The following is a 57,671-nucleotide window of genomic DNA, read 5'->3' on the forward strand; positions in this document are numbered from 1 at the left end:
ATGACTAATGACTAATGACTAATGACTAATGACCAATGACTAATGACTAATGACTAATGACTAATGACTAATGACTAATCTACATACACTTCGAGGTCGGGAACAACGGACAGCTTGGATCTTACTAACACCAGCATTGCTGCTGCTGTTGTTGGTATTTGGTTACCCGATTTTACGAGCATTCTGGTTAAGTGTATTTACTAGGAATCTGGGAACGGAGCTACAACCGGTATTTTCTGGTTTGGAGAATTACGTGCGGATGGCGGGGGATGGTCGTTTCTGGCAGAGTTTGTGGATCACAACTGTGTTCACAACAGCATCCGTTGTCTTGGAACTACTGCTAGGACTTTTAATTGCTCTAGTTCTCAATCAGGCGTTTTTGGGGCGAGGCTTAGTGCGTACAATCGCGATTCTACCTTGGGCTTTGCCTACCGCTCTGATTGGTTTGGCGTGGGCTTGGATTTTTAACGACCAATTTGGAGTTGTCAACGATATTCTGCGGCGGGTCGGTCTGATTCAAACTGGGATTAACTGGTTAGGAGATCCAACGCTGGCGATGATAGCATTGATTTTTGCTGATATTTGGAAAACTACGCCGTTTATCAGTATCCTGTTGCTAGCTGGGTTGCAGTCGATATCAAAAGACCTCTACGAAGCTTATTCGGTGGATGGAGCAACTGCTTGGCAAAGTTTCCGCAATATTACCCTACCACTGCTACTACCGCAAATCTTAATTGCAGTGCTATTTCGGTTTGCTCAAGCTTTCGGAATTTTTGACTTAATTGCTGTGATGACTGGGGGTGGCCCTGGTGGTGCTACTGAAGTGGTGTCATTGTACATCTACTCCACGGTGATGCGCTACTTAGATTTTGGTTATGGAGCAGCCTTGGTAGTGGTGACATTTTTAATATTGGTTACTGGGGTGGCGATCGCTAGTTTCTTGCTCAACAAATCTCGTGCCAAAACATCAGGAGCCATTTAACCCATGAGTGTAGTACCCCAACCAGTTCCAACAACTCCAAAACCAACAGGGCGGACTAAGTTTTCTCCTAAAAAAATCTTGCTGCCGATAGCAATTGTATTAGTAGTGCTGTTTAGCCTAGCGCCAGCCCTATGGCAATTGCTGACTTCGTTTAAAGTGAATGAAGATATTGCCGCCGTTCCTACTGTTTATTTCCCCACGCGATTCACTTTTAATCACTACATTGAGTTATTTACTCGTCGTCCATTTTGGCGCTACATTTTCAACAGTGCCTTTGTATCCATTACTTCCACAACTGTAGCTTTAGCGATCGGCGCTCCTGCTGCCTATGCCCTGGCACGCTTACGCCCTTGGGGTGAACGAGTTATTCTTGCCAGTGTTTTAATTGTGACTTTATTTCCTGGAATTCTGTTATTTTTGGGACTGTTAGAAGTTATTCAAGCGCTCAAACTGGGCAACAACTATCTGGCGCTGATTATACCCTACACTGCAATCAATTTACCGCTAACAATTCTAGTACTGAGAAGCTTTTTCCAGCAATTACCAAAAGACTTAGAAGATTCCGCCAGAGTCGATGGCTACAACACTTTTCAACTACTGTGGCAAATCGTGTTGCCTATGACCCTTCCCGCCTTAGTAACTACTGGAATTCTCACCTTTATTTTTGCCTGGAACGAGTTTATCTTCGCTCTGACGTTTATGACTCGTGAAGAGTTGAAGACGATTCCTGTTGCTGCTGCCCAGTTGGGTGGTGCGACAGTATTTGAAATTCCCTACGGTGCGATCGCCGCTGCGACTGTGGTGGGAACTGTGCCCTTGGTTTTACTAGTTTTGTTTTTCCAGCGCCGGATTGTCCAAGGTCTGACTGCTGGGGCTGTAAAAGGATAAAAAGAAAAATGGCTAAACTCGAAATCAAAAATTTAAATAAAACTTATAATCCTAAAGTCGTTCCTGTCAAAGACGTTAGCTTAACTGTAGATAACCATGAGTTTCTGACTTTACTTGGGCCTTCCGGCTGTGGCAAATCCACCGTTCTACGCATGATTGCTGGTCTTGAGGAACCTACTCGCGGTCAAATCAAGATTGGGGATGTAGATGTTACCTATAAGCGAGCAAGCGATCGCAATATTGCAATGGTATTTCAAAGCTATGCACTCTATCCCCACATGACAGTGTACGAAAATCTCGCTTCTGGACTGAAGCTGAGAAAAGTACCATCAGCAGAAATTCAACGGCGAGTGGCAGAAGTGGCAGAAGTTTTAGGATTACAAGAGTTGATGAACCGTAAGCCTGGTCAGATGTCTGGAGGTCAACGGCAGCGTGTTGCCGTCGGTCGTGCTTTGGTGCGTAATGCCAATGTGTACCTGCTAGACGAACCTTTAAGTAACCTAGATGCACTGCTGCGCGAACGAGTCCGAGCCGATCTCAAGCAAATTTTTGCAGCCCAAAAAGTGCCAGTTGTCTACGTCACCCACGACCAAACAGAAGCAATGACACTCTCCACGAAAGTAGCTTTGCTCAACGATGGCTATGTGCAGCAACTTGACCCACCCGACCGCATCTATAACCATCCAGCTAACTTATTTGTAGCTGGATTTGTTGGTAGTCCCCAAATGAATTTGCTAACTCTACCCTGTCAGGGAAAATACGCAATTTTGGGTAGCTTCCAAGTGCCTCTGCCAGATATACCAACTGTACCGCCACAGATTGTGCTGGGTATCCGCCCAGAAAATGTCCGCATTGCCCAACCAGGTGATACCCAAAAGATTCGAGGGCAAGTGTATTTAGTGGAAAACTTGGGGATGCACTATTTGGTTAGTGTCAGGGTTGAGGGTTCACAAACTGGAGCGATTACAGTACGTGCTTTGTTACCAATAGGCCAAAACTGGAGTGGCGAGGATATTACACTGGCATTGCCCCCTGAGGATATTCATTGGTTTGATGTTCAATCTGGTCATGCTCTTGTCAAAAGGCAAATGTTAGGCGTTAAGGGCTAGCAGATAGCCCAACTGTTGTTGAAGACGACATTGATAGCGATCGGACAACAAAATAATAAATACTCTATTAGGGGACTGTATCCCTTTCCACCTTCCCCGTTCCCCTTTCCCCTTCTTGATCGGTTTTATTTACATAATTAGGGTCTTCAGTACCAAGCAGTTTGTCCCAGAACGTAAAATACAAACCGTAGTGTACTTTATACTTGCGGTGATGTATTGAGTGATGTTTAGAACCAATGAGCCACTTTCCAATCCAGTCGCTCCTAGATGAGGTGGGTAATACCTCAAATCCGAGATGGGTAAACACTGCCCATACTGTCATAGTTATAAGTGCGGCCACTAAAGTGACAAAATGTAGCGGAACTATGTAGCTAACACCTACAAAAAAAAGTGCTTGCACGATCGCCTCTGGCAAATCAAATGCAGAAGAACTCCAAGGCGTTGGTTCTCCCGAACGGTGATGTCCATCATGCATCCATTTAAAAATTAGAGGGTGATGAAACATCCTATGGACAAAGTAAAAGTATGTATCCTGAAGAATTAGCACCAAAACAAAGCTAGCTACCAAATACCACAGCCCATATTCGTATAAATTAGTGTATAATAACGTTTTTCCTAAAATATACTCTGAAATGATAAACGCTCCAGAAATACCAAAAATGACTGCGGAGATGACCGATAATTGAATATCATTTATAATCGAAGAATTCATCAACGGTTTCAAACGCAAACTCTTGTTGGCGAGAGACTTTCCCAGAACTGAATAAAAGAGCAAATATGCTCCTCCAGCTATCAGAAAATATCTGGCAAGAGTAATAACGAAGAAGAAAAACCAATAATACAAAAATGAGTGGTGCGTCAATTAGACCTATCCGTAAGATTAATTTAGTGAAGTAAAAATACTAATTATATCTACAATAGCTAACTTTTACTTAATTTATTAATCGACAAAATTCACTGTTCATTTTACAATGCTGAATACTCTAAGAATTGTATATTTAAATTTCTTAATAGAATTTAAAGTCTCGTTTGTTACATAGACACTGAAACTTTTGCTGTTTGCAAAAAAAATGTTATTGATCGACTTCAAACTAGGGCAACCAAGCCAGTAGAAGGAAGTCAAAATTTTACGAGAATGGTAAAAATAATTTGATATCTTAGTGATCTAAGCATTAGTTGTCATTCCCCTATGAATCGTTCCGCCTGCCTCATCTTCAATCCAGTAGCCGGTCAAGGCGATCCAGAATTAGAGCTGGCAGAAATTCGAGCAATATTAGAGCCAGAAATTGATTTAGATATTTATTTAACAACTGAGGAAATTGGTGCCGACGCCCTAGCGTATGCAGCAGTAGAGCGAGGGGTAGATGCGATCATTGCTTCGGGAGGAGATGGTACTCTCTCCGCAGCGGCGGCGGCAGTAGTAAGTACTGATATCCCATTTGGTATAATTTCTAGAGGTACAGCAAACGCTTTTGCCACAGCTTTAGGAATTCCTGACACGATCGCAGGTGCATGTCAGACAATATTGCAGGGAGGAACGCACAATGTAGACGTAGCTTATTGTAACGATCTGCCAATGGTACTGTTAGTAGGTGTTGGGTTTGAGGCTGAAACCGTAGAACTAGCAGATCGGGAAGCCAAAAATCGTTTTGGGATGATGGCCTACGTTTTAGCAGGAATTCAGCAACTGAGAAACTTAAAGAACTTTGATGTTGAAATTGAAACTGAAGACAGAATAATTAAAACTAGCGCTTGTGCAGTGACAGTCGCCAATGCCGCGCCCCCGACTTCAGTATTAGCACAAGGGCCAGCCGGTCTAGTTTATGACGACGGGCTACTAGACTTAACAATTGTAGCTCCAACTAGTAAAGCCGGAGCGATCGCCGCGACATTCCATCTCTTCCAAACAGCTTCTACAGGCAACGCAGCAGAACGCAATGACATTGGTTACCTGCGAGCCAAACAATTTAAAATCACCACAGAGCCACCACAAAAAGTTGTTCTGGATGGCGAAATCATCGGTACAACACCAATAGAAGTTAAGTGTGTGCCAGCAGGCTTAAAAGTTTTTGTGCCACTAATAGAAGAAGTTGAGCCTACAGAAAAACTAGAGGGACTCCCTAACTTGATTATTGAGATGAAAAATCCAGCAACGGAGTGAGCACTGAGTTAGAAGTTATTCTCTCTCCCCCTGCTTCCCCTGCCTCCCCTGCTCTTCCTGCCCCCTCCCACCCAATTGAAGATTCAGGAGTTAGGTTGCATTGAAACTAGTATCCGATCCAGCTATTACTAAAAAAATTCGCAAAATGAGTCAGCGGGTACGATGGCAAGACCCGTTGATTGTGGAACGCAACATCGACCAAACTCGATTAGTGCTCGATGATGGTCATGCAGACGATTCGGAGTTTTCGTTTTTAGTTGTAGGTGATAGTGGTTCTGGAAACCATCAGGGGCAAAATCCCCAGCGACAGGTAGCCGAACTCATGCTGCCCCACCATCCTGAATGTAGTTTTATGCTACATACAGGGGATGTGATTTATTTAGTGGGGTCAAGTGAGTACTACCAGCAGAACTTCATCCACCCGTACCGAGAGTTTATCTTGGGTGGAGAGCATCCCAGAAAAATTACTTATGACCAGATGGTTTTTAAGCTACCGATTTTACCTATACCGGGAAATCATGATTATTATGACTTGCCGATTTTCTTAGGCTTAGCATCCCTGACAACATTACCGATTCGTAAACTGTTGCGATCGCGTTTAGATTTAGATGTAGGTTTGCATGGTTCAGGAACAGGTGACGCTTACGCACGGGCGTTTTTAGACTATCTCAAAGCGTTTGAGCTTCCAGGAGCATTAGACGCTCATTTAAATCGTTACTACACCGCCAAAACAGACACAGGTAATTGTCTTTGCTATCAACCAGGGCATTTTACGCGCCTTCCCAATCGCTACTACACTTTTCGTTATGGCGGTATTGATTTCTTCGCCTTGGATTCTAATACATTTAACGATCCACCACCACTGCCGAAGACGAGGCAAGGTCAAGCAGATCGCAAAGTCTTGGAAAAACGTCGTCAGGATTTAGAGCAAGAAAAGCTGCAAATTATGGAAACCTCAACCAAGCTCAATCCTGAAAACCTTAGTGATGCCGATGATTTAGAGGACTTCCAAGCCAAACTGTCGCAAATTGAAGAAATTATTGTTGATATTGATAAGCAACTAGCCACAGACCGACCAACGCAGACTGACATTGAACAACTCGATTGGCTCAAGCACAGACTAATTGAATCTTGGAATACTAAGGAAGTTCGGGGACGGGTGATTTATTTCCACCATCCTCCTTATGTGACTGAGGCAACGAAGTGGCAACAAGCACAAACTTTGACAATTCGCAACCACCTACGTAATGTTCTGGATAAAGTAGCTCAACAAATAGGTTCTCTAAATCAAGGGCGTCCTTTGGTCGATTTGGTATTGAATGGACACGCCCACTGTCTAGAATATCTGCAAACAATGGATACAGGACACGCTGATTCTCATATCCCCTGGATTGTTTGTGGCGGTAGCGGGTTTAGTCTGCGACGCCAGCGGATTGAGGGAGCGAATTTGATGGAGGAGAATAGGTTAGTCGCGCGATCGCATTTGTTCATCGGTCGCAATGGCTACGGTGCTAACAAGCGACGCCCTTATTCAAGTTTACGCATTGATGTCAAAGGTGAAGGTCATCCCAAGTTTATTGTTCGTCCCTTGATTGCCGAATGGTATCAACGACAATGGCATAATCGTGAACTTGACCCGTTGGTAATTTAGGGAATGGGGAATGGGGACTGGGGAATGTGGGGAGTAGAGAATTCCTAACTCAGCCCCAATGCCCCATAATATCATGTTCGGGTGAAGACTTATTATTAGGACTGACGCGGGGACGCGGAGAAATTTTAATCATAAGTGATTATCCGAACTTAATATAACCTATTCACCGATCGACCGATCCCATGACAACATCAATACTTCCCAGGATGACGAAAATATCGGCTACTTTTTGACCCCGGATTAATTGAGGTAAAACTTGTAAATTATTGAAGTCGGCTGGGCGAATTTTCCAACGCCAGGGGAAAATGCGATCGTCTCCAATAATATAGATTCCTAATTCTCCTCTTCCTGACTCTACGCGGGCATAGTTTTCACCCTCAGGAATCTTAAATGTGGGCGAAACTTTTTTGGCAATGAACTGGTAATCAAACCCGTTCCACTCAGATTTACCGCCTGCTACCATGCGTTGAGCTTCTAAATTTTCGTATGCACCACCAGGTAATCCCTTAAGTGCTTGCTGAATAATTTTGACTGACTCACGCATCTCTCCATTTCTGACAACGTACCTGGCAAAACAATCTCCTGCTGTATCCCACTGTACTTCCCAGTCAAAATCGTCGTAGCATTCGTAGTGGTCAACTTTTCGTAAATCCCACTTTATCCCAGAAGCCCGTAACATGGGGCCAGAAATTCCCCAATTAATCGCTTCTTCCCGACTTAAAACTCCCACACCCTCAACTCGGCGGCGAAAAATTGGGTTATTAGTAATCAGTTTTTCATACTCATCAATCTTTGGTACAAAGTAATTACAAAAGTCTTCGCATTTATCCACCCAGCCGTAAGGTAGGTCAGCAGCAACTCCACCAATGCGAAAATAATTATTGTTGACCATGCGGTAGCCTGTGGCAGCTTCAAACAAATCGAGAATCATTTCGCGATCGCGCAAAGTGTAAAATATCGGAGTTTGTGCGCCAGTATCTCCCACAAAAGGCCCCAACCATAGCAAATGGTTGACAATTCGCGCTAACTCCAGCATGATTACTCGAATATAGCTGGCACGTTTGGGTATCGTGACATTTGCCAGTTTTTCGACAGCATTCACCGTTACAGCTTCATTAAACATCCCGCCATAGTAGTCCCATCGACTCACATAGGGCACGTACATAATATTGGTACGGTTTTCGGCAATTTTTTCCATACCTCGGTGTAGATAGCCGATGACAGGTTCACAATCGACTACATCTTCACCATCTAAAGTGACAAGAATCCGAAAGCACCCATGCATGGAGGGGTGATGTGGGCCAAAGTTAATCACCATTGGCTCGGTTTTCGTTTCAATTCTGACCATAAATTAAAAGTTTCCTTAATCTCTAATATTTTTGAATAATATGATGTCCGGCAAATCACCCTTAATATTTGATTGCGAGTGAAACGACGCAATCACAAGGTTTTTGGGATTGCTTTCCTACCCTGCGGGAACGCTAAGAGCCAACGGTCGCAATGACGCTGATTTGAACGGACATGATATCAGATGCCATTTTTGAAAATTTTAGAGACTTTAGGGGCTGGAGTCTTGCAAATTCCTCCGATTTTTTGCAGATTTTTCCTATCTTTGTTGAATAGCTTTCGGAGTTACACCCATTAAACGCTTACAGTGAAAATTTAGATGGCTTTGGCTGGCAAAACCAACCAAGTGAGCAATTTCACTTATTGCCATTTCTCTTTTGAGCAATAACTCGTAGGCACGTTTCACCCGACAGTGAATTACATATTTATGAAGAGTCATTCCTGTAGACTGTTTGAAAAGCTGGGAAAAATAATGGGGACTCATTGGTATCAAAGTCGCTAATTCTGCTAAACCTAAATTTTGGTCAAGATGTTCGTGAATGTAGTCTATAACTTGCTCTAATTGACGTTGCGATAAACCATTTTTATATGCTTTTAATATCGGTTTGCGCGTAGCATAGTGTTGCATAAGATGTACTGATAAAGCATTTGCCATCGTCTCTGCATAAAGACGACTTCCTGAGGGATTGCTTTCCAAAATGCCTTTGAGTGCTAGCCCCATTTGATAAACCAGAGGATCGGCTGTGGCGAAGTGGGGTATAAGTTCAATTTGTTCAGTATCTGCTGTTTCGTCAACTGCACGAGCAAAAATTTCTGGTTGAATCGCTAGTAAAATAAAGTCGCCTTCAGCATCCCAAGCCGCCTGATGCCCGACATTAACGGGAGTAATCAGCATATCGCCTCCAAGTACAGCGTCACGATGTCTGCGTCCATCCATTTTCCGTTCAGCATGAATCACCCGCGCTCCATGAGTGAAAACGATCAGAGAGTGCCACTGGGGAGTGGAAACTTCAGGAAATGTAGAAGCAGGTTGACACATGTATGCAAGTGAAATTCCATGCCAACCTGCTTGAAGACTCGTGAGAATTGGTAAACGTGGAAATAGTGGTAAGATATCGTCTTCTTTGGTAATAACCAAGGGCTTTTGTTCTGACATGGGTCGCCACAAATTCTTCCAAACCCAATGTATCAAAAGCCAAGAAATCCGTACAATAAGCTACTTAATATTTATAAAAGCAGAGACGCGATCATCGCGTCTCTACAAACTTCCTCATTAGCCTTTTTACGTGTAATTGCACCCAGGAACAAGCCAAACAATTTTGAATTTCAGATTTATTCCACAAATAAATTCGCTTTGTTTCAAACATTTTGGATTTTGAAATCTTCCATCAAAAATCCGTTTTAAAAAGATTTGATGCCTTCGGCAAGCTGCCCTCCGGGCCTCTACGCCGGAAGCCGACGCTCAAACTTTTCGCAAAATTGAAAATCTAAAATTCAATGATGGTTTTTAATTAAACGATTCCTGAGCCTTTACCACGCTTGTCACCCTTTTCTGTCAACTTACCTTCTTCATCCTGGTTAATGTCCTCAAGTTCTTCAACACGTTCAGCGGTATCTGCTGCTGCTTCTTGGCGTGCATCACCGGGTTCTTCGTAGTACATTTCTGGTTCAACTGCATAGTTATTCAACAAACCTTCTTTGTCTACGGTGTAACCGTCAGTGGTGCGTATACTTCCCGAGTCTGTTTGGTCATCGGTAGCCGAACTTGCTTCTCTTTCTTCTGTGGGAACTGTTTTGAATTTATCTCCCTCTCTTTCTTTGCGAGCAGCTGTTTCAGCAGGGATAATTCCGCGATCGTATGTATCTACTTCGGCGCGATCGGATGAATCTATACCTTTTTTAACTGATTCATTAGTCATAAATTATGTCCTCGTTAAAGAATGTATTGAATAACTTCGAGAACTAGATTAGGCTATTTTATGTTGAGAATCTACTATCTTGAGAAGTGATTTAAGTTTGAAACTATGTACTTTCCTCTATCTTGAGATGTATCCGAAAGACTCATATTAAAATTGATTCAATAATTTGAATTTAGATCTTTAGAGACAAACAATGATTTTGGCTAACACCATTTATTTCTCAGTTTGCTTCGGTAGTAGAGTAGTAGGTTAGATTACCCTACCAGAAGCTTATACCATTTCCCTTTAAAATCGATACAAATAGGCAGCAGGGGGCAGGGAGCAGGAGGAAAGAATTTAAAGACTCATCATTTGTATCAGAATTTTCGTGAATTGGTATTACTTTGGGCTTCTAGGTTCCTCAACCGAAGCCACAATTTACAATCCCACCCCTTTCAAGGAGTGGGATTGCAAGAGATTGGGAATATGAGGATGCGACTAACTTAATGCATGAGAAAGTTATCCGCCGATAATTTCATTTTTCAGGAGTTGAATTTCCTGGGCTAATTCTTGCCGATTTGAAGCCTTAATTAGATAACGGAAAACAAACCAGGTAGCATAAGCAATTCCAATTAATTCAAAAATTGGTGACAGTAGTGGAATATCATGGATTGCATCTAGAACTGCGAGTGCTATCTTGGCTGTAACAATGGCAGCAAAGATTAAACTCAGAGTTATTAGAGCCTGCTTGTAATCCTTAAAAAAGCTACTTAAGTATTCTGGTAGTTGCCCGAAAAATTCAAAAACTTGTCTATTAATTCGTTGCCATTCGGGTTCTGATGCTGGTGGTAGCTTTGGCAAATTTGTTGTATTTGTCCCTTCAAGTGCTAGGGTAGCTTGTAATGAAGAGGGGTTGATGGATTGTTGCTGCTCTTGGGTTTCCATAGTTTTAGTTTTCAGCAATTACAGGAGTTTTTATAACTGACTGAGCGTAAATAAATATAATTATTAAAGTTGGTAATTGTCAATTATTTGTCGTCAGTAACTTAAGTATACCACCCTTACTGTGTTTGTGAATTGCCTTTTTCAGTTAGATAATTAGGCTTTCAATTAAGTTGTCTCTTGACTAAAAGTGCAAAAAATGTTCTAACTTAACTCGTATTGCTATATATAGGACTAGTATTTAATTTTTGAAATTACTCGTAGAGGCAGGGAACAGGCAATAGTGAAGAAGGTTATTATAAGTGTACGCATTTTTTTCAGAAATCAAACCGGATTCCTATACAGCGATCCACTTTGATTTTTGAAGTTATTTCTTTGCGAAGAGAGTGGGTACAGACGCGATTAATCGCGTCTGTGTTAGGGAATAGAGAATCAGGTTTTTAAAATGGAGAGCGAGTATTTTTATGCAGTTAAATAAATTCCTGTAGCTGAGAAGTCAAATTGAGTAGGAGCATTTACAGCAGAGTTTACACCAGACGCAGTTTAGTTTGTCGAACTCACCAGTTTTAAGTCTGCTGTAACTCTATTTATCGCTGCCTACTCACTTGAATAGTTGTTAGCTGTTTTAGCTTTTTGGCTGAGCAACAGTAGCTTTCACAACTACAGTTTTCACACCTTTGATTTCCTTGGATAACCGTTCGATCTTAGCAATTTGATCTTGATTGGGTACGGTTCCTCCTACAGTGACAGTGCCATCGTCTGCTGCACTAACCGTTAGTTGGCCACCAGGTATATTAGCCTCCAATTTGGAGCGAACTTCACTTGCTAGGTCACCTGTGGCTCTATTTGCATCGCCACCAGTGGCATTATTGCGTTGTTCGCGGGCGCGAATATCTTCATTTAATTGTCTTCTGCGGAGTTCACTTTGTGCATCTTGTTGAGAAGCTTCTGTGGTTCTAGCGCTCGGTGCTTCTGGAGCTTCGTTGGGATTAGCAGGTGCAGATTCACTTGTTTTAGAAGCGTTATCACAAGCAGCAACACCAAAAACTAAAAGGCAACTAATTACTAGGGAAGTTAGCTTTTGCATATGTTTAATGTTGGATCAGATGAAATTTGTTGAAATTAACGGCATAGGTGAGGAGCAAGATATTAAGAATCAGAATTCAAGAGTAGAGATTCGATTAATTCCGTCTGTAGATGCACAGGGTTTGGAATTCTATATTCTGGATTCTGGATTCTTATTTTAATTAGATTGTTTCGTCACGACGATCGACAATAACTACAGCAGGATCGTCTCTATGAACTTCTGTTGAGTAGTTGGTACGATCGCGATCTAAAACTCCTGTGGTGTGATGGGTTCCTTGGTCAAAGCCTGTGCGATGTTCGCCTAGATCGGTGGCATCATATATGCCGAATTCTTGGATGCCTCGACGGTTGAGAATGGGTTCAGCTTGGTAGATTTCAGCTTGTGTACCATCAACAATCACTAAGTAATCACCTCTTTGGAAGCGATCGCTATATACTCTAGCTCTGTCTTCAGGGATTCCTAAACCAACGAGTCCACCAACAATACCGCCAGCTGCTGCACCAAGAGCACCGCCAGCCAGTGTTGTTGCTATAGCGGTAGCTGCTGCGCCACCTGCGAGTACTGGGCCGATTCCGGGAATTGCTAAAGTCCCAAGACCAACTAATAAGCCTGTCAAGCCACCTAAGACGCCGCCTGTAGTTGCACCAGCTTTTACACCCTCGTCTGCTTTATTACCTGCACCGACGTTTTTATTCTCTACACCAGCGATACCATGACCGTCGGCGTCTTTGGCAATGATGGAGACTCTACTCATCGGGAAACCCGCATCTCGCAATTCTGTAAGTGCTGTTTCTGCATCTCGACGATGAGAAAACACACCGATTGCGCGTTTGCTTGTTTGCAGAGGTCTGTTTGCAGGGGTATGTCCAGTTGAATCAAAAATCTGCCACTGTTGGATTCCATGTTGGCTGATAATAGTAGCCGCACGTTGGATTTCAGCTTCTGTACCACTCACGAGAATAATGTAATCGCCTTGATTGATCCGCTCGTTATAGAAGTGAGTGCGGTCATGTGGCAGGCTCCAACGTGTAGAGTCCCAGCGATCGCTTACATGAATACCTGGGAAAGATTCACGTCGCGAAGAGTCTTTGTGAATTAAAGAAATTTGACTCAAAGGAAAACCTGCATGTCGCAAATCATTAATTGCAGCTTCCGCATCTTGGCGATGAGAAAAGTATCCTACTGCATATTTGCCGCTAACTACGTTCTGATGAGCAACACCTGTAGTTGGATGTGTGCTATCTGGATGGTCGTAAACGCCAAACTCTTCGATACCACGCTGACGTAAAATTGCTTCCGCTCTTGCTATTTCGGCGTCCGTACCATCAATGATGACTAGATACTGTCCTCGTTTGACGCGTTCATCGTATACTCTGGCTCGTTCTTCGGGAATTCCCAAACCGATCAATGCACCAAGCAAACTGCCAGCTACTGCACCGATACCTGCTCCAGCAAGAGTGGTAGCGAGAGCGGTTGCTGCGGCTCCAGCCAGCATAATTGGCCCAATTCCGGGAATTGCCAAAGTACCAAGGCCAACTAATAAGCCAGTCAATCCCCCTACAGCACCGCCGGAAACTGCTCCCACGGCAGCGCCTTCATCGGATTTATCACCAACGCGATCGCGTACTTCGGCGCCGGCAATATCATCACGCTCTCCATCCCGCGTAATAACAGATACTCTGTTCATATCAAAGCCGGCATTCTTCAATTCATGTAGCGCATGTTCAACATCTCGACGAGTAGAAAATACGCCTACTGCACGTTTATGTACACCTACAACCATTATTTTTCTCCACAAACAGTAAAATCAATTATTGAAAAATCTATAGCTTGGTTATGGCTCGTAATAATCCCTATTAATACATGTTTATATTTATTTTTCCTCAATCGCTTGGAAGAAATTTTTTCTCTATCAACCGACATAGGTGGTTTTATCTAAAGTTAAGTAAAAAATCTCCAGTATCATTTCTATTTATTTTCTGAGTTTTGTAATTGTTTTTAATTTTCATGTTTTAAATTTTCATAAAACTTGTTGGTGAAGCAATTGATATTGTCTGAGAAATTCTTGAACTATAGTTGATAATCAACTACATTTTGTTAATTATTATTAGATAATCAATAGGACCACCTTCTAGTGGCTTAATATTGGTAATTTCTTAAAAAATCGGCTTTTTGAAATAATTAATATTTTTTTAACGTCAGTACATAAGTTATAAAAATTAAAATTTTGAAAAATAAATAAATAATGACATTTTACTGATTCTTGAACTATTTAGACTGGAGGCGGAACTTTTCGGGCTTTACTCCTGAATTATGACTATATGACTTTTGACTAACGACTTTACTCCCTTAGTAAGTGTAAGCCTAGTCAAATCAATATCTAGACTGATAAATAGACCATTTTCTCAACAGAATGGCTATTTGTATTGAATGCAAGTGAGAAAATAGTATGTTTGAAAGTGCTTTAACCATATTAGGATGGGATTCGCTACCTTTTGGATTAGCACCCATAACTTTTGCTCAACAACTACTAACTCCAGAAGAAGCATCAGTTCTTTTTGCTGGTCCTAAATTCTTAGTAGCATTACTGGCTGGGGTTTCAATGGCTTTAGCCTTCCAATTGTTATTCACGAACTTTTCAGTTGCCGTAGGAATTTCATCTTGGGAAATTGACTCAGATGATGATGACTCAATAAAGCTAGGTAGTAAAATTCGTAAAATTCAAGGTAAAGTCGGTTCTTGGGCATTGATAACCGCTAGTATTGCATTATTTATTGCTTGTTTTCTAGCAGTAAAACTTAGCTTAGTCGAAAATGCATTTTTAGGAGCAGTTATCGGTGTAGTCATCTGGTCTATTTATTTTTCAGTGATAATTTGGTTCGGTTCGTCCGCAGTAGGTTCTTTAATTGGTTCTATTGCCAGTACTGTCAGTTCTGGTTTTCAAGCGTTGTTCGGTACAGCAACTACTGGTATCAGTGCTAATACTGCCAAGCAACAATTGGTTTCCACAGCAGAAGAAGTTACAGCCGCAGTTCGTCGAGAATTAACATCAGGTTTTGACCCTGAAAGTATTAGAAATACACTGCAAAGTTCTTTGGCTTCTGTGCAATTACCAAAGGTGGATATCAAAGAAATTCGTTCTCAATTTGACAAGTTGATTCAAGATACAGATTTACAATCTGTTGTTAATAGTGATTTGTTGCAAAATGTCAATCGGCAAACCTTTGTTGATTTAATGAGCGATCGCACCGATTTATCTAAAGAAGATATTAATCGGATTGCTGACCAATTACAAGGTGCTTGGCAACAAGCTTTGAACCGCAAAAATCCAACACAGCAAGTAATTAATTTGCTGAAATCTGCTAGTCCTGAAGAACTAAATTCCGAGAATTTAGGTGAAAGACTTCAAGAGTTGGTTACAGTTGGAGGCGGTAATGGCAAGCAAAGTAATGGTGTAATGAAGCAAGCTGTTCAATATGGCTTGACTGCGGCTGTTCCAGCAGTGTTAGATAGAATAAACCTTTCTCATATCGATGTTAACAAAATCGCTAATCAGTTACAAAAACTGAAAGAGAAAGTTCAAGATGTTGATGTGGAAGAAATTACAGAACAGTTACAAAAGTTTAGAGAGGAAGCAACAGCAAGATTGCCTATATCACTCGCAAATACAATCAAAGCAGATGTAGAAGACTACATATTGAATTCATTTCCTTGGCACTTTAACCGGATTACGCTCAAAGATGAGTTTAAAGAAGTCATCTATGATGTCAACGCAGACCCGACAACTGTAAGACGGGAATTAGAAGAAATCAATCAAGAATATTTCATTAACTTGCTGAAGCAGCGGGACGATATTAGCGAAGCAAGGGTAACAGAAATTGCCGAACAAATGGAAAGCGATCGCCAGGAAGTTTTAGAAACTGTCAAACAGTCCCAAGCGCGAGAAAAAGGTCAAAATTTCCGTAACCACATTGAAAATTATCTGCGTTCGACTGGCAAAGAAGAACTTAATCCTGAAGGTATTCAACAGGATTTTGTCAAGTTAGTAGAAGACCCAGAAGCTGGCTTTGAAGAATTAAGCGATCGCTTCAGTCAATTTGACCGCGATACTTTTGTACAATTGCTCCAGCAACGTCAAGATATTAGTGAAGAAGAAGCTAATAATATTGTTAGCCAACTTGAGAGCAACCGCGATAATATCTTGAATCGTGCCAGAGAATTGCAAGAACAAGCAAAAGCTAAAGCCGAAGAATTACGGCAAAGAGTTGAAGATTATTTGCGGAATACTAACAAAGAAGAACTCAATCCCGAAAGTATCAAACGCGAGTTTAGAGTTTTACTAGAAGATCCGCAAGCCGGAATTAGCCTTTTGCGATCGCGTTTATCGCAATTTGACCGCGATACACTGGTGAAACTGCTCACTCAACGAGGAGACTTGAGCGAACAACAGATTAACCAAGTCCTCGATCAACTCGAAGCAGTCCGAGATAGTATTTTGCAAGTCCCGCAGCAAGCGAGAGAACAGTACGAAAAAACTACAAAAGCCATTGCAGAATATCTCCGCAATACCAACTTAGAAGAACTCGATCCAGATGGTATTAGGCGTGACTTGGAAAAATTACTCGATGACCCGAAAGCAGGTGCATTAGCATTGCGCCATCGTTTATCTCACGTTGATCGAGAAACCTTAGTTAAACTCCTAAGTCAGGGGGGAGACTTGAGCCAAGAACAAGTTAATCAAATCATCGATCGCGTGCAAGATGCGATTCGTGATATCCTCAAAGCGCCGCGACGTTTAGCAAAACGTACCACTCAACAAGTTTTAGATTTTGAAGGTAATCTCGAAGATTATCTGCGCAATACTAATAAAGAAGAACTCAACCCCGAAGGAATCAAACGCGATTTGCAATTGCTGTTGTCTTCTCCCCGCGCTGGAATGGGGAATTTAAGTGATCGCGCTTCTAAATTTGACCGTTCGACAATTGTGGCGCTGCTATCCCAACGCGAAGATATCTCAGAAGAAGAAGCTAACCGAATTGTGGATCAAATCGAGTCTGTTCGTAGTTCCATTGTCGAACAATTCCAACAGATTCAACAACGGGTGCAATCAGTGTTGGATGGAATTTTTGCTAGAATTCGCAACTATCTTAACTCTCTGGAGCGTCCAGAACTCAACTATGAAGGAATTAAGCAAGACTTTGGCAAAGTTTTTGACGATCCGCAAGCTGGATTTGAAGCATTACGCGATCGCTTGAGTCAATTCGATCGCAATACCCTAGTTGCAGTCCTGAGTTCTCGTGAGGATATTTCCGAAGCAGACGCCAACCGCATCATCGACCAAATAGAAGCGGCGCGGGATGGCGTACTCCAACGAGCCGAACGCATCCAGCTAGAAACACAAAAACGCCTGAAAGCGATTCAACAACAAGCTAAAAAGCAAGCCGAAGAAACCAAAAAAACCGTTGCAAATGCAGCATGGTGGATATTTGGCACAGCATTGACTTCCCTTGCGGCTAGTGCGATTGCAGGTGCGATCGCGGTTACAGGGTTATCTTTACCTGGCTAAATTGGTTCTCACAGATCAACACGTAGGGGCGCACAGCTGTGCGCCCCTACGTGTACCTAATTCAAATGAGAATGACTACCTGTTTGCTGGAGGAGGCCCTTGGCGATCGCCTTGAGGATGAGGTGGAATACCCAAAGCGTCTATCAACTGTTGTTCTGTTACACCCAGCTTTGTTGCAGCGGCTTTAAAATCAGGTCGAGGTGGACGTTGATTGCGATCGGCTTCACTAGGAGGATTAGCAGGCACTCCCAGCGCATCCTTTAATTGTTGTTCTGTTACACCCAACTTTGTTGCAGCAGCTTTAAAATCAGGACGAGGTGGACGCTGGCTGCGATCGCCTTGAGTTGGAGGATGAGCAGGTACTCCCAGTGCATCCTTTAATTGTTGTTCTGTTACACCCAACTTTGTTGCAGCGGCTTTAAAATCAGGACGAGGCGGACGCTGATTGCGATCGGCTTCACTAGGAGGATTAGCAGGCACTCCCAGTGCAGCTTTTAACTGAGCTTCGGTGACTCCCAGTTTCGCCGCAGCGGCTTTAAAATCAGGATGAGGCGGACGCTGCCTTTCTGACGGCGGTTGTTTGGGAGTATCTGTTGCCTGTGCAATTTGCTGGAATTTATTAGCTGCATTTGCTTGGTGAAGTGAAATAAAACCAAATGTACCAAACCAAACAGGAATCGCAGTTAGCACTAATATTTGACGAATTTTCATAATCAACACTCAAAAGATAGATTGTTTACATTTCTAATTGAACTAACCTAAAATTACAGTTCGCCCTGCTTGTGAATTACAATTTTGTAATTTTTGTCACTTAAGCATAACCACTGTACTCAAATTACGTAATCTTCAGTCCCACATCAAAAGTTCCTGCGTAACCTTGTCCATTCTTGGTGAGCTTGAGTAACATTTGCTCACCACCATCGGTAAAAATTCCCTGAATTCTTTGTTGTTAACGGTTATTGTCTGGTATGCGATTTTGAACTGGGCCCTGATTCTGAGGTTGGGGAAGGCGTTTTTTTACCTGTGGGCGTCGTTGCTGATGCTTGATTTGTGGTTTTTTATCAGGTTTTTGCAATTCATTTTGTGGTCTTGGGCGTTGTTGTGAAATCTCTACCCTGGGATTAGCCGGAGATTGGGCATTTGCTTGATTGGGTGCAACAAAGCCAAATGTGCCAATTACAAAAGGAATCGCTACCACAGTTAAGACTCGACAAATATTCATGATTGTTAACCTCGAAACTGTTGCTTACATTTCTGATTAAGCCACCTCAAAATTACAACTTGCTTAGTTTGTGAATTACATTTTTGTAATTTGAACTCAAAGGTAATGAATTTACAATGGAAGAATGTTTGTCAAGTAATGAATATTTGTGAACATTCTGTTTGTCGAAGATGAAACCAAAATTGCTAACTTCGTCCGGGCTGGATTGAAGGAGCAGGGATTTGTCGTAGACTACTGCGACAACGGTGATGAAGGATATCTGCGGGCATTAGATAACGAATATGATGCGATCGTACTTGATATCATGGTGCCGGGTAAGGATGGACTATCGATTCTCAAACAACTACGGCACTCAGGGCGGAATACACCAGTGATTTTATTAACGGCTCGTAATGAACTCGACGATCGCCTCTTTGGGTTAAATTTGGGAGCCGATGATTATATTGCCAAACCGTTTTTTGTAGAAGAACTAGCAGCTCGAATTCATGCCGTTGTGCGGCGGAGTGTGGGCGATGTCTACGACGGGCTACGCCTACGCCAAAATTTACTTGTGGTGGGGTCGCTGAAGCTCGATCGCATCACGCGGGAAGTCACCTACAATCAACGGGCGATCGAACTTACCAGCCGCGAGTTTAATTTGCTGGAGTATCTCATGCGCTCTCCCGGACGAGTTTTCACCCGCACTCAAATCCTGGAACACGTTTGGGGCTACGACTTTAACCCCAACACCAATGTCGTCGATGTTTGTATCCAGCGAATTCGCAAAAAAATTGACCCCATTGATGATGCAGGTTTGATTGAAAGCATTCGCGGGGTTGGATATCGGTTTCGCAAACCAGACGATGAATCAATTCAAAATTCAAAATGACGCTCTCTATGAGACGCTGCGGGAACGCAGACACGGCTTAGCTGCGCTAACAAAATTCAAAATTAAATACAGCCACGCCACTTGCGGGCGAGGTTTTGAACCTAGCTTTTTTTCATAAACTATGAAGCGCCCCTCGTTTCGATTGCGAATTGCCCTGTTGTCTGCGGGTTTAGCTGGAAGTGCATTAGTTGGGTTTGGTGCAGTCTCTTGGTTTCAGATTTATGACGCTAAGCTCAGTCGCCTTGATGCAGAACTGTTAAATCAATTAATGCGGGCAAGCCGTCCACCTGAACGTCCCCCCGAAGCAGAGCGATGGCAGCGCTACGAAGACTCATTAAGCTATACCTTAGGAACAAATACAAAAACTCCCGTTGCACTGTTAGTCCTTGACGCAAACAGCAACACAGTTTATCAATCCAATGAAGTACAAGCTGACCCCGGCTTGAATCGTCTGTTGCTTCGGCAGATTGACTTGGCACCTCTGCCACCCCCTCTGAATAGAGAACGACCTCCAATACCTGAGAGTAGAAATCCACCTTTTCCTCGCCCACGCCCACCTGAATTTGTCTCTCAGCAGACAGCAACAGGAACTTGGCAGATTGGGGCAGCGAGATTTCCCAATGGTCAGGTTGCCATTGCCGTTAGCCTCCAAGCCGTCAACCAAGAGATGGCTATTATTCGCAATATTTTTCTTGTATCAATTCCGGGAGCGCTTTTGCTGGTTGCCGTCGGGGCATGGGTGGTTGCTGGTAGTGCCTTGCGTCCCATCCATCAGTTAACAGGCGTCATTCAACAGGTAACAGTCAAAGGGCTAGATCAGCGTATTCCCATTGGCACAACGGATGTTGAATTTGTGGAACTGATTCGGGTGTTTAACCAAATGCTGGAACGTCTGGAACGCAGTTTTACCCAAGCTTCTCGCTTCAGTGCTGATGCTGCTCACGAACTGAAAACCCCACTAACCATTCTCCAAGGCGAACTAGAACGAACACTGCAACAGGTTGAACCTGGATCGGAAGTGCAACAGCGCTTAAGCAACCTCTTGGATGAAGTGCGCCGCTTAAGTGGCATTATGCGGAAACTTTTGCTGCTGTCTTTGGCAGATGCAGGACAGATGAGCTTGTATTTGGTTGAAGTCGATATGTCTGAGTTGCTCATGGAGATATTAGAGGATGTAGAACTGCTGGCTCCCCATTTGAGCGTGCAAAGTGATATTCCTGATGGTTTAAAGGTACAGGGCGATCGCGATCTCCTGATTCAAGTTCTGCAAAACCTGTTGAGTAATGCCATCAAATATAATCTCGCCAACGGTTGGATAGAAATTCACGCTCATCAAACTCAAACAACGCTCCATGTCACCATTACCAATGCATCAAAAGATATTTCAGCTAGCGATCGCTCGCGCCTTTTTGACCGCTTTTATCGCGGCGATCGTGCCCGCACCCGCAAAGTCGAAGGAATTGGACTCGGACTGAGCCTAGCCCGTGAAATTGTCCGGGCACATCGTGGCGATCTTACCCTTGACTCAACAACATCTGTTGATCAAACAGCATTTACCCTTAGTTTGCCGCAGAGGTGATTGGTCATACCGTTTTTTATGAACCTGCGCCAAATCCTAACTTTTTTTTAACGCAAAGGTGAGGCAGCAACGGGTACGTAGGGGGTTTCCCTCATGAGCGACTGCCGACGCAGAGGTTTTCTTGCATATAATTCGCTATCTCCTCATCAAGAATTTTTAGAAAATACAGAGTATGCAGTCTTTACAAGAGAATGCTACTTTTTTATGAGATTTCATCAGCGATAAAAATCTCACAATAATTCCAGGACTTATAGTCAAAACAGAGTAAAAAACTGTGTCCAAGCCAGATTAATGACCTTATTTCATTGACTGACTCAACATACATATATTCTCTGTAAGTTGTTACAAATTAATATTTATGCTGGAATAAAGGAAACGCATATTAAATCGCTAGACCTCTTAAAGTAGATTCATAAAAATCACAACTGCGGTCAAATTTATATCCTTTATTGTCAGCTAATAATTAGCATCTATTCGTACCAAATATGGGCTATAGCCAATAGTCCGTAAGTGTAATCCTCAGCAGTCACTAGATATTGATAACCTACTGAATGAGAGCAGGCATATTATAGATGAACAACGATGAGTTGAATTCAGTGTGCCACTTGACAGATAGTAAGCAGGCAGAGGAGGTACTGCAACAGCAAATTCAATGGCAGCGACTGGTGATGGCAATTGCCCAACGCATCCGCCAGAGTTTGAATTTGGACAAGGTTCTCAATACTACGGTAACTGAAGTACGTCAGTTCCTCCAAGTTGATCGAGTGTTCATGTATCAGTTTGAACCAGACTACAGCGGGGTAGTGGTGGTAGAGTCTGTTGATGAAAATTGGATTTCTGCTCTCAATACCCAAGTCCGAGACTCTTATTTTATGGAAACTCGCGGCGAAGAGTACAGATATGGGCGCATCCAAGCTGTTGCAGATATTTATACAGCGGGTCTGAATGAATGCCATAGGCATTTACTGACTCAGTTTCAAGCTAGAGCAAACTTGGCAGTCCCCATTCTCCAAGGAAAAAAATTATGGGGATTATTAGTTGCCAACCAGTGTGCGGCACCCCGACATTGGCAGACGTGGGAAATAGATTTACTCAAACAATTAGCAACACAAGTAGGCATTGCCATCCAGCAATCTCAACTTTATGAGCAGGTACAAACTGAACTTGCTGAGCGCAAGCGAGTGGAATCTGGTTTAAGAGCGCGTGTGCGTCAGCAGGCGGCCGTGGCTGAACTCGGTCAGTTAGCTCTGGCTAATCTAGACCTTGACGCATTAATGGATAAAGCCGTTGTCTTGGTTACTCAAAGCCTTGAGGTAGAGTACAGTAAGGTTTTGGAACTGCTTGGGGATAAGAACACCTTACTGTTGCGTTCAGGAGTCGGTTGGCACTCAGGGCTGGTGGGAAATTTTAAATTAGCGTTAGGTTCAGGGAAAGAGACTCAGGCGTCGTACACACTAGTTTGCAGTGAGCCAGTAATTGTTTATGACCTCCAAAAAGAAACACGGTTTCAAGGGCCACCGTTATTGATTGACCACTCTGTGGTCAGTGGCATTAGCGTGATTATTCAGGGTCAAAAACAACCTTTTGGTGTGTTAGGTGCACACACAACTAGACTCCGGGAGTTTACCCAAAATGATATTCACTTTTTGCAGGCGATCGCTAATGTATTAGCTACCACAATTGAGCGCAAGTGGGCGGAACAGAAAATCCGCGAACAAGCAGCTCTACTCGATATCACTTCTGATGCCATCATTGTGCGAAATTTCCAAAACCAAATACTATTCTGGAATCAAGGCGCAGAACGTATGTATGGCTGGGAAGCCCATGAGGCTTTGGGAAAGAACCTGGAAGAGATTTTGTGCAAAGAAACTTCACAGCCAATGCAAGCAGCTTTAAAAAGCGTTACCGACGGTGGTTCCTGGCAAGGTGAATTACATAAAGTTACCAAGGACGGAAAACAAATTATCGTGGAAAGCCGATGGACACTGATGCTTGATGAAGCAGAGCAACCTAAATCCATCCTTTCCGTTGACACCGACATCACAGAAAAAAAACAACTCTTTGCCCAATTTCTGCGTGCACAGCGCCTAGAGAGCCTTGGCACCTTGGCAAGTGGCATTGCCCACGACCTCAACAATATCCTGACGCCTATTCTGTCCTCCGTAGAAATGTTAGCGCTCAAACTTCCCAATCTGGATGCACGCAATCAGCAACTGCTGAAGCTTCTCGAACATAACTCTAAACGTGCGGCGGATTTGGTCAAGCAAATTCTGACTTTTTCCCGTAGATCTGAAGGCAAAAATGTTTCTTTACAAATAGAACACCTACTGTTAGAAATTGAGCAAATTGTCCAAAGCACATTTCCCAAATCCATCGCAGTTATCAATAATCGACCTAGATATCAACTCTGGACTATCTTGGCAGATCCGACTCAAATTCATCAGGTATTAATGAATTTGTGCGTCAACGCTCGTGATGCCATGCCTAAGGGCGGCACATTATCTATTTCTGCGGATAATTTATTCCTTGATGAAAGCTTTGCTAAAATGAATCTAAATGCTCAGATTGGTCCCTATATAGTTATAACTATTTCAGATACGGGATTTGGGATTTCTCCACTAATTTTAGAGCGAATTTTTGAACCTTTTTTCACAACTAAAGAACCAGGCAAAGGCACAGGGTTAGGTTTGTCAACTGTGATTGGCATTATCAAAAACCACAATGGTTTTGTGAAAGTCTCTAGTGAGCTAGGTAAAGGTTCTCAATTTCAGGTATACCTACCAGCTATGAACAAAAGTACAAATCAGCAAGCAGAGAGCTTGGAATTGCCCAACGGCAATGGAGAATTGATTCTAATTGTAGATGATGAAGCCGCTATTTTAGAGATTAGTAAAACTTTACTAGAAGACCACAATTACAAAACCCTGACAGCTATTAACGGCATTGAGGCAATTTCATTATATGCCCAGCATAAAAATAAAATTAGTATGGTGTTGATGGATATGATGATGCCGTCAATGGATGGGTTAACTGCGATTAATATCATGCAACAAATGAATCCGCAAGTCAAGATTATGGGCATTAGTGGTATGGTAACGGACAACCAAATGGTCGAGGCTGCGAACGCTGGTGTCAATATCTTTTTGAGGAAGCCTTACACTTTCCATAAATTATTACATGCTATTAATGACTTCTTGAGCCAACCATAATCTCAGAGTCAGTGATTAAATGCGATCGCGTTTTGAGCGATGGACTTTTAAATGTTTCAGAAGAAGTAACGAGTTTTTACTCTAGTTCAATTTTACAAGTGATATAGGCAAATACAGAGGGCAAACTGTTCAGATTGCTCATATCATAGGCTGGGGTATAAATCTATCTCGGTTAATATTGAGTCTTGAGTAACAAATAGTACGCAAATATGAAAAGCCAAATTCTCGTCACAGCCACATTTTTAACTTTGGTTAGCCTGACAACAACCGTACAAGCGGCGAATTCTGAACACGTCAAACAGTTATTAGCAACTAAACAATGTCAAAACTGTGATTTGACTCATGCAGGTTTAGTGATGGCTGATTTATCTGGAGCCAATTTGAGCGGTGCTAATCTTGCAGGTGCAAACCTCAGTCGTGCCAATTTGAGCGGTGCTGATTTGCGGGGTGCAAACTTGAGCGGTGCTAGTTTATTTGGTGCTAACCTGAGCGACGCGAGATTTAGTGGCGCAAATTTGGCGGGTACTGATTTGAGAAATAGCTATCTAACAAACGCAGAATTAAATGGCGCTTACCTGAATGGTACTAACTTCCAAGGTGCAATTGGAATACCATCACAAATTGCTTCAGCAGAGGATTTTTATGCTTTGGGTGTAGCACAAGCAGAAAAAGGCAACTCCCAGCAAGCAATTAGTTATTTTAGTCAAGCGATCGCCATTAAACCAGACTATGCAGGTGCTTATCTAGCTCGTGGTGTCGCCCGCTACCAAATATTAGATAGACAAGGTGCATTCGTAGATGCCCAAGCTGCCGACAAATTGTTTACCTCCCAAAGTAACAGCCCCGGAATGCAAACAGCCCAGGCTTTTATGAAAGAACTCCAAACCCCGTATACTGAAAAAGTAAGCTCTGGTAAGCCTAGTTTCGTTGACTTTTTCGGAAGTCTTGGCTCAATCTTGCTTCAGTTTTTACCTTTTTAGGAAGTGGGGCATGGGGCATAGGGCATGGGAGATGAGGGAGACGCGGGGACGCGGGGAACAAGCAATGACTTTATGACTAATGACTAATGACTTTATCAAATGAATTATGGGCGGCAAATCAAGATTTAGCCAAAGCGTGTCTAGAGCATCCTTTTGTTCAAGGCATTGGTGATGGTACTCTTGAACAAGCTAAGTTTGCTTACTATGTAGGGCAAGATGCTTTTTTCTTAGAAGCTTTTGCCCGTGCTTACAGTATCGCCGCAGCTAAAGCACCAGATTGGGTAGGTTTCACGACATTTCATAACTTAGCTGGAGGTGTGTTAGCAGAACTGGAATTGCATAGTGGCTATGCTTCCCAGTGGGGAGTTAATTTGCATTCTGTGGAACCTGGAGCCGCTACCCGCTGCTATACTGATTTTTTGTTAGCAACTGCTTGGGGAACAGATGTCGGTTTAACGGCTGCGGCAATGTCCCCCTGTATGCGTTTGTATGCTTTTTTGGGAGAACAGTTAGCTGTTAATGGCATCCCGAATCACCAATATGAAGATTGGATTCGGACTTACAGTAGCGTGGATTTTGAACCGTTGGCACAGCAATTAGAAAGTTTGGTTGAGAATTATGCCAGGGACAATGCTGTTGTGCATTCAACTTACCGTTATGCGATGCTGTGTGAGTATGACTTTTTTCAGGCTGCATGGAATTTGTAGGAATTTCCCATAAAGGCGGCTTTGTATACTTGGGGGATGATTTTTTGCACGCACAGACGCAGAGAGAGCAATATATAGGAGCAGAGGAGCAGAGGAGAAGTTTCAGTAAGTCTTTCGCCTCTGCTGCCCATCCCCTCTGCCCACTATCCTCTTACCAATGCCCAATAAGTATTTAAAACAGTACTCTTGTTCTACTATAAACTGATTAAAGATAGTATTATTAAGGACTGTTTCATAAGAAACTCCTTTTTTGCCGCCCAATATGTCAGACCAAGAGCTCACAGCATCCCCAAAGTTCCGTTCAGAGCAAGCCAATGCTCAGGCTTCTCTGTTGAACGGACACCTCCCCTCGCACAATAGCCAGAATACCATTCGGATTAGGGGTGCTAGGCAGCATAATCTGAAAAATATTGACCTGGAATTGCCACGCGATCGCTTAATTGTATTTACTGGCGTTTCTGGTTCTGGTAAGTCTTCTTTGGCGTTTGATACGATTTTCGCTGAAGGTCAACGTCGCTATGTAGAATCCCTCAGCGCCTACGCAAGGCAATTTTTAGGACAGTTGGATAAGCCGGATGTAGAAGCGATTGAAGGCTTAAGTCCAGCGATTTCCATTGACCAAAAGTCAACTTCTCATAACCCCCGTTCCACTGTGGGTACTGTGACGGAGATTTATGACTATTTGCGGCTGTTGTTTGGTCGTGCTGGCGAACCCCATTGTCCAATTTGCGATCGCTGTATTGCGCCCCAGACAATTGATGAAATGTGCGATCGCATTCTGGAATTAGCAGACCGCACTCGTTTCCAAATTCTTGCACCTGTGGTTCGGGGTAAAAAAGGCACACATCGTAAGCTGTTGTCAAGTCTGGCATCCCAAGGTTTTGTCCGCGTGCGCGTCGATGGCGAAGTCCGTGAACTGTCAGATTCCATTGAATTGGATAAAAATTTAACTCACACCATCGAAGTAGTAATTGACCGCTTAGTCAAAAAAGATGGTATCCAAGAGCGTTTAGTCGATTCACTATCTACGTGTTTAAAACAGTCTGGTGGCATTGCAACCATCGTTGTTAGTCCCAGCGAAGGACAAATGACAAATGACAAAGGACAAACAACAAATGACGAAGAATTAGTATTTTCCGAAAATTTTGCTTGTCCAGAACATGGTGCGGTGATGGAAGAATTATCGCCGCGATTGTTCTCGTTTAATTCACCTTATGGTGCTTGTCCCAACTGTCATGGAATCGGCACTTTAAGAAGATTTGCACCAGATTTGATTGTACCCGACCCAGAAGCGCCAGTGTATGCTGCCATCGCCCCTTGGTCAGAAAAAGATAATTCTTATTATTTGGAATTGCTTTATAGTGTAGGGCAAGCTTATGGATTTGAATTACAAACAAATTGGAGCAAGCTCACAGAAGAACAGCAGCAGACTCTTTTTTATGGAGAAAACGAAGAAAGTACAAAAACAGATAAAAAACAAGTTTTTAAAGGTATTGTTCCAATTTTACAACGGCAATATGAGGGTGGCTCGGAGTTAATTAAGCAAAAATTAGAGCAGTATTTAATCGACCAACCGTGTGAGGTTTGTAGAGGAAAACGGTTAAAACCAGAAGCTTTGTCGGTGAAGTTGGGACAATATGGAATTTTGGATTTAACTAGCGTATCAATTCGAGATTGTCGGGAGAGAATTGAGCGATTCAAGTTGAGCGATCGCCAGTTACAAATTGCTGATTTAGTCCTCAGAGAAATTAAAGCCAGATTGCAATTTTTATTAGATGTTGGTTTAGATTACCTCACCCTTGACCGTCCAGCAATGACTCTTTCTGGTGGCGAAGCGCAACGCATTCGTTTAGCAACGCAAATTGGTTCTGGTTTAACAGGAGTTCTCTACGTTTTAGACGAACCAAGTATTGGTTTGCATCAACGAGATAATGGCAGATTGCTGAAAACTTTAACTAAGTTGCGCGATTTAGGTAACACCTTAATTGTCGTTGAACACGATGAAGAAACAATTCGTGCAGCAAACTATATAGTTGACATTGGTCCTGGTGCCGGAATTCACGGTGGAAATATTATCGCCCAAGGTGATTTAGAAGCATTATTAGCAGCAGAAGATTCCTTAACGGGTGCTTATTTATCAGGAAGGCGAGTAATTACTACACCAGCCGAACGGCGAGATGGAAATGGGCGGAGTTTAATCATTAAAAATGCCCATCGTAACAACTTAAGAAATATAGATGTAGAAATTCCATTAGGGAAACTTGTTGCTGTTACTGGCGTGTCTGGTTCTGGCAAATCTACCTTAATTAACGAGTTACTTTATCCATCGTTACAGCATCATTTAACTAAGAAAGTTCCCTTACCGAAAGACTTAGAGAAAATTCAGGGATTAAATGCAGTTGATAAAGCGATCGTTATCGATCAATCGCCCATTGGACGCACACCACGTTCTAATCCTGCAACTTACACAGGAATTTTCGACGCCATTCGGGATGTATTTTCGCAAACAGTAGAAGCCAAAGCTAGAGGTTACAAACCCGGACAATTTTCTTTCAACGTAAAAGGTGGACGTTGCGAAGCTTGTAGCGGACAGGGTGTGAATGTGATTGAAATGAACTTTCTCCCTGATGTTTACGTGCAATGCGAAATTTGTAAAGGTGCAAGATACAACCGCGAAACATTGCAAGTGAAGTATAAAGACAAATCTATTTCCGATGTTCTCAAGATGACAGTTGAGGAAAGTTTAGATTTTTTCCAAAATATTCCCAAAGCGATCGCCCGTTTGCAAACTTTATTTGATGTTGGCTTGGGTTATATTCAATTGGGGCAACCTGCGACAACTTTATCTGGTGGTGAAGCGCAACGTGTAAAATTAGCCACAGAATTATCTCGACGCGCCACAGGGAAGACACTTTATTTAATAGATGAACCAACAACAGGCTTATCTTTTTACGATGTCCACAAATTATTAGATGTATTGCAAAGATTGGTGGATAAAGGCAATTCAATTTTAGTAATTGAACATAACTTAGATGTGATACGTTGTGCAGATTGGGTGATAGATTTGGGGCCAGAAGGTGGCGACAAAGGCGGAGAATTGATTGCTGTAGGAACACCGGAGGAAGTTGCAGCAAATCCCAAGTCTTATACTGGCCAATATTTGCAACAGGTATTGCAGCAGTATCCAGCAGTGAAAAAGTAGCCTACTGTTGATCGCCCTTCTCGCACCTATCCATTAAATAACTATGATATGACAAAACTTGGCCCTCCAGAAGATAGCCTCAAGCAAAAACTTGTTTCTTAAATCACCATCCCCAAAAGGGGAATACTTAGCAGCTAATTAGCTGTTTTCCCCCTTTGCCAAAATTGCTTTAAAATCTCACCTGGCTTTCTGTCCCAAGTGTCAATATGTTCGTATATCAAATTATCTTTGTTGAGTTTATAAGTTGAATAGCCATTAAAAAGCAAAGGCGCTTTCCAAGGAACACGCAACACTCCCCGCACTGTCCAATTTACTAAAATAGTATCTTCACCAGACTGTTTTACATCATGTACATCAAAGTAAATTTGGGTAAAAAATAGCCGAGCGTGAAATCGTAAAGTCCAAAATATAATCCGATAATTAAATTTGTATTTGAACGTATTCACTGGATCTTTGAAATAGATATCCTGTGTATAAATGTCATATGAAATATCTTTTTCAAAAAGTGTCGGTAAATCTTGTTTGAGAGTTTCAATTACTTGTTCCATCTGCGAATAACTCTGTAGTTTTAATTTTTTGCTTCGCCTGCAACTACTTTCAACCAACTTAACGCGGGTGGTTAGAAACTTGAAAAGATTTGTAGGGTAGCACAGCTGTGCTACCCTAATTTATTGATGCGTTTGTACTAAAAAAGCTCATCAGCCTTGTTAGCTAATCATTTTACCGACATCATGGCGATATCCTCAACAACCCTTAGCGCAGTATACCAGTTGCCAACAGCTAAGATTTTCTTAAAAGATGACCTTTCACCAGAAGTATGTGACACATACTCAGATTGTAGATTGGATGTTGGAGGTTAGTTAACAGCAACTGCGATTCCTGAACCTGACGCAATTGCTGAACTCTCAATACTTGTCGGTTAAGGGGAAAAGGGGAAGGGGAAAGGGGGAAAGAAAAAACCTTTAACCTTTACCCGGTTGGTGAGCTTGTCGAACCATTAACCTTTTCCCCAAATTCAATGCCGAGTTAAAAATGCACAAAGCGAGCAGTATTGGCTGAACTCTTGGTTGTTAGTTTTGTGAGTAGAGTTATCAAGAAAAAGCCAGCATCTACATAGACAGTAAACCTGAATAGTCGAAGCTAGCTTCATTAGAACTGTAATTGACCATTATTTTAGCTCTAACAACCAGGGATCTCCAAGACGCGCTAGAACTGTCGAAACTTTGTTAGAGAGTAACTACTCACTCAAATCGCAAACTTTAGATTCCTGACTTCTTAGAGAAGTCGGGGTTCTGATTGTTCAGTTTTTATGAATTTTTATACATATACGGGAAAGTTTGATGGTGAGCAATGAAGCTTATTATCTTGTTCAAAAAAACAACTTAAACCGCGCTAGTTGATTTTCAATTGTTCGTGTCAGAATTTTATTCAGTTCTTTGATGTCTTGAAATTGTAAAATTTGTTGTGTTGGTAAATCAAAGGGAACTTGTCCTTCAAAATTTGGGCGTTGCATTTGCGCTAGTAGAATCTGTTCAGACCGCTTACTTTGGATGGCATACCCAATTTCAATACAGACATTCGGGCTGGGAATTAGTTGGAGAGTTTCTTTAACATCAATACTAGTAATCGGTGTTGTATCAGCGATAAATAACAAACTCTTACGGATTTTTCGCATCATAGTACGATTAATTCGCATAGTAGCACCGCTGGGACGAGAGGATTCTATTAATGTTAAAAGAAGGCGCGATCGCAAGTTTAAAGTCTCCAAACTTTTTCGCAGTTCCTCTCTGAGAACGTCACTCGCTGCGGCATACTCAGTTTGGTAGGAGAAAAAAATAGTTGGTTCTAACTGAGCTAACAGCGCCTGTTTAGTAAAATAAATTTCGTGACTAATCAAGTCAATGTTAGCTACACGATAGCCACCACTACCTTCAATATAAAATTCAATATCTTCCCCTTCCAGATAGCGCCCAAACCAAATTGATTTCTTAATTTCGTCACTTTCTTCTAAAAAGTCCGCTCGCAATGCCGATCTCAGCAGACTTTTTTTACTTAGGCGAATGTCTGGTGGGCGCTTTTCCAATTCTGGAATCGGCTCATAATCCTGTATATACCATGCTCTGAGCGCAATAATTGACATAAGGCGCTATTTCAACTGTTTATCGCTATTTAACTTCGTATCAAGCTTACACCCAGAGGAGTCCTCATTCTGATTTCTTTTTAAACACAACAACACCCAACCATCTACTCGCTTTAAAATTCCCTCTCGTTGTTTGTTCTACGCGGGGATGTACTAACTCTCATCGCTTCCGTAAACAAGTAATGAAAATCAGTTCCAGCGCCCCCTAATCTTCCACATTTGAGGAAATATAAGTTTTCGCGTTGGGTGTTGCGGTGTTTTGACGAGACAGATGTGAATTAAACAGCGTCTTTTACCTCTTACTACATTCCATCATGCAGCTGTTGTATCTGCCAGGGAAGCTTTTTATTAGCTTCAATTATTAGATTAGCACTAGTGCATGAGAGTAAATTTATTTGCAACTAAACTTTACTTTTGAAGTATTTTTTACCTAACTCAATATAGCGCACGCCCTAAATAGCTTTTGTTTTTTTTGTTTAGCCTATTGTTAAAAATTTTATCATCAACCTTCTGGATGAATTGAGTAATTGCTAAGTAAATTTTTAAGTTTTGGAACTAACATTTTGTAATAATGTGAAAAATTGTGTGCTGGCTATTGGTGATTGGGCATTGGGGTGCTGAGTCAATACAGTTCGGTTAAAGGGGAAGGGGGAAAGGGAAAAGGGGAATTTCAAACCTTTCCCCTTTTCCCAGCCCAGATCAGAAATGAAGAGTGCTTATACGAGGCGTATTGAGTGCTGAATTAGGAGTTAAGAGTTAGGAATTCTGCTGCCCTAGTGGTCTGGCAAGTCAACTATCCGTGGTGGCAGGCTTCGGGGTAGGGAGCAGGGAGCGGAGGGGAAAGATTCTCCCCCTTGCCCCTGCCCCCCTGCTAGGTCTACACAGCAATATTGGGTTGGCAGACTACTAGTTATGGTTGACTATTAATTGTCGCTGGAGGCTTGACGGGAATCTCAATCCAGAACTCTGTACCTTTGCCTGGTTCTGAAATGCACTCCATGATTCCAGCATGTTTTTCTACAATAATTTGATAGCTGATTGCCAATCCCAGTCCTGTGCCTTTACCCACAGGTTTGGTAGTGTAAAACGGGTCAAAAATTCGCTTTTTCACCTCTTGAGTCATTCCAGGCCCATTGTCACTAATACAAATCAACACACGAGAGTTGTCTGCTGAAACTTTAGTGGAAATATGGATAGTGGGCGTTGAGGAGAGGATGGGGGGAAAAGGGAAATTGGAGACAAAGCAGAAGACTTTTTCCAAGTTGTCTTCTTGTCCCATTGTCTCGTTGTCTTCCCACTCTTGATCGTGACTCTCTGCTCTCCACTCCCCATTCCCCATTACCAGGGCATCTATAGCATTACTGATAATATTCATGAATACTTGATTCATTTGTCCGGCATAGCATTCCACCCGTGGGATTTTGCCATAGTCTTTGATGACTTCAATGCTTGGAAAATCAGGATTTCCTTTCAGGCGGTGTCGCAAAATTAATAAAGTGTTGTCAATACCTTCGTGCAGATCAACGCGCTTGTTTTCAGATTCATCCAAGCGAGAAAAATTGCGTAACGACAGCACTATTGAACGGATGCGATCGCTTCCCACTTGCATTGACTCCATGATTTTTGGCAGGTCTTCTACCAAAAAATCAAAATCGATCGCTTCGATGGCAGCGCGGATTTCACTATTAGGGTTGGGATAATGTAAGTGGTAGAGGCGTAAAATTTCCAGTAATTGTTCAGTATACTCGCTGGCGTGACAGAGGTTACCGTAGATAAAGTTAACGGGGTTATTGATTTCGTGGGCGATACCTGCTACCAGCTGTCCTAAGGCAGACATTTTTTCGGTGTGAATCAATTTTGTCTGTGTTTCTTGGAGTTGATGCAGAGTACTTTCTAACTGTGCAGCTTGATCTCTAGCTTCAGCTTCAGCACTACAAGTTTGTTCGTAGAGTTGTGCTTGTTGAATGGCGATCGCAGCCTGATCTCCTAGCTGTTGCAATAAATCAATTTCCGCATCCTGCCAATTTCTGGGAGCGTCGCACTGATGGGCAATCAGTAATCCCCATAGTTGCATACCTATGTTGATTGGAACAATTAAGTTGGCTTGCACTTGTAGACTTTGCAAAAAATCTCGATGACAAGCACTCAAAGAAACCGTTGATACATTGTTAACAGCGCGTATCCTACCCTGAAAATATAATTTAATAAACTCATCAGGAAAGCATTCTACTGGCGCTTCCACTCCTAAAACTGACTGCCAGTTGCCATTAATTTCTTCCACAATCACGGATTTAGTTTTGATTTGGAAAATCAACACCCGGTCTGAGTTTAACAGCGATCGCACTTCCCGAACGATAGCCTGGAGGGTTGTCTGCAAGTCTAATGTACTGCGGATCTGATCTGTGACTTGTTTGAGTACTTTGGTGAATAGTAATGATTTTTCTAGTTCAGCAGTTTGCTCTTGCACCCGCAGTTCTAGGTTGGAATTGAGCGCTTGTACTTGTTTGTACATTTGCTGCTGCTGAATTGCCATTGAAAAATGATCGTATAGGGCTTGGGCTAATAAAATGTCTTCTGCCTTCCACTCACGTGCTTGCCCCTTTTTTTCCTCTCGCCAAGCTTCAAAGGAAAGTTGCGGTAGTAATTGTCGCCGATTGTCTTCACATCGTCCCGCCCACAAAATTTCTGTGTCAAATTCGCTGCGAAAAATGCTTAGTACACCAGTAAATTTTTCGCGGTAATGTAGGGGAATCACCATCATTCCCCGAATTGGAGTGGAACGGAACCCTAAAGCTAAAACTCGCAAACGCGGTTCTTTATAAAGGTCAGCAGTTGCCCAAATATTGCCCGGCTTACACTCAGCCATCCAGTTTTGCCACATAGAATGCTGTTCGATAAGACCGTTTTCTAGCTCATAGGGTAGTTTTGGTTGCTCCCCTGAGGTGTATAGTTCTTTGCTTTGTTCAATATAAAGCCTGCCGCCTATGCCACCAAAGGCAGTAATCACTTCTTCTAGTGCCCCCCGTAATTGGATTGTTGGCAGTTTATGTAATAGTGTGGTTACTCGGTTAATAGTTGCTTCTCGTTGTTGCTGGGCGATCGCTTCAGTCAATACGTGACTTTGAGCAATAGCGATCGCTACTTGATCGGCAACTTGCTGCACTAATCTCAGTTCTCGCTTCAAAATCCTTCGGTGTTCAGTGTGATGAGATACCAACAATCCCCACAATTGGGGTTTTGCCGATTCTTCTTTAAGGTCGTAATGTAAAATGGGCACTACTAAGGAAGACTGCACGCCCATTGCTTTTAAATATTCAATATGACAAGTTTCTACTTGCCGATAGTTAATATTAGTTTTTAGACGTTTGCCAGTTTCTTTTGACTGTAGAGGTGATAGCCCAATTTTCCCATTAGCCACATCTACAATTGAACGTTGTCCTGCTAGCAGGAACATCTCTCTGGCTTCTTGTGGAATATCATAGACTGGAAAGCGCAATCCCAATAAAGACGGTAAACGCTGCTCATAAATAGATTCAGCAATTACTTCACCACTACCATCAACATCAAACCGATACACCTTGACCCGATCTGTACCCAAAAATAACCGTACTTCGGCAACAGTAGTTGTTAGTATCTCTTGGAGATCGAGCGATCGCCTGATCTGTTTTGTCATCCGATGCAGTAAACTTTCTTGGTTTAAGCTTTGCTGCAACCAGTTTGGTTTATCGGTAAATGTCATCGTTTATATACACCATGACTGAAGTGTAAAAAAGTTTTTTATATTTGTCTTTGATGAGAATTTTCAAATTACAGTTCCTTGGTTTTTATCCCATTTGATGAAATTTCTGTTAAAAATACATTGATATGGGCGTACAACTGTTGCAGATATTTTGGCAAATTGTATTAGAAGATATTCCACAAGTATCAGAATCCCTATTCTTAAAATAGATTTAGGAAGATTTAAAAGTACTTGGTGTATTACATACACTTTACAAATATCTGCTCAAGTTGATCTTTAAGAAAATTTTAATCATTGACATCTATTAATTTTATATTCTCAATCATTAAACTATTTCAGTAATATCACTCAACTTAGTCCCTGATTAAATGCTTGGAATTAACAATATTTTTTTACTATTGATGCCCATTAAGCCAATTAATTAAGATTTTTCCCAAGTAAATAACTCATTGTCGGCAATTTGTTGAAAAGTTTTTGACTGGGGGAATTTGACTATTCCCCGTTTAATTGCTGATTTTATGTTGAATGTAACTTTTTTAATTAAACTATTCGTGAATTACCCTTAAAGATAGTAATTTACGGATTTCTTCACGAACGCTGATGAGAATTTTACCGAGATGGTTTTGACCGGTTTTATTAGCGCCACAACCCCAAAAATAATCGGTTGGGGAGTTTTCAACCAATATTTCATCCCCTGTCCTCAAAAGAACTTCTTGAATATCAGCATGAGTGAGAAACTTTTTGAGTACAGCTTCTCGCATCACTTGAGTTTTGACCAAATCCCAGTCTCGACGTAGTTGCCGAGTACTACATCTTCCCAAAGCAGCAGCTTCTTCGGGAGTGGGGGCGGCATGAATGAAAGGTATAATTACTGCATCCGTACTGCCAACAAACTTTTGCGCTTGATAATAATGCTCAACCGTTGGCCAGTAAACACCCTGGACGTGAATTCCGTGGAAAGAAAAGTTAGAAAAACAGCCATAAGGCTGCCAAACCTTATAAAAGTAAATGGTCATTTGAAAATTGCTCTTTTATATATTTAATTTCACTCTAGCTGAGTAAGTCAGCCCTTGAGTAGGGCAAATTCAGCCCAACACAGCTCAAAGTCTGAGCTGAGGAAATCTCGGCTCAGAACTTTGTAAGAGGAGGAGCGTCACTTTTCAAGACAGAGACTTTTAAGCTTGTTGCCTATTGCCTTGGTTTTTCGACTTGAAGAGGGATTATTTCTATGTACGACGGTTAACTAAGGTAGCGCTGGCTTGGTCAACAGGCATCAGCACAACTTCATTAATATTGACATGGGGCGATCGCGTCACGCAGAAAAATATCACATCAGCCACATCATCTGCTGTCAGAGGGGTAAGTCCCTGGTAAACCTGATTGGCACGTTGAGTATTTCCGTGAAACCGCACCTCGCTAAATTCCGTTTCTACCATACCAGGGTCAACAGAAGTTACCCGTACAGGAGTACCCAACAGATCTTGCTTTAAGCCTTCAGAAATTGCTCTTACTGCCGCTTTAGTAGCACAGTATACATTACCACTAGGATAAGTTTGATGTCCGGCAATGGAGCCTAAATTTACCACATGACCGCGACCGCGGCTGACCATTCCAGGAACGACATAACGGGAGATATAAAGTAAACCTTTAATGTTAGTATCAATCATTTCTTCCCAATCTGTAAAACTGCCCTCATGCAACTTGTCTAAACCACGACTCAAACCAGCATTGTTAATCAAAATATCGATGCTAGACCAAGAGGGGGGTAGAGTAGAGATGGCAGATTCTACAGCAGAGCGATCGCGCACATCTAGCTCTAACAAATGAACTTCACTATTAAAATCTTGGCTGAGAGTATCTGCAATTTGCTGCAAACGTTCTAACCGCCGTGCCGCTAAGATCAGTTTTGCACCCGCACCAGCAAAAATTTTGGCACAAGCAGTACCAATACCACTACTAGCGCCAGTAATTAAAATAATTTGATTTTCCAAAGAAGTCATTGTTGGTCAAAAGTCAATAGTCCAGTGTCAATTGTCCAATAATTTGGAACTGACGCGAACTTTAGTTATAAGCTACAAAGTGCTATATAGGAATCCGGTTTGATTTCTGAAAAAAATCCGTACACTTCTAATCCCTTTCTTCACTATTGCCTATTGCCTGTTCCCTGCCTCTACGAGTAATTTCAAAAATCAAATACTAGTCCTATATCAACAATGTTTCTAAAATTTCCCAACTCTAAGTCAAATTCTGACTTTTCACGTCATGTGGAAAAGCTAAGGCAAAACCTAACCCCCCAGCCCCCTTCCCTACTAGGGAAGGGGGAGAAATCAAAGCCTCTCTCCTTGCAGGGGAGAGGTTTGGAGAGGGGTTTTCCAGATACCGTGAAAAGTCAGAAGTCAAATTCTATTTATTACTGCCCAAAGCTTCATTGATAGCCGTCATTAATAACTCATTTATAGAGATTCCTGTTGCCTTAGCCATAGAGGAAATCACGCTTTTAGGGGCAAAAGAACAATACAACCCAGCTTCTAAAAACCAAGGTTGTCCCTGTGGGTCGATGCGGAAATCAAATAAACTGTAGTGGCGACAGCCTAAAGCTTGATGACACTTCTTAGCCACTTGCTGAACCTTTTGGGTAATCGGGTCATTAGGGTCTACAATCCAAGACTTGATATTATCTTTAGCAGCGAAACCCAAGTTACCATCGTCTGTTTTTTTGAGTTTATCAGCAAAGGTGCGGATTGGTTTTTCGTCAGAGTCTAGCAAATACTCTTCAAGAGGTAAACCGATTAACTCTCCATCTTTCACAATGATGCCGCATCTGACTTCTCGACCTTCGATGAATGTTTCTACAATCGCTTCATCTGCATATTCAAATGCTGTCTTCAGGGCAGCGTCATACTCGGCAGCATCTTTAACTAAAGTTACCCCTATTGAGTTGTCCGAACTTACAGGTTTAATAACTACTGGAGGTGCAATTGTTGGAACATCTCCCTGGCGCAGCAGTTCTCCACGAGGCACTTTTACCCCTGCTGCTTCGACAATCGCTTTGGTTCTGGCTTTGTGAGCCGTTATTGCCATCAGATCGGGAGTATTACCTACGTAAGGGATCTTGAGCAGGTCGAATAGGGCGCGGTAGTGAGTCATTCCAGGGATACAAAACATTTGTGGTAACATGATGTCAATGTTTTGTGCTGCGATCAACTCTATAGCTTCAAACACAGGCATCGGTTTAGCCTGAGCAATATCTTCTCTACTGAGGGACTGAGGAAATCGCCACTGGCGATCGGGTGTGATATATGCAATCTGAAAGTCGTAGCGCGATCGCTCTGTCGTTGCTGCTAAACAATCTTCGGCGTAAAGGCGTGACAAATCGCAGTAAAAATCATTCTGTGCAGAGCCAACTAAATGAAGGATACGAAGTACTGGCATGATTCATGTTCTCTAACTTTTATTGTGGGGTGGACATCTTGTCCGCCCTTGTTTCCGGGCGGGCGAGACGCCCACCCCACAAGTACTAGTAATTTATTTCTTGGTAATCCGTAGCAGCCTCGGTATTAATCTCCCCCTAATTCCACCAATTTCCCAATGTTGAAATCTATGCGCGTCCAGCCTTTTAACTGACGTAGATTCTTAATCAAAAGCAAAGGAATTTGCCAATGATGCACCATTAAAAATGGTAATGGGTCATCTGGTTTATAAATTGCATCAGTTCCCCGCCAAATATTTCCAATCCATTTTTTCAATTGCGTAAAAGAACGGATACCAGTCAAACGCCAGACTTCATGATAAGTCCAATAAGTTGGTTTACTGGTTGGCAATGGCTGTAATGTTTCAGCCATCGGTTCTTTATCGAGGTAGGCTTGGGCAACTTGTGGATGGTCGTAGAAAGTAGTAATCGCAGAGTGTGTGCGGGGATTACACTCAATGGCGTAAACTCTGCCATCCTCAGCTTGAATGAAGTCAAAGGAAACCTGTCCTGTAAGTTTCAGTTCTTTGACAAAATGCCTTACCCATTCCCTGATTTGAGAATTTTCAACGTTTTCATAGTTGACCTGAAAAGCTGAAGATTCACAGCAACAGTGCAATCGTAATTCGCCATCCCGGACAGTGCTATGGGTACAAAATTCCTTTCCAGGAATAAATTCTTGCATAATCCAAGGCTTGTCTGGGCTGATTGGCAAGCTTCTGACGAATGCAGCTGTTTCTTCAGGGGTGGCACAGGGAAGCTTAGTTAAGTCTAAACGCCGTACTGAATCGTAAGGAATGCTCTTGAGGATATATTTGCGAGATTCCTGGGAGAAGTCGAAATTTATAACTTGTTCGGCAGAGGTAATTTTGAAAGATTTAGGTACTGATAAACCAAGCGATCGCGCTGTTTCGGCAAAGGCAAATTTATCATCCAATCTCTCGGTAATATCTATGTCAAAGTGAAATACTTCACAGTACTCTGACAGCAATGGCTTGGCGAGGGAGTCGTAGTAACTACCCAAGGGACTGGTGACAGGAATGTAGACATCGATATTTTCTTGTTTGATGATGTCTATCAAAGCCTGAGTATAGCGTTCTGGGTTTTCTTGAGGCGCAGGAACAGTATAAAACTTGTCTACGGCTTGGGAAAATCGATGACCAGATAACCAATATTTGTGGGTTTCTATTAGCACCACTCTGTGTCCAGCAGCAGCACATGACCGCGCTAGCTGTAAAGCTTTGGTCATTTTACCGCCACTAATCAGAATGTTTTTGGGGTTTGCTGCTTTGGTGGCTGGCTGCTGGAAAGGACGCGAGATTGTATGCCACAACAAAGTTACTAAAACGATCGCGGCATTGATTGGCAGCGCTAATAATAGCAACGCCAAAGTCAAAAGATTTTGGATAATTACGGCTATTTTTGTCTCTGAAGGTAAAGACGGGATAGCAGGTGAAGAAGAAACGGAAATAGATTGTGCCATACGCAATCACGCAGTTCTGCGGATAATTGTCAAGCCATCTCGTAGGGGGAGTATTACCTGTTCTACGCGGGGGTCGAGTGCTACGGCACGATTAAATTGAGCGATCGCTTCACCATTGGCGGTGCGTTGTTGCCCAGGTAAATAAACCTCTCCTTGCAGCAGTGTGTTATCTACACAAATAAATCCTGATGGTGCTAGCAGATTAGTCTCTAGCAATGTTTGGAAGTAGGTTATGTACTCCTTTTTATCTGCGTCAATAAAGACTAGATCAAATGATTCTCCAGCTGCTATTAACTTATCTAAGGTTTGCAATGCTGGCCCTAATTCCACCCGAATTTTTCTCCCGTCAGGAGATTGATCGAAAGCTGCTTGTCCAACTTCTGCGGCAAAAGGATCTACTTCACAAGCAACCAGCACTCCATCTTTTGGTAATGCTTCTGCCATTGCCAATGCAGAATAACCTGTGAACATCCCTATTTCTAGTACTCTTTTAGCCTTGGTCATGTGAACAAACATTTTCAGTGTTTGTCCTTCTACATGCCCAGATAACATCTCTTGTTCTAGAGGTCGTACTGTTGTGCCTTCACTAAAGTGTTCTTGCCATGCTTCTGTGGATGTTTTTTCGGCAAGTGCAGTTAAAGCGGCTGATTCAGGGGTCGTATATTCTTCCAAGTAAGGATCTAAACCAGCTGCCAACTGCCATGCTTGAGTAATGTTAGCGACTAACTCCGCAGGTAAATCTGTGCGTTGGTTAATCTTTTGGACAATAGCTTCTAACTTCTTTGCTAAGATTCCTACCGGTGTGACTGGTCTAGCTGTGGGCTTGGCAATTGTAGTGGACATTATATTGCACTCCCGACTAGTTCTGTCTGATAAACGGGGTACATATCCACACCTTCACCACCACGAGGATAGTTAACGCAAAGCTGTTTGTGGTCTGCTAAACCTTGTGCCAATTCTTCCCGTGTCAAATCATTCATATAGAAGCAAGTACCAATTGGTTTGGGCATAGCAGCTCTCAATAAACCATCGCGTGTGAGAGTGATGGACTCGGTAGCGTCCCATAACAGTTCTTCATCCATTAAAGGATGGTCGAGAGCCAACCCTAAATCACTGATTAATCCTAAAATGCGATCGCGTTCTTCAGTCGTGATATAGCCTCTATTAGCTGCGATGGTTGCAGATAAGGCCATATCGATACTTACAGCATGTCCGTGAAACATCGGTATGCGTGGTGCGAGTTCTAAAGTCGGACTCCAAGTATGTCCATAAGCAATTGCTCTATCTAAATCTAGTTCGTGAAGGTTAGGTACTTCTAACTCCAACATTTTTTTGATCGCTTCGTAAGTCAAACGATGAGCAATTTCTTTAATCTCTGGAGTTGCATCAATATTGCCAAAGTGAGTGTCAAGCAATTCTTTGCCATACTTTTCTAACCACTCAAACACACCTCCATGAGCAACTACAGCGATTTTGACTAATTCTGCCATCCCATTACGCACTTGATTTGTTGGTAATGTCCCCAGCAGAGAAAAGTCTAGTAAAACCTTTTGGGAAGCATGATAAGCACCCAAACGATTTTTCAGCTTTCGATGATTGACTGCTACCTTGATAGCGACGCTAGCATCAATCAAACCAATCAAAGAAGTAGGAATCCGGATGTAATTACTACTACGGCGATAGGTAGAGCAAGCAAAACCTACAACATCTGTAATTAAACCACCACCTATGACTAATACCGGCTCTTTTCGTACTAATTTGAAGTCTGCGAACACATCTATAATCTTCTCAAAGGTTTGGATAGATTTGTTTGGTTCGCTAATAGTCAGAGCAAAAATCCTCAGTTCGAGACCGTAATACCGGAAATATTTTTCAATCTGAGTACCGTAAAAATTGTAGACATTAGTATCGATAACAGCCAAGCATCTTCCAAAACTTCTATATATTTCTGCAAGTTCTGGATTAGCAATATCAAAAACACCATCTACATAAACTAAGTCGTACTCGATCTTTTCGTAGGCCTCTACGTGAAATTTGGTTTCGGTAGCTTGGAGTTTTGTTTGAACAATGGTCACAAATTTTGCCCTCTAGGTGAAATAAATTGTAACTTTGATGTTGATGTCATCAGAAATGTAAGCACTTCTTAAAGATAGTGGCTTAACTTAGCGACATTATGTCGCAAGCAAGTAAATTGCCTGCGATTCGTGAGTACAAAGAGGTAGACTTAAATGAAATTTTGTTGGATTGCAAATTTAGAAATCACAAATTCCAGCACTAGAGATGAAGTGCATCTACTGTCATTTCATTAGTACAGCAAAAGGGCTTAAGTCTTCGCTGAACCTTAAGGATCTCACCAATTTACGCAACAAAACTTCATATAGTTTTTCAGATTATCAGAATGTTAATTTTATGTCTAGCCTCAAGGTTCACGGACTTGTAGTAGCTGAATAACGGTTTAAAAGCAAGCGAAGAGAGTGGTTTTACTTGCTGAGAAAGCTTAGACACTTGTTTACATTAGTTAACGTATCACTATTTTTCAAAAATTGCACCTACACCAAAGGTAGATCTGAAACAAAAAAACTAGATTTTGAGGATTTAGCAGTTTGAGGCTTGATTTAAATAGCTAATCTTTCGGTAGCGAGAAGATACGACATTATCCGTGCAAAAGTAAGTGGGCGGGAAAACTAATAACTATGTAACGAAAAGTTAAGCAGACATATAGGAGTTATATTTAACACGTTATCTACTGTAATTTCTGCTTTCTCCTTTAGCTTGAACATTATCAATTAGGCTATGAATTTTATCCAGTCTTAAACGAGCGTCCATATCTTAGTCACCTCAGTAGTTGGATACTCGGTATTTATTTAATCTCCAAATAGTTTAGTTTTTTCACACCGACTTACTGAATCGCACACACGGTTGTCCAGTAAGTCCTGATAATCTTGACATTAGTCTCCAGAGGTAAGTAAGGGTAAAATTATCAACCGAAGGTAGGAACAATTGAATTCCAAAACTTTTTGACACTGACGTGTACTAAGATATGGTTACATCGCCATTTACTGATTTAATTCCTTGTCCCCTTCAAGTATTCCACTTTGCCATAAAGGTTTAGAGCAAGTGATTTCTTGTTTGAAAAGAAAGAATTTTTATAGTGAGTATTTATACGCTTAAGTTCAGCCTTTCTAATGAGAAATTCCTGCTTTTAAGCCATTGGGTTTCCCTTCCCCTTTTATGGATTTTATAGATACGCTCTAATTGGGATGCTCCACTATTATTTTTTTTAAGTACTACATTTATGGATTTTGTTCCTATTGAAACAGACACACCTGTTTCTGTAGAAATCGCTGAGATTGTTTCACCATCAACAATACTCTCTCCTACCTCAACACCCAGCTCTCGTATTTCTAAGGGTGGGATTCGCACTAGTTTGAGGGCTTCTACTGCCGATGGTGTTTTCGCAGCAGTTTTTTCTGTTGCTACTGGCCCAATTTTGCTAGGTAATTTTTTGGTGGAGTTGGATGCCACTCCCATAGTTTTTGGCATGGTATCCTCTATCCCCATGTTGGCACATTTGTTTCAGCCGATAGGTGCTTACTTATCTGAACGCAGTACCAGCCGCTTTAAGTATTCACTGCGGACACACGGAATTGCTCGATTACTGTGGCTAATTTTAGTAATTGGCATTGCTAGCTTTAGCTGGGGAGGGCTGAATTCTAACCAATTGGTGATACTATCGCTCTCGATTCTCCTATGTAGCCATCTTTTAGGAGGATTAGCAATTGCATCATGCTTGAGTTGGATAGCAATGTTAGTCCCACGACAATTGCGAGGTAGATATTTTGGGCTACGCAATAGCCTTGCCAACCTCACCGAGTTGCTTGGCTTGCCCTTAGCAGGTTTAGCTGTATCACATTGGTATGGGGGGAGTATCCAAGGTTATGCAGTGATTTTGTTAGTAGGCATTTTCTTTGGAATTGTGAGCTTGGGGTGTCAGTATTTCCAGGTAGATATGAATCCCCAATTACAAAATACCTATTATGCTAGCTCATCTCAAACTAGTGAGATTGAGGCAGACTCGTCACCAAATGAACTTGGGGAGACATCTGGTACAATCTCTTTGCCGCAAATACTGACACCGGAAAATGATTTAGTTAGCAGCGTCTGGAAAAACTCTAATTATTTGGCGTTTCTGCTTTATTTTGGTTTATGGACGCTTGCTGTTAACCTCAGTGCCCCATTTTTTAACCTCTATTTGCTAGATACGCTAAATCTAGATGTGAGCTGGGTAACCTTCTACAACAGCTTGCGAGCTGGGGCACATATGTTGATGTTGATTATCTGGGGTAAATTAGCAGATAAAATTGGCAATCGTCGGATTTTAATTTCTACAGGAATTCTGATTGCAGTCATACCGTGGCTGTGGCTGGGGATTGGTTCTAGTTCCCTGGATCTTTGGCTGTGGTTACCTTTATTACACATTTTCATTGGCGCTAATTGGGGAGGAGTTGATTTGTGTAACAACAATCTCCAGATAGAAATTGCACCAGTCAAAAATCAGTCTATCTATTTTGCGATCGCAGCTGCTATTGCTGGGGTGAGTGGTGCTTTAGGAGCAACCATAGGCGGCTTTATCGCTCAATTTGCTGGGTCTTTTGGCATAGCGGAAGTTTTCTTTGTGTCCGGTATATTACGACTAGCGTCACTAATACCACTGATTATTAAAAAGGATCTCGGTAGTAAGGCTGAAATTATTTAACTACGGTTGTCAACAAATAGTCCATCTACAGAAAGAATTACAAACTGAATATCTACTTTATAGTGAAAAAGCTTTCTTACTATTTAACAAAGTTGATCTCAGTAAAGTGAATTCTTGAGATTCTTTGTGAAATCGGGTGATATGCATTTAGCAGTTGCCATCCAAAATAGTTTAATTTCAAAATCTGAAAAAAGAGAAAATGCTCCAGGTAGAAACACCAAAAATTAGCCCTCAACAAGTTGAAGCTTTTGAACGAGATGGCGTTATCTGCGTCAAAAATGCTCTAGATGAGATCTGGGTAGAAAGGCTGCGAAAAGCTGTTGACAAGAATATAGCAATCCCTGGCCCTCTGGAGGAAAAGAACGCACCAAGACCAGAAGGCAGTGTGGAACATGCCAGTAGTATATGGCTCATTGATGCTGATTTCCGTGCTTTGGCTTTTGAATCTCCATTACCAACACTTGCAGCTCAAGTTTTAAAGTCGGAAAAATTAAACTTTTTAGCTGATGGTTTTTTTGTGAAAAAGCCGAAAGCAAATAGCCGTGTTGGGTGGCATAACGACCTACCTTATTGGCCTGTACAAGGTTGGCAGTGTTGTAAAATTTGGCTGCCTCTAGATCCTGCTAACGAAGAAAACGGCCGATTAGAGTATATAAAAGGTTCTCATCGCAGGGGTAAAGAGTTACGCGAAGGCTCGAATCCTTCTTGGTTTGTAGAGCCAGAACCCCACGAATTACTCTCTTGGAATATGGAACCTGGAGATTGCTTGATTCATCATTTTCTGACAATTCATCATTCAGTAACTAACATATCTTCTACACAACGACGTGCAGTAGTGACTAATTGGACTGGCGATGATGTTACTTATTATCAGCGTCCGAAAGCGTGGCCTTTCAAACCTCTCGAAGAAATTGATTTACCAGAATTTAATTCATTGAAAGCCAAAAAATCTGGTGAGCCGATAGACTGTGATATATTTCCTAGAGTTGAAGTGCATCGCTAGTTCGGAATTCCCACTATTAAACAACTAGCAAAACTCAATCAACTTATTGCTTGGATATATCTTGATATATGGGCATTCACCGAATGAGTGCTGAATGCCCAGTCAGTTTATAATAGCTACTCGGAGGTAATGCGATCGAGTTCATCGAGAATATTGCTATCTATATCAATGTCAAATTTCCGAGCAAAATGAGCGGATGATGCAAGTAAATTAGGCAAATCTTCCATTAACAATACTTTTGGATGAGGACCTCCAGTTGACCAATCAATATAGCGGCGACGGTCGTTTTTTAGTTTTAGGTGAGGTGCATTAACAAGTATAGTTTGAAAGTATGCCTCGTCTGCATGTTTGACTTTACTATAATGTAAGGTTACGGCATTTCTTTCTTGGTGAAAATCGATAATATACTCAGCAGCTTTACGATTAGCACAAAACCATTGACTTCCACTGAAACAAGCAAGTTTCTTTGAAAAAGGAAGAAAAGGTTTTGTTAATAAAGGATGTTCTAAGCGTATTTCCATATTCAGTTGAGCAAAATATTTTTTTGAATAATGAAAAGCAAACGACTTTGTACAGTATCGTTGATAGGAATTTTTCAGCCATAACATATTTGGTTTTAAATCTTGTTTATAAGTCTCATACGTGATTCGCTCATACTGAATATAAGCATCGTATGGACTTGAGGCTAAATCGTCCAATATTTGCCTTGCAGTCTTTATCGGATAGTCTGCTCCACTAAGTAGTACAAACCAATCCGGTGCATCGGAGACCTCGTACATTAGTTTAAGTGCCTGTATTGTAGCCTCTTCAACAGAAAAATCTGCCCACTCAGTCTGTAAGTGAGGGCGTACTAGTAAAACATTTTTTGGCAGAGTATCTACAGGTAAATCACATTTTGAAAAATCATGATGACATACAATTACAGGATAATTGAACATCCTGTTTAAGGTATTTATCAGTCTGTAAATTTGTAGAGGTTTTGTGTGTGTTAATAAAACAAAACCTATAGATTGGCTGGTGCGATTTTGCATTTTGAAGGTTGGAATGACTGATTGTTATACTATTTAATCAGCACTAATTAATATTTTACTCATCTTGGTAACTGGAACAACTACCCCATTTCTTAAATAATGAGGCGCTCTTTTGATCGCAGTAAATCCCAGTCTTAAATAAAATCCTTCAGCATAAAGGCTAGCAGTTGTAATTACCTTATCTATACCGCGATCGCTTGCTTTATTGCAAAAATGTTCAACTAAAGCACGCCCAACACCTTGACCTTGATATTTAGGATGGACGTATAGCCCAATCAATTCATCAACAACGAAACTAGCAAAACCCATAACAACATCTTTCTCGACTGCAACCCACAAAGATTCCAATTTCATATTTTTTAATATATTTGAACTATCAGGCTGGTTGTGGTTGTTACGCCAAGCAAAAAGTTCTTGCTCAGTATAAAAAGTTGCAGGTAGAGCTTTGATAGCAGCAATATGAATTGCACTCAGCGCCCACCCGTCTTTTTCATCAGCAGGTCGAAGAGATATTTTACTGGCACTCATAGTTTTAAGACTGGCATTTAGATGACATGCCTTTGAGAATATCAAGTCCGCTCAAAATATAAACTACGGTAAATCTATCGTTAAAATATATAATATATTTTAATTTACACTAAATCTATCGATAAACCGTATATTATAGGTAGAGCAATAAAATAATCAACCCAAAAGGCGAATTCAGAAATAATCAAGTCATAATTTCTGAAATTTGGTAAATTTTGTTGCGTTTGTATAAATATCTTCTCAAAGCTTGCTTTTTAGAGCATTTATCAAACTGCAAGAAATTGGAAAGTTAAAAGGAGAGAATGTGATCAACGCCATACAAATTAACGAAAACTTGACAACCACAGGACAAGTCATACCGAAACAGCTCGAGCAAGCTAGCCAAGAAGGTTTTAAGTCGATTTTAAATCTGCGATCGCCTGATGAGTTAGGATTTTCCCAGGATGAGCAACGAGTGGCGGAAGCATTAGGGCTACACTATACTAATGTGCCGCTCAAACTGGAAGCACTAAATGAAGAGTTAATTACCAAAATATTGACAACACTCGAACAAATTCCCAAACCAGCAGTTGTGCATTGTGCAGCAGGGATGCGATCGACTGGAATTGCACTATTGAGTATCGCTATTAAAGAAGGATTAACACCAGAGCAAATCTTATCAAAAGCTCGGAATGTAGGCTTTGGGTTCTTTGAACATGCCGGAGTTAGTCCTCGGTTGAAGCAACTTTTTGTGGACTATGTTAACAAACATGCGAAGGTCGCTGTAACCGTTAGCGATCGTTAATAGAAGAGTTTGGATATTGTTGGTATTGTCTCCCATCAATACAATTTAGTGACTATGACGCCCAACTATTGACGTTTGACGGGTTAATAGTCAACAATTAACGACGTCCGGGCGTCTCTCATCGCATCCCTAGAAGGAATGCGATGAAAGATGCCTTTTGATAAGCTTATTGTCTGTAGCATCTGATACTAAAGCTGGAAATTCTGTATTATACAGACAAGATTTACAAAGGTAAGAAAATTATCATCTTAACTATCTGCTAAATCCTAGTTTAATAAAGCTTTTGCTTTATTAGGGGTTAATTTTTCTTAATATTTATTATACAAAAAAATCACAGTATTTTTACTGTTGTTAAATACATTAATACTTACTTAATATGTAGCACAATATTTTTTATCATCTCAAGCATTGTGAAATCTCTCCTACAGACTTACTTAGAGCAAGAAATCTGGATACTAATACGGGAAAAGTGGTATTTTGCGACAATTATCGGGGTTTGGGATGATTTGTTGTGGTTTAAACATAGAACTTACAACAAAGATACAGAAGAAGATACTCTTTGGGAAATGGTTGTAAAAATCAGTGAAGTAATTGCAGTTGATAAAGTTCAGTCTGTGATCAGTAGAAAACCAGATGTGTTAATTTCACGTCTCGTAGAAACCGACCAAGGCACAACAGATCATCATTAGTATAGAACTCCTATTTAATTCATGAATTTACTGATTCTTGGGTAATAGGGAGTAGGGAATAGGGAAAGATTAATTGCCTATAGCAATCCGGTTTGATTCGTGAAAATCGAGGGGCTTCAGATCCCCGACTTCTCAAAGAAGTCGGGGATCTTGTTTGTTGTTCACGAATGATTTAGGACTGCTATATTCACTATTGCTTTTTGTTAGAAAGTTTATATGTTTGGTATAGGAGATTATCAAGAATTATTTGAATCACTAATACTAAACAAAATTATTATAAATAGACCTGGAATAGTCCACAGTATTAATTTTATTATCATGGTAGCTAACTGAATGGTTAACAGCTTCATATGTATTATCTCCTCCTTGAGGATTGATTGTTACACTGTCAGTGATATTAACTACATGAAATTTATAAGGATAAATGCCTCCGAGTATAGCTTCTAACTCTCCTGGTGTCAGCTTGTGAAAAAACCTCTTCATTTCGCTATCAAACAAGGTGGAAATTACGATTGTAGCCATTATTTTAATTTGATTATCTGCAAAATTTAAATTTATTATATGCCAAAGCGTTTTTATAAAATAAATAATATGTGATTTTTTTCAGACTTAAAATCTATTTTTATGTCGAAAATATTCTTGAGGTTAATAATTATTAACTCAAACGTATCTGTGAGAATAGTAATGCAAAATCATATCTAAAAGTAAAATTTAAATTCAGTATACTAAAATTTATGCAAGCTTTTTAGGTGCGGTAATAATAAAGACTCCGGTAAATCACCAAAGGCGTTCTGTCTGCGTAAGCAAGATTGCTGTGTAAAGTCCTTGAAAGATATTCACATCAGGTAAGGTCTAAAAATAATCTGCTAAACTATCTAAAATTTAAAATTATCCCAGCTGCTAGCCGAGGGCTAATAAGTAAGTATGAGTCAAGCCTTATTCTGTATTGAAAATCTGCGAGTTGCCTATCCTCAACGAAGTGAAGAAGCACCAAGCTGGGCAGTTGATGATGTATCTTTCACCCTGCAACGTGGTGAAAAAATGGGATTGGTGGGAGAGTCGGGTTGTGGTAAGTCAACTATCGGACGCGCAGTTATGCGCTTACTACCAGCTTCTAGTCGCGTTGAGGGACGGGTGACATTTCAGGGACAGTCAGTGTTTGACTTAACGCCTAACCAGTTACGGAAATTTCGCGGAGAAGCGATCGCTTTAATTTTTCAAGATCCGATGACACGCCTCGATCCGCTGATGACTATTGGTAAGCATTGTCTGGAAACTTTGCAAGCGCACTCACCAGAATTATCAGCACCGCAAGCCAAAGAAAAAGCACTTGCGACATTGGCAAAGGTAAATATTCCTGCGACTCGCTGGAATCAGTATCCTCATGAATTTAGCGGCGGAATGCGACAACGGGTAGCCATCGCCTTAGCTTTACTTCTCAATCCCAAGTTGATTGTTGCAGATGAACCCACCACAAGTTTAGATGTTACTGTTTCCGCGCAGATATTACAAGAATTAACTCGGCTGTGCAGTCAAGAAAACATGGGATTGCTGCTGATTTCTCATGATTTAGCAATGGTAGCTGAGTATTGCGATCGCATTGGCGTCATGTACCAGGGGAAAATGGTGGAAATGGGTTCTACACAAAGTGTATTTCGACAACCGCAACATGAATACACGCGATCGCTCCTCAAAGCAGCTTTACATATTCAATCAGTGGATGAAATAGGGACTGGGGACTGGGAACTGGGGACTGGGGAAGAAAAGGAGTTAGCGAAGATTAAAGAGAAATCGCCGATTTTGAGTGTTACTGACCTCAAACAATACTACACTATAGAACCTAATTTTATTGAAAGGCTGTTTAACAGACACTCAGAGACAATTAAAGCAGTAGATGGTATTAATCTAGATCTTTATCCCGGAGAAATTCTTGGCTTAGTTGGGGAATCAGGTTGCGGTAAAAGCACATTATCGCGGACAATTTTGCAACTAATTCGTCCTACCGCTGGGAAAGTTGAGTTTTTAGGACAAGATTTAACTAAACTCTCGCCTCAACAAATTCGGTCTTCACGGCGACAAATACAAATGGTGTTTCAAGATCCCCATGCTTGTCTCAATCCAGCGATGACAGTGGGACAAAGTATAGCCGATCCTTTATTTATTCATCATCTTGCCGATTCTGTGAAGGCAAAAGAACAAGTTTTGTGGATGTTAGAAAAAGTTGGCTTAACACCGCCGCACCTGTATTATGAACGTTATCCATCAGATTTGTCTGGAGGACAACAACAAAGAGTAGCGATCGCTCGTGCTTTGATTACTCACCCGAAACTTTTGATTTGCGATGAACCAGTGAGTATGTTAGACGCTAGCGTCCAGTCACAAGTGCTAGATTTGATGTTGCAATTAAAAGAAGAATTTGAGTTAACTTATCTGTTCATCACTCATGACCTTTGGTTAGCCAGATTTTTGTGCGATCGCATTGCCGTGATGAATGGCGGTAAAATTGTTGAACTCGGTGATACGAAAAAGATTTTTGCTAATCCTCAGCATCCTTATACCAAAACTCTACTAGATGCTGCTCCCTTGTTAGCACGCGCTTAACTATTTTAGATTTTGAATTTTGGATTTTGGATTTTATTTCAATCCAAGATCTAAAATTGCCTAACTATCTTCACTCCCTTCAATTAATTTCATTGTTTCTCCACTCGAACCATATAGCTCAACAAATCTTTTAAACAACAACCCAGTTTCGTGATTTGAAATTCGATTGGAATTGAATAAACGCTCTATCTTTGTCTCAGTTAGAGCTTGTAAATACGGCAAATCTTCAAACAGTGTCAAACAAGAAGCAAAATGTAATATTATTTGCAATAATGGCTTTGGCCACTCTAGGTCACTATAAATATCTATAAACAGCTGATGTTCAGAGTCACTTAATGGGAAGGCATGAAAAATAACAATTATTCTTTTATTATTGTAGACTGGAATACTCAGTTCAACAGTGTATGGAGTATGCAATATTAAATCTACTTCTACAATTGGCTGCCGCCAAATTCTTAAAGGATTAGCTGGCGAATCCAATATTGTTTGGAATTTAATGATTCCACCGATATTTGTGGTTTGGAAGTGGCTAACATTTAAAATTTTCAGGTTATTAAGGCTAAATTTATGAACTGTTTCTAAATGTTTTAAGCTCAATAAATGATAAATTTGGCAAACATAAGGAAAAGGCAAAATATATTCTTGGCTAATCATATGTCGCCTTTTAATTTTTAACTTTTCTGCTTGGATACGATAGAGATATTCTTGATATTGGTTAGGGCTAAAATCATTAATAGTAAAGCTTTCTTCTGGTTTGAGATATAACCAACTGAAAAAAAAGAAAGAGGCTGTAAATAGTTGAAATATTTCTAGAGTCGATACATAACCATCGGTAAATGCAGCAAAGCTTCTGTCAGTTATGCCAAAAAGCCAAGACGGAATTCCAAATAGCCAAATTCCATTTTTTATTTTATCTATTAAAATAGCAATGTCAACTTCTACAAATGTATTTTTAGATTGATTGCTATTCATTTTTTCTACATGAGATTTATGATGATTTTGAAAACAATTGATAGACATAATAATTTTATTTAAAAATCTTTATTTGCTTATTAAGCAAAGACGATAAATTTTCTCCTTACTCCTATCGTAAGCAAACTTAATATTACTAACCTCTATCTTTAGCTGTAGATACAAGCGGTATATATCTGCATTTATATATAAATAATCAAATGAACATTTCATGAATTTGATTGTTTATACAAATTTTTCTATCTCTATATATATGTTATTGACTGAGCAAAAGGTTTTGTAAATTCTGCTGTTCAATGATTCAATACTGTATCGTGTGATGCATATATGCAATACATCACCGTGCTATACTAAAATTAGTAAGGAATTTCAAAAGTAAAATTATCTATACATCACAAGAAATATATATTTGTAGATAAAAAACTTGATTTCTCCTGACATGAGAAAAATAACTGTTTCTCTAGAATGAATGCTAAATTAGCCATCAAAAATAAAGACTTAGAATTTTCGGGTGAGGAATGACAGCAGTTTTCTTTTGCATGAGGTACAAAATCACTGGTTTTGACGCAGGAAGCAGAAGGCAGGAGGCAGAAGAATAATTTGATTTGTGAATCCTTGGTTCTGTACCTCATTTAGTTGCAAACTACTGTATAAAGTTTTTCTGTTATACGTAAAACAATAACCAGAGCAATTGTACTTTTTATCACTTTTAAAATAAATAGTGAATTAATTAGGAAAATCCTGTTCGAGCGAGCATCTGTGACAATTACGGTAGAAACCGTATAATTGCTACTGTTATAGCAGTTGAAGCATAGTTTAGGACATAAACTGATGGTCAAACCCCGACACCAAAAGCCTTTTAAGTTGTTAGGTTAGGACACAAAAAAATTTTTAAGCCTGTTGTCTATTGCCTATTGCCTGTTCCCTGCTATAGCGCTGTATGATTTTTGAATATTTTCGCTTAGATTTTCTCCAAGACCTTAGCAATGATGATTCGCCATGCGATTGAAACAGACTTAGCCACAATTGTGGCAATTTACAATGCTGCAATTCCCAGCCGTATGGCAACTGCTGATTTAGAACCGATATCTGTGGAAAGTCGGCTTGCTTGGTTCAGGGCGCGATCGCCTTCATGGCGGCCACTTTGGGTAATCGAAGTCGAAGGAGTAATTGCTGGGTGGCTGAGTTTCCAATCCTTTTATGGGCGGCCTGCTTATAATACGACTGCTGAAATTAGTATTTACATAGCACCTGCCTTTCATCGGCGTGGTTTAGGAAAACAACTTTTAGCACAAGCAATTCAGGAAAGTTGTGATTTGGGTTTAAAAAATTTAGTATGCTTCATCTTTGCCCACAATCAACCGAGTTTAAAGTTATTTGCAACATTTGGGTTTCAACAGTGGGGATATTTGCCTAAAGTTGCAGAACTTGACGGTGTTGAACGAGACTTAGTTATTATGGGACTCCATATTAATCAACCTGTATTTAATTACAATATTCTTGAATAAACAGCACCGAGATGTAGAGACGTTGCAATGCAACATCTCTACAAGGATTTTGATATCATGTACTTTTCACAAAAACTAAAATCCAAAATATTTAGATATACATAGAACGGGGTCTAGGATCGGGAATTGGACGACCTAAATCCTTAGCCGTTTCTATCCACTCCTGCATCACTAATTCTACATTATGCAGAGCTTCTTGATAAGTCTCGCCATCAGCAGCACAGCCTGGTAATTCAGGTGCTTCGGCAATAAAAGCTTCATTTTCTCTACTCCAGTAGAGAATAACTTCATAGCGAAAGGTCATTTTTACTTCCTAGCTGATACTTAAGAATTACTGCACGAACTTGTTTAACTTGATAGATTTTAGCTTTTCCTTTTTTGTGTTGTAAGTTTAATATTTCCTCAACACCATCTTTCACAAAAATACGATGATCGCCACGAATCCGTTCATCAAAACCTAGTTTGTATAAGAGTTGCCACAATTGGGCAAAAGGGATGTCTGTATCAGAAGTCCCAGAGAGGATTTTTTCTAAGATTTTATCTTGCTGACTCACGTTTTTCTGACTATCTGAATATTTCTATAGTCTCATATTTTTAAAAAAAATTGTTGATGCTAAGAAAAAACGAGTCCTATTTGTATCACGCTTTAACCAAGACAAATTAGGCGTAGACACGAAGTGGCTTGTCGAAGACATCGCACTGCACCATTTGGTAAAGTAAAGCCCGTGGAAGAACCAAAAGCGATACCCAGCGATTCGTCACGATTCCAATTACCAAGTTGAGCAGTTAAATTGGCATTGCGGATGCTGGTTAATCCTCCGACAAGAGGCATTATTACTATTGTTCCATCAGCATTGCGTTCAAATCTGATTAATTCGTTTCTTTGACATAGCTGGAAAAATTGCTCATCTGTGATTTGAATAACAGGAGTAAAGTTAATAGTTAAGGCATGCATTAAATGATTTTTACTATAACAGGACTTACGCAAAATTATGAAAAAACGTAGACGCGGAGCGGCTTGCCGCAGGCTACCACAAAGGACACAAAGAACACAAAGAAATAAGAGTTTCAGAGAGTTTTTGCGTAAGTCCTATATAAATTTTATGGTTAGTAAAATATTACTAGATAAAAAATAAAAGCGGTGTTTTTAGCGTAGGCGTAGCCCGCCATAGGCATCGCTATTTAGAGAAATATAGAATTGTTCTATGTATTGTGTATATTTAACTTAGGATCGAAGAAGTATAATGATTCGCGGTTGCCATGTTTGCCAAGATTAACAGTGTTAGTGCTGGAGCAACTGATAATTTGAAGATTTTTAATAGGTGTCCAAACGCACACCTACTTGTTGTTAAGTAGTCGGACAGAATGAATTACACAATGTCATTGCGAATGCAGCAAAGCGGAATGAAGCAATCGCAACGGCTGAGATTGCTTCGCGTCTCTGCGAGACGCTGCGCGAATGCTCGCAATGACTGTAAATATTTTTGTCCATTTACTTAGACATTACTCAAGCTACCTTTGCCGTTAGTTGCAGCTTGGGTGGATTCAGTGCTGGAAACCGCTACAACTGAAGGAACTTGTGAAGTAGATTTTTTACTCTTACTCCGCGTTCGACTAGAACCACCAGCCTTTGAATACTCCATGCTGTCTCTTCCGTAGATAGTTGCGACAGCACTAAGCATCCTTTCAGATAGTTCCGAAAGCCCTTTGTCTTTCTGATTCATCATCTTACGAGATTCATCAACATTAGACACAAGCGTATTATGGGCTTCTAGCGTAGCACGGGTATCATCAATGTAGCGACTGTAAGCTTCAATTGTTAATCCGTGCCCTAAATCCAACTTCTCATTAATGGATTTAAGCAGGGCGAGACGACGTTGGGCTTTGTCCAGAGCAGCAGAACCGCGAGTTTTTACAGACATGGAAGATATTTCTTGTATAGTTCTGTTTCAAGATAATAGAATGCCTTTCTGCGTGAGAAGAGTAGTTTTGGGGATTTAATTAAGAGTTACAATTGAGAGTTTTTGTGTATTTTTACACATTTGTTTCTTTATTTCTGTCCGTTGTTTTGGTATAAACACAATCATTTATGTGAGAGCGATCGCCGAAATAGCAAATGTTGTCGCCGAAATAGCAAATGCTGTCGCCGAAATAGCAAATGCTGTCGCCGAAATAGCAAATGCTGTCGCCGAAATAGCAAATGCGATCGCCGAAATAGCGAATGTAGTGTCCAAAGTAGCAAATGCGATCGCCGAAATAGCAAATGTAGTGTCCAAAGTAGCAAATGTAGTGTCCAAAGTAGCAAATGTAGTGTCCAAAGTGGCAAATGTAGTGTCCAAAGTGGCAAATGTAGTGCCCAAAGTAGCAAATGTAGTGCCCAAAGTAGCAAATGTAGTGTCCAAAGTAGCAAATGCGTAGGCGTAGCCAGCCGAGGCATCGCCTGTTGTGGAAGAGTAAGTGCGATCGCACAAATGCTAGACTACTGGCTTGTATCACAACCCTAGCTAACTTCGTAAAGATTGCTTTAACCGATCGGCATCAGCATCAGCTAACTTGCCAATAGTTTTTACAACCAAGCTTTCATGTACTGTGTATAAACCTCTCTTGACTGCTGTAGCCACGTTTAGCCCCGCTGCTGACCACTCAGACAAGACAAACTCACCTTCTAATAAAGCTCCAGTTTTGCTCGTCAAGGGTGTAATTAGGATGTCTTGAGAAACGTGTGGCGCACTCACTACAACAGCAGGTCTAACTTTTGAACTGGACAAATCTGAAAAGGGATACTGAACCAAAATAATGTCATTTTTAGAGTAGTTGGGCATAGACATCATCCTCAGTTTTATCCCAAACTGATGAAAGTGATGTTTGACTGGCTTGAAGCCAAAATTCAGTTTCATCATCAGGAAGCAGCGTCACTAGCACTCTTGTCCCTTCCGGTAATTCCTCTGACTCCAGCAATTCGATTTTTCCATGCCGAACAGTAGCCCAAAGCGTTTTTAGCATATCGGTTTTATGAATAGTCATGCTTTAATTTTATGCTTCGATAGTTTATGAGGAGCGATGTCTGACGACAGGCTACGCCTACGCCTTTCAGAAAACCTCAAAACAAAGCGTAGACGCGTAGCGGCTTGTCGTTAGACATCGCCTATTGTGGAAGAGTGAGCGATGTCTACGACGGGCTACGCCTACGCCTTACAGAAAACCTTAAAATAAAGCGTAGACGCATAGCGGCTTGTCGTTGTCCAAGAGTGAGCGATCGCTTGGGTAGAATAATAATTTACTAAGCTGTTGCAAATTCTGTAAAGCGTAGACGCCTAGCGGCTTGTCGTTAGACATCGCTGTTGTGGAAGAGTGAGTGCGTTAGCAAAGCTCACCGTAGGTATCGCTGTGTATAGGACTAGTATTTGATTTATGAAAAAATCTAAGTATATGTAGGCTGTGTTACGGCTTCCGTAACGCACCAGAATATTCGGATGGTGCGTTAGCCTACGGCATAACACACCCTACTGAAATATTTTCAGAAATCAAATATGATTCCTATATATTTAACTTAAATACAAAAAAGTATAA

Annotated in this window: 48 protein-coding genes; 18 read left to right on the forward strand and 30 right to left on the reverse strand. The window is 41.1% G+C overall.

Features of this window, described 5'->3' with window-relative positions; all coding sequences use genetic code 11:
* Positions 1-70: 70 nt before the first annotated feature.
* The 3 genes from ACM0OY_RS10580 to ACM0OY_RS10590 are packed head-to-tail and all read left to right on the forward strand — an operon-like array spanning position 71 to position 2,979.
* Positions 71-982 (forward strand): carbohydrate ABC transporter permease, encoded by a 912-nt coding sequence (locus tag ACM0OY_RS10580; RefSeq protein ID WP_414568810.1) that lies wholly within the window; start codon positions 71-73, stop codon positions 980-982.
* A 3-nt stretch (positions 983-985) separates the two neighbouring features.
* Positions 986-1,870, forward strand: a complete 885-nt coding sequence (locus ACM0OY_RS10585; protein ID WP_414568811.1) for a carbohydrate ABC transporter permease — start codon at positions 986-988, stop codon at positions 1,868-1,870.
* Between the two features lie 8 nt (positions 1,871-1,878).
* Entirely contained in the window at positions 1,879-2,979 is a 1,101-nt protein-coding gene (locus ACM0OY_RS10590; protein ID WP_414568812.1) for an ABC transporter ATP-binding protein, read from the forward strand.
* A gap of 67 nt (positions 2,980-3,046) precedes the next feature.
* On the opposite strand, the gene ACM0OY_RS10595 is transcribed toward ACM0OY_RS10590, so the two are convergent.
* Positions 3,047-3,691, reverse strand: coding sequence for a sterol desaturase family protein (locus tag ACM0OY_RS10595; RefSeq protein ID WP_414568813.1), 645 nt, complete (start codon positions 3,689-3,691; stop codon positions 3,047-3,049).
* Positions 3,692-4,168: 477 nt separating this feature from the next.
* On the opposite strand from ACM0OY_RS10595, the gene ACM0OY_RS10600 reads away from it, so the two are divergent.
* Together ACM0OY_RS10600 and ACM0OY_RS10605 are read left to right on the forward strand one after the other, a co-directional pair.
* Positions 4,169-5,140: a YegS/Rv2252/BmrU family lipid kinase gene (locus ACM0OY_RS10600; RefSeq protein ID WP_414568814.1), complete on the forward strand. Its 972-nt coding sequence runs from the start codon at positions 4,169-4,171 to the stop codon at positions 5,138-5,140.
* Positions 5,141-5,240: 100 nt separating this feature from the next.
* Positions 5,241-6,791: a metallophosphoesterase gene (locus ACM0OY_RS10605; RefSeq protein WP_414568815.1), complete on the forward strand. Its 1,551-nt coding sequence runs from the start codon at positions 5,241-5,243 to the stop codon at positions 6,789-6,791.
* A 163-nt stretch (positions 6,792-6,954) separates the two neighbouring features.
* Here the strand turns inward: ACM0OY_RS10605 and ACM0OY_RS10610 are convergent, their stop codons facing one another.
* From ACM0OY_RS10610 to ACM0OY_RS10635, 6 genes are all read right to left on the reverse strand, one after another.
* Positions 6,955-8,139: an NAD(P)H-quinone oxidoreductase subunit H gene (locus ACM0OY_RS10610; RefSeq protein WP_414568816.1), complete on the reverse strand. Its 1,185-nt coding sequence runs from the start codon at positions 8,137-8,139 to the stop codon at positions 6,955-6,957.
* A gap of 258 nt (positions 8,140-8,397) precedes the next feature.
* Positions 8,398-9,294 carry a helix-turn-helix transcriptional regulator gene (locus tag ACM0OY_RS10615; RefSeq protein ID WP_414568817.1) on the reverse strand — a complete coding sequence of 299 codons (897 nt, stop codon included), beginning with the start codon at positions 9,292-9,294 and terminating at the stop codon, positions 8,398-8,400.
* 355 nt (positions 9,295-9,649) lie between these two features.
* Positions 9,650-10,057: a hypothetical protein gene (locus ACM0OY_RS10620; protein ID WP_414568818.1), complete on the reverse strand. Its 408-nt coding sequence runs from the start codon at positions 10,055-10,057 to the stop codon at positions 9,650-9,652.
* 498 nt (positions 10,058-10,555) lie between these two features.
* Positions 10,556-10,981, reverse strand: coding sequence for a CAAD domain-containing protein (locus ACM0OY_RS10625; RefSeq protein ID WP_414568819.1), 426 nt, complete (start codon positions 10,979-10,981; stop codon positions 10,556-10,558).
* A gap of 622 nt (positions 10,982-11,603) precedes the next feature.
* Positions 11,604-12,065: a BON domain-containing protein gene (locus tag ACM0OY_RS10630; protein ID WP_414568820.1), complete on the reverse strand. Its 462-nt coding sequence runs from the start codon at positions 12,063-12,065 to the stop codon at positions 11,604-11,606.
* Between the two features lie 160 nt (positions 12,066-12,225).
* On the reverse strand, positions 12,226-13,848 hold the full coding sequence (locus ACM0OY_RS10635) for a histidine kinase (protein WP_414568821.1): 1,623 nt from the start codon (positions 13,846-13,848) through the stop codon (positions 12,226-12,228).
* Between the two features lie 666 nt (positions 13,849-14,514).
* Here ACM0OY_RS10635 and ACM0OY_RS10640 point away from each other — a divergent pair.
* On the forward strand, positions 14,515-17,631 hold the full coding sequence (locus tag ACM0OY_RS10640; protein ID WP_414568822.1) for an MFS transporter: 3,117 nt from the start codon (positions 14,515-14,517) through the stop codon (positions 17,629-17,631).
* Between the two features lie 75 nt (positions 17,632-17,706).
* Here the strand turns inward: ACM0OY_RS10640 and ACM0OY_RS10645 are convergent, their stop codons facing one another.
* Positions 17,707-18,342, reverse strand: a complete 636-nt coding sequence (locus ACM0OY_RS10645; RefSeq protein WP_414568823.1) for a hypothetical protein — start codon at positions 18,340-18,342, stop codon at positions 17,707-17,709.
* Between the two features lie 238 nt (positions 18,343-18,580).
* Complete coding sequence (locus ACM0OY_RS10650; protein WP_414568824.1) at positions 18,581-18,853, reverse strand: hypothetical protein; 273 nt, start codon at positions 18,851-18,853, stop codon at positions 18,581-18,583.
* Positions 18,854-19,001: 148 nt separating this feature from the next.
* Between ACM0OY_RS10650 and ACM0OY_RS10655 the strand changes: the two genes are divergently transcribed.
* The 6 genes from ACM0OY_RS10655 (at position 19,002) to uvrA (ending at position 29,398) form a co-directional block, all read left to right on the forward strand.
* Positions 19,002-19,721 (forward strand): response regulator transcription factor, encoded by a 720-nt coding sequence (locus tag ACM0OY_RS10655; RefSeq protein ID WP_414568825.1) that lies wholly within the window; start codon positions 19,002-19,004, stop codon positions 19,719-19,721.
* Between the two features lie 121 nt (positions 19,722-19,842).
* On the forward strand, positions 19,843-21,300 hold the full coding sequence (locus ACM0OY_RS10660; RefSeq protein ID WP_414568826.1) for an ATP-binding protein: 1,458 nt from the start codon (positions 19,843-19,845) through the stop codon (positions 21,298-21,300).
* 572 nt (positions 21,301-21,872) lie between these two features.
* Complete coding sequence (locus tag ACM0OY_RS10665; protein ID WP_414568827.1) at positions 21,873-24,509, forward strand: GAF domain-containing protein; 2,637 nt, start codon at positions 21,873-21,875, stop codon at positions 24,507-24,509.
* 209 nt (positions 24,510-24,718) lie between these two features.
* Positions 24,719-25,489, forward strand: coding sequence for a pentapeptide repeat-containing protein (locus ACM0OY_RS10670; RefSeq protein WP_414568828.1), 771 nt, complete (start codon positions 24,719-24,721; stop codon positions 25,487-25,489).
* An 86-nt stretch (positions 25,490-25,575) separates the two neighbouring features.
* The gene (locus ACM0OY_RS10675; protein WP_414568829.1) at positions 25,576-26,196 is read left to right on the forward strand and encodes a TenA family protein; all 621 of its coding nucleotides are present in this window, start codon (positions 25,576-25,578) and stop codon (positions 26,194-26,196) included.
* 262 nt (positions 26,197-26,458) lie between these two features.
* On the forward strand, positions 26,459-29,398 hold the full coding sequence (uvrA, locus tag ACM0OY_RS10680) for an excinuclease ABC subunit UvrA (protein ID WP_414568830.1): 2,940 nt from the start codon (positions 26,459-26,461) through the stop codon (positions 29,396-29,398).
* Between the two features lie 134 nt (positions 29,399-29,532).
* Here uvrA and ACM0OY_RS10685 read toward each other — a convergent pair whose 3' ends face one another.
* The 9 genes from ACM0OY_RS10685 to ACM0OY_RS10725 form a co-directional block, all read right to left on the reverse strand.
* Entirely contained in the window at positions 29,533-29,946 is a 414-nt protein-coding gene (locus ACM0OY_RS10685) for a DUF2358 domain-containing protein (protein WP_414568831.1), read from the reverse strand.
* Between the two features lie 821 nt (positions 29,947-30,767).
* Positions 30,768-31,538 (reverse strand): hypothetical protein, encoded by a 771-nt coding sequence (locus ACM0OY_RS10690; RefSeq protein WP_414568832.1) that lies wholly within the window; start codon positions 31,536-31,538, stop codon positions 30,768-30,770.
* A 910-nt stretch (positions 31,539-32,448) separates the two neighbouring features.
* Positions 32,449-35,277, reverse strand: a complete 2,829-nt coding sequence (locus ACM0OY_RS10695; RefSeq protein WP_414568833.1) for a GAF domain-containing protein — start codon at positions 35,275-35,277, stop codon at positions 32,449-32,451.
* A 545-nt stretch (positions 35,278-35,822) separates the two neighbouring features.
* Positions 35,823-36,293, reverse strand: coding sequence for an NADAR family protein (locus tag ACM0OY_RS10700; RefSeq protein WP_414568834.1), 471 nt, complete (start codon positions 36,291-36,293; stop codon positions 35,823-35,825).
* 210 nt (positions 36,294-36,503) lie between these two features.
* Positions 36,504-37,277, reverse strand: coding sequence for an SDR family oxidoreductase (locus ACM0OY_RS10705; RefSeq protein WP_414568835.1), 774 nt, complete (start codon positions 37,275-37,277; stop codon positions 36,504-36,506).
* A 403-nt stretch (positions 37,278-37,680) separates the two neighbouring features.
* Complete coding sequence (locus tag ACM0OY_RS10710; RefSeq protein WP_414568836.1) at positions 37,681-38,709, reverse strand: D-alanine--D-alanine ligase family protein; 1,029 nt, start codon at positions 38,707-38,709, stop codon at positions 37,681-37,683.
* Positions 38,710-38,834: 125 nt separating this feature from the next.
* The gene (locus tag ACM0OY_RS10715; protein ID WP_414568837.1) at positions 38,835-40,229 is read right to left on the reverse strand and encodes an ATP-grasp domain-containing protein; all 1,395 of its coding nucleotides are present in this window, start codon (positions 40,227-40,229) and stop codon (positions 38,835-38,837) included.
* Positions 40,230-40,235: 6 nt separating this feature from the next.
* Positions 40,236-41,072, reverse strand: coding sequence for an O-methyltransferase (locus ACM0OY_RS10720; RefSeq protein ID WP_414568838.1), 837 nt, complete (start codon positions 41,070-41,072; stop codon positions 40,236-40,238).
* Complete coding sequence (locus ACM0OY_RS10725) at positions 41,072-42,304, reverse strand: sedoheptulose 7-phosphate cyclase (protein ID WP_414568839.1); 1,233 nt, start codon at positions 42,302-42,304, stop codon at positions 41,072-41,074. The genes ACM0OY_RS10720 and ACM0OY_RS10725 overlap by 1 nt, the downstream gene beginning before the upstream one ends.
* A 1,220-nt stretch (positions 42,305-43,524) precedes the next feature.
* Between ACM0OY_RS10725 and ACM0OY_RS10730 the strand changes: the two genes are divergently transcribed.
* The gene (locus tag ACM0OY_RS10730) at positions 43,525-44,985 is read left to right on the forward strand and encodes an MFS transporter (RefSeq protein ID WP_414568840.1); all 1,461 of its coding nucleotides are present in this window, start codon (positions 43,525-43,527) and stop codon (positions 44,983-44,985) included.
* Positions 44,986-45,184: 199 nt separating this feature from the next.
* The gene (locus ACM0OY_RS10735; protein WP_414568841.1) at positions 45,185-45,988 is read left to right on the forward strand and encodes a phytanoyl-CoA dioxygenase family protein; all 804 of its coding nucleotides are present in this window, start codon (positions 45,185-45,187) and stop codon (positions 45,986-45,988) included.
* Positions 45,989-46,104: 116 nt separating this feature from the next.
* On the opposite strand, the gene ACM0OY_RS10740 is transcribed toward ACM0OY_RS10735, so the two are convergent.
* On the reverse strand, positions 46,105-47,019 hold the full coding sequence (locus ACM0OY_RS10740; protein WP_414568842.1) for a beta-1,6-N-acetylglucosaminyltransferase: 915 nt from the start codon (positions 47,017-47,019) through the stop codon (positions 46,105-46,107).
* Positions 47,020-47,052: 33 nt separating this feature from the next.
* On the reverse strand, positions 47,053-47,547 hold the full coding sequence (locus ACM0OY_RS10745; protein WP_414568843.1) for a GNAT family N-acetyltransferase: 495 nt from the start codon (positions 47,545-47,547) through the stop codon (positions 47,053-47,055).
* A gap of 304 nt (positions 47,548-47,851) precedes the next feature.
* Between ACM0OY_RS10745 and ACM0OY_RS10750 the strand changes: the two genes are divergently transcribed.
* Together ACM0OY_RS10750 and ACM0OY_RS10755 are read left to right on the forward strand one after the other, a co-directional pair.
* The gene (locus ACM0OY_RS10750) at positions 47,852-48,331 is read left to right on the forward strand and encodes a beta-lactamase hydrolase domain-containing protein (protein ID WP_414568844.1); all 480 of its coding nucleotides are present in this window, start codon (positions 47,852-47,854) and stop codon (positions 48,329-48,331) included.
* Positions 48,332-48,741: 410 nt separating this feature from the next.
* Positions 48,742-49,020, forward strand: coding sequence for a hypothetical protein (locus ACM0OY_RS10755; RefSeq protein ID WP_414568845.1), 279 nt, complete (start codon positions 48,742-48,744; stop codon positions 49,018-49,020).
* Positions 49,021-49,281: 261 nt separating this feature from the next.
* Here ACM0OY_RS10755 and ACM0OY_RS10760 read toward each other — a convergent pair whose 3' ends face one another.
* Positions 49,282-49,542 carry a hypothetical protein gene (locus tag ACM0OY_RS10760; RefSeq protein WP_414568846.1) on the reverse strand — a complete coding sequence of 87 codons (261 nt, stop codon included), beginning with the start codon at positions 49,540-49,542 and terminating at the stop codon, positions 49,282-49,284.
* 402 nt (positions 49,543-49,944) lie between these two features.
* Between ACM0OY_RS10760 and ACM0OY_RS10765 the strand changes: the two genes are divergently transcribed.
* Positions 49,945-51,621, forward strand: a complete 1,677-nt coding sequence (locus ACM0OY_RS10765; protein WP_414568847.1) for a dipeptide ABC transporter ATP-binding protein — start codon at positions 49,945-49,947, stop codon at positions 51,619-51,621.
* Between the two features lie 60 nt (positions 51,622-51,681).
* Here the strand turns inward: ACM0OY_RS10765 and ACM0OY_RS10770 are convergent, their stop codons facing one another.
* Positions 51,682-52,641 carry a hypothetical protein gene (locus tag ACM0OY_RS10770; RefSeq protein WP_414568848.1) on the reverse strand — a complete coding sequence of 320 codons (960 nt, stop codon included), beginning with the start codon at positions 52,639-52,641 and terminating at the stop codon, positions 51,682-51,684.
* Positions 52,642-53,579: 938 nt separating this feature from the next.
* On the opposite strand from ACM0OY_RS10770, the gene ACM0OY_RS10775 reads away from it, so the two are divergent.
* On the forward strand, positions 53,580-54,101 hold the full coding sequence (locus ACM0OY_RS10775; protein ID WP_414568849.1) for an N-acetyltransferase family protein: 522 nt from the start codon (positions 53,580-53,582) through the stop codon (positions 54,099-54,101).
* Between the two features lie 91 nt (positions 54,102-54,192).
* On the opposite strand, the gene ACM0OY_RS10780 is transcribed toward ACM0OY_RS10775, so the two are convergent.
* The 8 genes from ACM0OY_RS10780 to ACM0OY_RS10815 all read right to left on the reverse strand — a co-directional run bounded on the left by ACM0OY_RS10780 (position 54,193) and on the right by ACM0OY_RS10815 (position 57,437).
* A complete protein-coding gene (locus ACM0OY_RS10780) occupies positions 54,193-54,405 on the reverse strand; it encodes a type II toxin-antitoxin system HicB family antitoxin (protein WP_414568850.1) in 213 nt (70 codons plus the stop codon).
* Positions 54,389-54,655: a type II toxin-antitoxin system HicA family toxin gene (locus ACM0OY_RS10785; RefSeq protein WP_414568851.1), complete on the reverse strand. Its 267-nt coding sequence runs from the start codon at positions 54,653-54,655 to the stop codon at positions 54,389-54,391. The genes ACM0OY_RS10780 and ACM0OY_RS10785 overlap by 17 nt, the downstream gene beginning before the upstream one ends.
* A 92-nt stretch (positions 54,656-54,747) precedes the next feature.
* A complete protein-coding gene (locus ACM0OY_RS10790) occupies positions 54,748-55,056 on the reverse strand; it encodes a Uma2 family endonuclease (RefSeq protein ID WP_414568852.1) in 309 nt (102 codons plus the stop codon).
* Between the two features lie 541 nt (positions 55,057-55,597).
* On the reverse strand, positions 55,598-56,023 hold the full coding sequence (locus ACM0OY_RS10795; protein WP_414568853.1) for a hypothetical protein: 426 nt from the start codon (positions 56,021-56,023) through the stop codon (positions 55,598-55,600).
* Between the two features lie 165 nt (positions 56,024-56,188).
* Entirely contained in the window at positions 56,189-56,572 is a 384-nt protein-coding gene (locus tag ACM0OY_RS10800; protein WP_414568854.1) for a hypothetical protein, read from the reverse strand.
* Between the two features lie 33 nt (positions 56,573-56,605).
* Positions 56,606-56,923 carry a type II toxin-antitoxin system PemK/MazF family toxin gene (locus ACM0OY_RS10805; protein ID WP_414568855.1) on the reverse strand — a complete coding sequence of 106 codons (318 nt, stop codon included), beginning with the start codon at positions 56,921-56,923 and terminating at the stop codon, positions 56,606-56,608.
* Positions 56,907-57,125: a hypothetical protein gene (locus tag ACM0OY_RS10810; protein ID WP_414568856.1), complete on the reverse strand. Its 219-nt coding sequence runs from the start codon at positions 57,123-57,125 to the stop codon at positions 56,907-56,909. Before ACM0OY_RS10810 ends, ACM0OY_RS10805 begins: the two co-directional genes overlap by 17 nt.
* 180 nt (positions 57,126-57,305) lie before the next feature.
* A complete protein-coding gene (locus ACM0OY_RS10815; protein ID WP_414568857.1) occupies positions 57,306-57,437 on the reverse strand; it encodes a hypothetical protein in 132 nt (43 codons plus the stop codon).
* Positions 57,438-57,671 lie beyond the last annotated feature (234 nt).

This window comes from Nostoc sp. CCY 9925 (assembly GCF_963920935.1).
GTDB lineage: Bacteria > Cyanobacteriota > Cyanobacteriia > Cyanobacteriales > Nostocaceae > Nostoc.

Coding starts and splice junctions, on each gene's coding strand:
- ACM0OY_RS10580 (WP_414568810.1), top strand. CDS start 71: ATGACTAATCTACATACACTTCGAGGTCGGGAACAACGGACAGCTTGG.
- ACM0OY_RS10690 (WP_414568832.1), bottom strand. CDS start 31,538: ATGTCAATTATTGCGCTCAGAGCATGGTATATACAGGATTATGAGCCG.
- ACM0OY_RS10705 (WP_414568835.1), bottom strand. CDS start 37,277: ATGACTTCTTTGGAAAATCAAATTATTTTAATTACTGGCGCTAGTAGT.
- ACM0OY_RS10695 (WP_414568833.1), bottom strand. CDS start 35,277: ATGACATTTACCGATAAACCAAACTGGTTGCAGCAAAGCTTAAACCAA.
- ACM0OY_RS10625 (WP_414568819.1), bottom strand. CDS start 10,981: ATGGAAACCCAAGAGCAGCAACAATCCATCAACCCCTCTTCATTACAA.
- ACM0OY_RS10615 (WP_414568817.1), bottom strand. CDS start 9,294: ATGTCAGAACAAAAGCCCTTGGTTATTACCAAAGAAGACGATATCTTA.
- ACM0OY_RS10590 (WP_414568812.1), top strand. CDS start 1,879: ATGGCTAAACTCGAAATCAAAAATTTAAATAAAACTTATAATCCTAAA.
- ACM0OY_RS10600 (WP_414568814.1), top strand. CDS start 4,169: ATGAATCGTTCCGCCTGCCTCATCTTCAATCCAGTAGCCGGTCAAGGC.
- ACM0OY_RS10700 (WP_414568834.1), bottom strand. CDS start 36,293: ATGACCATTTACTTTTATAAGGTTTGGCAGCCTTATGGCTGTTTTTCT.
- ACM0OY_RS10610 (WP_414568816.1), bottom strand. CDS start 8,139: ATGGTCAGAATTGAAACGAAAACCGAGCCAATGGTGATTAACTTTGGC.
- ACM0OY_RS10645 (WP_414568823.1), bottom strand. CDS start 18,342: ATGAAAATTCGTCAAATATTAGTGCTAACTGCGATTCCTGTTTGGTTT.
- ACM0OY_RS10770 (WP_414568848.1), bottom strand. CDS start 52,641: ATGTCTATCAATTGTTTTCAAAATCATCATAAATCTCATGTAGAAAAA.
- uvrA (WP_414568830.1), top strand. CDS start 26,459: ATGTCAGACCAAGAGCTCACAGCATCCCCAAAGTTCCGTTCAGAGCAA.
- ACM0OY_RS10710 (WP_414568836.1), bottom strand. CDS start 38,709: ATGCCAGTACTTCGTATCCTTCATTTAGTTGGCTCTGCACAGAATGAT.
- ACM0OY_RS10630 (WP_414568820.1), bottom strand. CDS start 12,065: ATGCAAAAGCTAACTTCCCTAGTAATTAGTTGCCTTTTAGTTTTTGGT.
- ACM0OY_RS10780 (WP_414568850.1), bottom strand. CDS start 54,405: ATGACCTTTCGCTATGAAGTTATTCTCTACTGGAGTAGAGAAAATGAA.
- ACM0OY_RS10650 (WP_414568824.1), bottom strand. CDS start 18,853: ATGAATATTTGTCGAGTCTTAACTGTGGTAGCGATTCCTTTTGTAATT.
- ACM0OY_RS10675 (WP_414568829.1), top strand. CDS start 25,576: ATGACTTTATCAAATGAATTATGGGCGGCAAATCAAGATTTAGCCAAA.
- ACM0OY_RS10720 (WP_414568838.1), bottom strand. CDS start 41,072: ATGTCCACTACAATTGCCAAGCCCACAGCTAGACCAGTCACACCGGTA.
- ACM0OY_RS10670 (WP_414568828.1), top strand. CDS start 24,719: ATGAAAAGCCAAATTCTCGTCACAGCCACATTTTTAACTTTGGTTAGC.
- ACM0OY_RS10740 (WP_414568842.1), bottom strand. CDS start 47,019: ATGCAAAATCGCACCAGCCAATCTATAGGTTTTGTTTTATTAACACAC.
- ACM0OY_RS10790 (WP_414568852.1), bottom strand. CDS start 55,056: ATGCATGCCTTAACTATTAACTTTACTCCTGTTATTCAAATCACAGAT.
- ACM0OY_RS10595 (WP_414568813.1), bottom strand. CDS start 3,691: ATGAATTCTTCGATTATAAATGATATTCAATTATCGGTCATCTCCGCA.
- ACM0OY_RS10805 (WP_414568855.1), bottom strand. CDS start 56,923: ATGCCCAACTACTCTAAAAATGACATTATTTTGGTTCAGTATCCCTTT.
- ACM0OY_RS10735 (WP_414568841.1), top strand. CDS start 45,185: ATGCTCCAGGTAGAAACACCAAAAATTAGCCCTCAACAAGTTGAAGCT.
- ACM0OY_RS10795 (WP_414568853.1), bottom strand. CDS start 56,023: ATGTCTGTAAAAACTCGCGGTTCTGCTGCTCTGGACAAAGCCCAACGT.
- ACM0OY_RS10660 (WP_414568826.1), top strand. CDS start 19,843: ATGAAGCGCCCCTCGTTTCGATTGCGAATTGCCCTGTTGTCTGCGGGT.
- ACM0OY_RS10810 (WP_414568856.1), bottom strand. CDS start 57,125: ATGACTATTCATAAAACCGATATGCTAAAAACGCTTTGGGCTACTGTT.
- ACM0OY_RS10620 (WP_414568818.1), bottom strand. CDS start 10,057: ATGACTAATGAATCAGTTAAAAAAGGTATAGATTCATCCGATCGCGCC.
- ACM0OY_RS10640 (WP_414568822.1), top strand. CDS start 14,515: ATGTTTGAAAGTGCTTTAACCATATTAGGATGGGATTCGCTACCTTTT.
- ACM0OY_RS10815 (WP_414568857.1), bottom strand. CDS start 57,437: ATGTCTAACGACAAGCCGCTAGGCGTCTACGCTTTACAGAATTTGCAA.
- ACM0OY_RS10665 (WP_414568827.1), top strand. CDS start 21,873: ATGAACAACGATGAGTTGAATTCAGTGTGCCACTTGACAGATAGTAAG.
- ACM0OY_RS10760 (WP_414568846.1), bottom strand. CDS start 49,542: ATGGCTACAATCGTAATTTCCACCTTGTTTGATAGCGAAATGAAGAGG.
- ACM0OY_RS10715 (WP_414568837.1), bottom strand. CDS start 40,229: ATGGCACAATCTATTTCCGTTTCTTCTTCACCTGCTATCCCGTCTTTA.
- ACM0OY_RS10685 (WP_414568831.1), bottom strand. CDS start 29,946: ATGGAACAAGTAATTGAAACTCTCAAACAAGATTTACCGACACTTTTT.
- ACM0OY_RS10765 (WP_414568847.1), top strand. CDS start 49,945: ATGAGTCAAGCCTTATTCTGTATTGAAAATCTGCGAGTTGCCTATCCT.
- ACM0OY_RS10730 (WP_414568840.1), top strand. CDS start 43,525: ATGGATTTTGTTCCTATTGAAACAGACACACCTGTTTCTGTAGAAATC.
- ACM0OY_RS10585 (WP_414568811.1), top strand. CDS start 986: ATGAGTGTAGTACCCCAACCAGTTCCAACAACTCCAAAACCAACAGGG.
- ACM0OY_RS10775 (WP_414568849.1), top strand. CDS start 53,580: ATGATGATTCGCCATGCGATTGAAACAGACTTAGCCACAATTGTGGCA.
- ACM0OY_RS10635 (WP_414568821.1), bottom strand. CDS start 13,848: ATGGTTGTAGGTGTACATAAACGTGCAGTAGGCGTATTTTCTACTCGT.
- ACM0OY_RS10745 (WP_414568843.1), bottom strand. CDS start 47,547: ATGAGTGCCAGTAAAATATCTCTTCGACCTGCTGATGAAAAAGACGGG.